Below are 49,421 nucleotides of genomic sequence, written 5' to 3' on the forward strand. Positions count from 1 at the left end.
GTTGTTCAGTTTTCAAAGATCAAACACTTGCTTTTCATCATCACCGCATCTCAGCGGCGACTTTTATAATATATCATTTATCCTTCTCTTTGGCAAGAACTTTTTTTGAAAAAGTTTTTTTGATTAATAACAGCCATTTCGAAGAACGAAAATTAATTTATCATAGAATGTCGGCGGAAGTCAACGGAAAATTGCATTTACTCTGATATCCTGCCCCTGATAGCATATTTCGACAACTCTTTTGGGGCTGCGAGGCGAGCATACATCCGAAACACAGTTTTGTAGCGTAAAGCAATCGCATTGCGAATATCCTGATCCAGTCTTTTATCACTCATATCCAGCAGCATCTCGTCCAATTCCCGACGAAGGACATAGTTAAGTTCTTTGCACTCTTTTTCGTTAAACAGCATACCCATCATGTACGTATCATGCTCCCTTGTCGTTATATTCTTAAGTATCCTGGTGAAATCGGTTATATGCCGTAACGCCCTCCGCCTTCAATCTATTGCATGGTTTATGTCTGTATAGTTGTTCCATCGTTTACTGTTTTTTAAACAGATTTTAATAAAGTTCAAACTAATCTCTTTTAATTTAGCCGGGCCGAACCCGTATCATTACACTCGACCCAGCGTATATGCCGCCTTTTCAACCTCTCATTAAGCTGTAAGATACCGTGCTTTCTATAATGGCTGCGATGAACAGGAGAATAACGACCCAAAGCACAACATTCCACGTCTGTCTCATAAAGGCTGGCCAGGGCATTTCGGATTTCACTCTGGTGCTTCCCCTGCTAACTCCGCTGCAGATCGATGACATGACCATTCCGCCAAACTTTAAGCCATACGCGCAAGCAATCAATAAAACCGGAAGCTCGATAATACCGTGCGGCAGCAGCCCTTTGATAATCAGTTCATACAGATTTGCGGCAGAGTTTGCAGCCACCCAGTGCACCAGAAAACCGATGACCATGCCGTTCATAACAATAAAAACAACTGGAATGATGCCAAATGCGGCCCCAAGAAACATCACAAGGACACACTTAATGGCATTATTGAAAAAGATAAAGACGAAAAAACTAAGCTGCGCATTACCCGACTCCTGCAGTCTTCCTGCTACCTGCCCAAGCCCCTCAATCTGCTGTCTGAGAATCTGCTCAATGATCCCCGTACTAATCCAGCCAAGGGCTATACTCGCGCAAAACAGTATAACAGTGAACAGTAAAACTCCCTTCACCGAATTCAAGATTCTCAAAAATGTACCGAAACCCAAAGCGAATCCCTCCTAGTTAGATTGTTCCGCTGAAAACTTATGAACTCTATAATCATAAAAAAGATGGCCATGCATAGTGTAGAGTAAACAAGCTACTCTCCGGGAAAGGGGACCAAGGTGCATGAATTCTTTCTTTTATGTATTAAACGGCAAAAAGATCAAACGGTTTCTTATCGGCTTCGCAGCTGCTGTTTTTGCCATCGGCATCGTATACGTGGAACGCAGCAATATCAGTGTCTTTTCGGAGGAGGCTCCGGCCGCTGTATACAGTGTGCCGACTGAGAAAAAGGTCATCGCCCTGACCTTCGATATTAGCTGGGGTGACAAACGGACAGCCCCCATTCTGGAGGTCTTGAAGGAGAAGAAGCTGCAGAAAGCAACCTTTTTCTTATCCTCGCCCTGGAGCAAAACCCATCCAGAGCTTGTAAAGCAAATTGTGGATAGCGGGTATGAAATCGGGAGCCACGGACACAAGCATGAAAACTATACAAGTCTCAGCGATGAAGAAATTCGCCGCCAAATTACGACAGCTCATACGATGTTAACCGACCTGACCGGAAAGGAGCCCAAACTCATTCGCCTGCCCAATGGGGATTTTGATAAAAGAGTGCTGCAGATTGCGACCGGGTTAGGCTATACAACGATTCAGTGGGACACCGATTCCCTGGACTGGAAGAACCCAGGCACCCAGAAAATCATTGACCGCGTTGTATCCAGAGCCCATCCGGGGGACATCGTACTGCTTCATGCCAGTGATTCTTCCCAGCAGACTCATGAGGCCCTCCCTGTCATCATCGACAAATTGCGCGAGCAAGGCTACGAGTTCGTAACGGTATCGGAGCTGCTGCAGCAAGGCACACAACAGGGGAAAGAAGTCAGGGACCAAGCGATGCTGCAGCAGGCCATTGAAGACGCAGCAGGCATGTAAACTCCATAATACACCATCCAACAGCCGACCGAGTCGGCTGCTTTTCGCTTACACAGATTATTTTACTCCATCTCATCAATATTCCAAAAAGGCGGCAACATATTTCAACCCCAGCGACCACATACTATGCACAGTCACTTCACAAGGAGGGTATAGATTCATGAAATGGCCGCATTATCGACTGATATACGCAATTCTTTGCATCGGAGCTGTACTGTCGGGCTGCGGATCTGATCAAAATTATTCATCTCCTCCACAGCCCAGTTATAAGGAAATGAAAACCATGGTTGTAGATATTCTTAAAAGTGATGAAGGAAAAAAAGCGGTCGAGGAAGCCATGAGTGGTGGAGGCGGGAGCTCTTCAGACGGAGGATCGGGTGGTACTATGGGCATGAAAATGCTTATGTCTTCATCAGCCTCCGGCGATATCAGGACAGCGGTCAAGGACACACTGACTTCGCCCGAATACCAGAAGGAATTCGAGAAAATTATGACCGATCCGAGATTCGCCGGAGAATTCGCCAAAACCATAAACAAGCAGAACAAAGAGCTGCACATGCAGTTAATCAAGGACCCGACTTATCAGAAATCGGTGCGGGAAATGCTTAAATCGCCCGACGTCAGCACAATGATGCTTGATATGACTAAAACCCCCGAATACCGCAAGCAAACCATGACCATCATGCAGGAGGCTATGCAAAATCCCCTTTTCCGTCTAGAGGTGATGAATCTTTTGAAAACGGTAGTCCAAGAGGAGCTTCAGCCAAAAGAAAAGAAAAAAAGCGGAGGCGGCGGTCAAAAAGCCGAGCAAGGTGGCGACAGCTCAGGCCAGGGCGGGGAAAGCGGATAATACTGAAAAGGACAGCCCGACAGCCGAGCCGGTTCTGTCCTTTATTTTTTGCAGCAGCATGATTCAGCTGTTCTCAAGCCCGATTACATGCTTTGCGATCTGATCATACAGTTGTCCAATCTCGGTATCCGCCTTATAGACTGATGGTGAAAAATCAGGCTCGGACGGATGATTATCGGGAGCCCCCAACGGGATTTGGGCAAGCAGAGGAACATGCAGCGTCTCTGCCAGCAGGGCACCGCCTCCTCTTCCGAACACATAGTCCTTTTCCCCTGTTCCGGACTGGTAATAAGCCATATTCTCCACCACTCCCAGCACCTCATGATTCGTCTGCACGGCCATGGCGCCAGCACGGGCAGCGACATAAGCAGCGGTAGCGTGCGGGGTAGTGACGATAATTTCCTTGCTGTGCGGAATCATCTGGTGAACGTCCAGGGCAATATCACCTGTTCCAGGCGGCAAATCGAGCAGCATGTATTCCGGCCGCCCCCAATCCACATCGCTGAAAAACTGGCGCAGCATTCGCCCCAGCATCGGACCGCGCCAAATGACCGGGTTATTCTCTCTGACAAAGAAACCCATCGACATCACTTTCACGCCAAAACGTTCAACCGGCTCAATGATGCCATCCTCTACAACCGGAAACTCTTCGATGCCCATCATGTCAGGAACACTGAATCCGTAGATATCTGCATCGATAACGGCCACACGTTTTCCGTTGCGGGCCAGTGCCGCAGCAAGGTTGACGGTTACCGTAGATTTGCCTACACCGCCCTTACCGCTAGCGATCGCAATGAAGCGAACGCCTGACTGCGGATCAAGCAGTTCATGCTCCTCCATCCCGGCTGCATGTCCTTTCGTTAGAACAGGATCGTTCTGATCCGGTTTCTCTCCCGCCAGCGCCCGTTCATGCTCCGAGGCCTCACGGAACCGTATATGAATATTTGAAGCTCCGGCTTGGCCCAGAGCTCCCCTGATCTCTTGGTCCAGCTTGCTTCTGATCTCTTCGTTGTCCGTTACCAATACGACGGTTAAGGAGACTTGATTGTCACGGACGACAATATCGCGTATAAACTCCAATTCCGTCAAGCTTGCGCCGCTGCTCGGCTCCTGTATACGCTGAAGCGCCTCCAAGACCTGTTCTCTAGCCAGCATTAACGAGATCACCCCTGCTTCGAATAATTAAAATGCACTTCTGCCTGCGCTGACCTCATTATAGCATTATCCCCCGCTACTTGCCTGCTGGCAGAGTGACACGCTCACCGGAGCTGTAACGCAGAATACCTTTATAGACCGCCGCGGATATTTGACGCTGGTACGCCTCATTCGCCAGCAGCCGTGCTTCCCCCGGATGTGACAGGAAGCCGATCTCCACGAGGGCTGAAGGCATCTTAAGCGCCTGCAGGAGATAGACGGTGTCTACTGTCTTGGCGACCCGGTCCGTATTCTCCATATTGCGGCGGATTTCATCCTGTATCAGGGCCGCCAATGAAGCATTGTCCGCATGGCTTGGGTAATAAAAGGTTTGGGCGCCGCTCCATCTGCTCGACGGAACACTGTTCATATGGATGCTGAGAAAGAGGTCTGCATTATATTCCTCAATCAGGCGCACACGCCGCTTGAGGTCCTCGGTTTTACGCCTGGAATATCCCTGAGTGGACTCATTCGCAAGGTCCCGATCATCCTCCCGGGTCAGCTTGACCACCGCTCCGGCCTGCTGCAAATAATCGCGAAGGTAGAGTGTGATCGCAAGATTGATATCCTTCTCGATGACCCCCTCCTTGCTCACAGCTCCTCCATCCGGACCGCCGTGGCCGGCATCCAGTACAATAACCTTCCCAGCCAGAGGCAGACTCCAATAGTTCCAAGTTGTCGTTGCAGGGATATCCGAAACGGTCAGGGTCGTGAAAAGAAGCAGCAAGCATAAACTGAGCAGCCATCTTTTTAGCGTACGGTAGCGAATCCATAAGGTAATGTTGCGGTTTCGATATTTGAGCACAAAAAAACGCCTCCGTTCCCATACAGATACTATTGATCTATATGGGACAAGGCGGACAAATAGTACATCAAGAGCTAATTTGCTGAGACATGCCTTCGATGAGAATTTGCGCTACCTCCGGTCTCGTAAATTCCGGCGGCGGGCAGACGCCGTCGCGCAGCAATCCACGCACCTTCGTGCCTGACAAGGTCAGGTGATCTTCTGACGGGTGTGGACATGTTTTGCTGGACGCCATGTTACCGCATTTTTTACAGAAGAAGCTGTGCTCAAAGAACAACGGAGTAATACCCAGTTCCTCAGCCGTAAAGTTGCTGAAAATCTCCTGAGCCTCATAGGTACCGTAATAATCTCCCACACCTGCATGATCCCGTCCGACAATAAAGTGGGTGCAGCCGTAGTTTTTACGAACCATCGCATGGAAAATCGCCTCGCGCGGACCTGCATAACGCATCGCTGCCGGAAATACACCCAGAAAGGTGCGATTGGCGGGATAATAATGCTCCAGCAGGGCCAAATAACTATTCATACGCACATCGGCTGGTACGTCATCCGACTTCGTCTCACCGACGAGCGGATTCAGAAATAGCGCATCTACGATTTCCATGGCGCTCTTCTGAATATACTCATGCGCACGGTGAACGGGATTGCGTGTCTGAAAGCCCACAACAGTCTTCCAGCCCTGCTCGGCGAAGCGGCGGCGGGTATCGGCAGGGTCGAAATAAAATTCGCCGAATTTGGCCGGCTGTGGTCTGTTCAATACACGGATGGGTCCACCCACGTAGGTGGAAGGGCGTTCAAACAGCTTCTTTACTCCAGGGTGCTCGGGATCATCGGTTTTAAAGACCCGTCGTGCTTCTTCGTCCTGATCGGCCTGATACAAGCTGGTTATGTCCAAAATTCCGTAGATGATCCCGTCTTCTTCTCCGACCAGCGCCGCCTGTTCACCAACGGTGAAAGACGCCGCTGTCGCCTCATCTACTGCAAGTGTAATGGGTATGCTCCATACCGTGCCGTCTGCCAGACGCATCCGTTCCACAACGGAACGGTAATCTTGCTCATTCATAAACCCGGTTAGAGGGGAAAAGGCCCCTACCCCAATGAGGTCCAGATCAGAGATTGTCCAGGCGTTAACACGGATTGCGGGGAGCTGCTTCGCCTTTTGCAGAAGAACCTCCCGTTCTTCACCCTCTGCCAGCCGATTAATCAGGGTTCCTCCATGCGGAAGTATCGCGGTCATATCATGATCTCTCCTTCTACGAATTATTTATGCAGCCCGCATTCGGTTTTATCGTTGCCTGACCAGCGGCCTGCGCGAGGATCTTCCCCTGGAGCAACAGGACGCGTGCAATGCTCGCATCCGATGCTCGGATAGTTCTGGTCATGCAAGGGATTATAAGAGACATTGTTGGTTCGGATATAATTCCATACATCCTCTGAAGTCCAGTCAGCCAGCGGATTGAATTTGACGAGGCCGAATTTTACGTCATATTCGATTTTTTTCGCATTGGCACGGGTTGGGGCCTGATCGCGGCGAATGCCTGTAATCCATGCTTCATATTGGGACAGAATGCGTGTCAACGGTTCAACCTTGCGGATATTGCAGCAAGTATTAGGATCAGACTTCCACAACTCCTCCCCGTGCTTTGTCGCCTGCTCTTCAGGAGTCAGTTGCGGAGATACCCGCACAAATTCCATTTGATATTTATCCATCATCTGATCTCGTGTCTCGTAGGTTTCCTTGAAATGAAAATCGGTATCTAAATAAAACACATCCGTGGAGGGACTTATCTTGTGCAGCATATCAACCAGCACGACATCCTCTGCGCCGAAGCTGCAGGCAAAGGTAATATTCGGAAAAGTCTCAACGGCGTAACGAATTATTTCTTCCGGGCCGGCATGCTCGAGCTCTTCCGCTTTTACTTGAATTAATTGTTCCTTCTCCAATAAGTTCACGGTGGAAAACGCCTCCTTTTCAATTCCCACTAAACAAATAAGAATTATAAATTCAGTATAAAACTTTCTATCTAAATGTCAATGTGGAAAAAAGTAAAATATGCTGCCAAATCAGAGATTTAACTTTGGTAATATAGGGTTTTTATCATGAAGATAAAAAAGGTTGATTACCATGATTTTCTGACCAAAAAACATGAATATATCAAGGTTTTCAGAAAATTTCGCCATAGTTAACGCATCATTTGGAATTTTATTCATTTGACCTTTATAAGGCGATTTCTTAGAATAAGAACGCATTTCAGGCTACCAGGTATTTAATACATGTTATGGAGTAAAGGAAAGAAGGTTTTGTAGTGGAAGCATTTTATGTTAATGAAGACGGTTCTCTTGCAACCCCGCTAAAAGGCAAGGATGTGCTGGCCAATCCCCTGCTGAATAAAGGAGTTGCTTTTTCGCATGAAGAACGGCGCGAATTGGGGCTCGAGGGGGTTTTGCCTCCTACGGTGCTGACGCTTGATGAACAGGCGGATCGCGCTTACAGGCAATTTCTTGCTCAACCAACCATGCTGCGCCGCAACGCCTCGCTGAATGATTTGTATAACCGAAATGTCGTTTTATATTACAGGCTGCTGACCGATCATCTGAGCGAAATGCTGCCTGTTGTGTATACACCAACGGTAGGACAGGCCATCCAGGAATACAGCCATGAATATCACCGGCCTGGTGGCGTCTATTTATCAATAGATAACCCCCAAGGCATTAAAGAAGCCTTCTGCAATACTGGCTTGAGCTCTGATGATGTGGATCTGATCGTCGTTACCGATTCTGAGAGCATTCTCGGCATAGGGGACTGGGGAGTCGGGGGCATCAATATCGCCATCGGCAAGTTGGCCGTATATACCGCAGCTGCGGGAATTCATCCCGGACGGGTTCTTCCGGTAGTGCTTGATGTGGGGACGAATAATGAGAAGCTGTTGGCTGACCCTCTTTATATCGGAAACCGTCATCATCGGGTGCGTGGGCAGCAATATCATCAGTTCATAGATTCTTTCGTTCAAATAGCGCTTGAGCTTTATCCAGATGCTCTGCTTCACTGGGAGGATCTTGGCAATGTAAATGCCCGCAATATTATTGAAAAATACGGGACTCAAATGCTTACATTTAATGATGATATTCAGGGGACTGGAGCCGTGACACTTGCCGCGGTCATGTCTGCCCTTAAGGTAACCCAGGTCCCTCTGGCCGAGCAGCGGATCGTTGTCTTCGGTCCCGGGGCAGCCGGCATAGGCAATGCCGATCAAATTCATGACGCCATGATGCGGAGCGGCCTGTCGGAGCAAGAAGCGCGAGGCTGCTTCTGGGCCTATGACTATCGTGGTTTATTAACGGATGAAACGGAGCATGTGCTCGGTTTCCAGAAGCCATATGTCCGTAAAGCATCTGAAGTCCATGAATGGAACCGCAGCCCAGATGGTACAATAACACTGCTTGAAGTCATTCGTCAGGTTAAACCGACGATACTGATCGGAACGTCCGGTTCTGCCGGTGCTTTTTCCGAGGAAGTGATCAGGGAAATGGTCAAACATGTCGAGCGTCCAATTATTATGCCGATGTCCAATCCTACGCTGCTTGCCGAGGCGATTCCTGAAGATCTGATCCGTTGGACGGACGGCAAAGCGCTGATTGCTACAGGCAGCCCTTTTGAGCCTGTCGCTTATAATGGAACAACTTATGAAATCGGCCAATCGAACAATGCGTTTGTTTTCCCGGGTCTGGGCCTGGGTGCGATCGCCGTTAAAGCCCGTGTAATTACAGGCGGAATGTTTACGGCCGCTGCAGAAGCCGTTGCGCGCATGGTGGATCTGTCCCAGCCTGGAGCTGCCCTGCTGCCTAATATCAGCCAGCTGCGCGAAGTGTCGCTTGCTGTTGCGGAGGCTGTAGCTCAGGCGGCGATTAATGATAACGTCGCCCGTGTGCGTCCGGATGATGTCCGTCAGGCTATTGATCGTTTAATTTGGGAGCCAGCCTACCGGAGGGTAAAAGCTGTTATACCTTTACCTGTTTAATATTTTGTACATATGAAATGTAAAACCTTGAAACTCAGCTTTCTGCGTAGTTCCCTGCTCCTTTGCATGAACTCGCAGGGAGCTTTTTTTATTTTGGAGGTTTCGCCAAAAAGCCCCTGGCCAAAAGGCCAAGGGCTTGGTGATCCTTGAAATACAAGGAATATTAACGTTTCGAGAACTGAGGCGCGCGACGAGCGGCTTTGAGACCGTATTTTTTACGTTCTTTCATCCGTGGGTCACGAGTCAGGAAGCCTGCTTTTTTCAGAGCCGGACGGAACTCAGGGTCTGCTTTGAGCAGAGCGCGGGAGATTCCGTGACGGATTGCGCCAGCTTGACCAGAAATACCGCCACCATGAGCGATAACGATAACGTCATAGTTTCCAGTTGTTTCAGTCAGGTTCAACGGTTGTCTTACGATCATTTTCAGTGTTTCCACACCGAAATATTCATTGATATCACGTTTGTTAATGACAATGCGTCCTTCACCCGGTACGAGACGAACACGAGCTACCGAATGTTTACGACGACCTGTCCCATAGTATTGTACTTGTGCCATGAAACTGCCCTCCTTTTAATTAACCGCGAAGTTCGTAAACTTCAGGTTTTTGTGCTACATGTGGATGCTCAGTGCCTTTGTAAGCTTTCAGTCTCAGCTTCATTTTCTCGCCCATGCGAGTTTTCGGAAGCATACCGTGAACAGCCAGCTCCAGCATACGTTCAGGCTTGTTTTTCACCATATCTTGAGCGGTCGTTACTTTCAGACCACCTGGATGCAGGGAGTGACGGTAGTATTTTTTGTTCTCCATTTTTTTGCCTGTCAGAACGATTTTCTCCGCATTGATCACAATAACGAAATCGCCGCCGTCCACATGTGGAGTGAATTCAGGCTTATGTTTGCCGCGAATCAACGCAGCCGCTTCGCTGGCCAGACGGCCAAGTGTTTTGCCTTCAGCATCAATAATATGCCATTTGCGCTCAACTTCACTTGGCTTAGCCATATACGTAGTACGCATGGAAAGTTTCCTCCTTCAGATCGCTCACAATTATGAAATTCATCTCTTTTTTTCAAAAATCTCATTTATCTTCGTTCATTAAGTCATTGCATTTGTGATGGATAGCTGCTGCTATAAGGTGTAAATCTTAACTGGGGCTGTGGGAAAGCCATTAAGAAAACACAACTTATATGTTACATGATTTTTATACATTCCGCAAGCAAAAACTTAAGTTTTTTGGACGTTTTCATCATATTCCACATTCCACAGCATCAGCCCATGAGCAACCGCCGTCGGTCCCGCTTTAGCGCGGTCTTTCGCTGCCAAAATGGCCGAGATATCCTCCGATGCCTTCTTCCCCTCTCCCACATCAAGCAGTGTCCCAACCATGATCCGAACCATATGCTGCAAAAAGCCGCTACCGGTGACATACACATGAATAATTCCCTGATCATCCGATCCGGGCCGGGAAAAGGAATCATCGACTGTGATATAAGCCTCATATACGGTCCTGACATGATTAAGCTTCTGCGACTGTGTAGACGCGAACGAGGTATAGTCGTGGGTGCCTACCATCAGTTGCAGCGCTCTACGCATAGCCTCTATATCCAGACGTGTAGGGTGATGAAACTGCGTACGGCGATGAAAAATGTCCGGAAAACGGTTGGCGTTAATGCTGTAACGATATGTTTTCCGTTTGGCCATGTGGCGCGCATGAAACGACAGCGGAACCTCCTTTGCATCCGTGAGAACAATATTCTCCGGCAGCCACGCATTCAGCGCCAGACACCAGCGGTGGATCGGAATCTGCGATTCGGTCTCGAAATTGAAAACCTGGCCGTAGGCATGCACTCCCGCATCCGTACGTCCTGAGGCCGTAATTTTGACTCTCTCCCCCGTCAGCGAGCATATCGCATTCTCGATATGGTCCTGAATCGTATTGCCGCCCGGCTGCGTCTGAAAACCGTGGTAATGAGTTCCGTCATAGTTCACTCTCATGCATATGTTCCGCATGTTCCTAACACACCTTTTAGACAAGTGTATTTGTGCTTCCATTCGCTGTTGCTGTTGAATCGAACAACACAATAAAAGGAGAAGCCCTACACAGAGCTTCCCCATACAGAGAAAAAAAGGGCTGCTCAGAATCAACCGACTCTGCCCACCCTTTCCTCATCCATACCTGCTTACGCGCGGTCAACCAGTTCCAGGTAAACCATTGGAGCGGCGTCGCCACGACGAGGTCCCAGCTTCAGGATACGAGTGTATCCGCCTGGACGCTCGGCATAACGAGTAGCCAGTTCGCTAAACAGCTTTTGAATTGCGTCCTGCTCACCATCCAAAGTTTCACGGCGAACGTACGCAGCTACCTGACGGCGTGCATGCAGATCTCCCTGTTTTGCTTTGGTGATCAGTTTTTCAGCAATAGAACGAACTTCTTTAGCTTTCGCTTCCGTAGTCTGGATACGCTCGTACAAGAACAAGTCAGTTACCATGTCACGGAACAAAGCTTTACGGGCACTGGAGTTACGGCCCAGTTTTTGATATGCCATGTTTTTCCCCTCCTTCTTACAAACGTTGCTGTCCTACTCTTCCGTACGGAGTCCTAAACCAAGTTCCTCGAGCTTCTCTTGAACCTCTTCCAAAGACTTGCGGCCCAGGTTGCGGACCTTCATCATATCTTCTTCCGATTTCGTAGTAAGCTCCTGTACTGTATTGATACCAGCGCGCTTGAGGCAGTTATAGGAACGGACGGAGAGATCCAGCTCTTCAATCGTCATTTCCAGAACTTTTTCTTTCTTGTCTTCCTCTTTTTCAACCATGATCTCAGCATCTTTGGCTTCGTCGGTCAAACCAACAAACAGCATCAAATGCTCAGTCAGGATTTTAGCCCCAAGACTGACAGCCTCTTCAGGCCGAATGCTTCCGTCGGTCCATACTTCCAGTGTCAGCTTGTCATAGTTGGTCACTTGGCCTACACGCGTATTTTCCACACCGTAGTTTACGCGGGAAATCGGCGTGTAGATGGAGTCGACAGGGATTACGCCAATTGGCTGATCCTCACGCTTGTTACGATCTTGCTTAACATAGCCGCGTCCGCGATTGGCGAAAATACGCATGTGAAGTCTCGAACCTGGTCCAAGCGTAGCGATATGAAGATCCGGATTCAGAATTTCAACATCGCTGTCCGCACGAATATCCCCTGCCGTTACGGCTCCTTCGCCTTCCGCGTCGATTTCGAGCACTTTCTCTTCATCGGAGTGGATCTTGAGCGACAAAGCTTTCAGGTTAAGAATGATCTCCGTTACGTCTTCCATTACGCCAGGAACCGTTGCAAATTCGTGTAAAACCCCATCAATCTGTACTGATGTGACTGCCGCACCCGGCAGGGAGGAGAGCAAAATACGGCGAAGCGAGTTGCCCAGCGTCGTACCATATCCGCGTTCCAAAGGTTCTACCACGAATTTCCCGTAGGTGCCATTATCATTGACGTCAACCGTCTCAATTTTCGGCTTTTCGATTTCAATCACTGCAATATCCCTCCTTCAAAACGTCGCTCCCATAATGAAACATTCACCTTATCCAAACTTTACCATGCAGTATGCCTAAACAACCATTCTTGGCAGAATGCGCCGGTTTTATACTACACGCTGAGGGAAAATCTCATTAGACACGACGGCGTTTTGGAGGACGGCATCCGTTATGAGGAACCGGAGTCACGTCTTTAATCAGGTTAACTTCGAGACCTGCAGCTTGCAGCGAACGGATAGCTGCTTCACGGCCTGCGCCTGGTCCTTTAACCATAACTTCAACAGTTTTCATGCCGTGCTCCATTGCAGCCTTGGCAGCTGTTTCAGCAGCCATTTGCGCTGCGAACGGAGTGGATTTACGGGAACCGCGGAATCCCAGACCGCCGGAGCTGGCCCAAGAGATTGCGTTACCGTGCGGATCCGTGATGGTAACGATCGTGTTGTTGAACGTGGAACGGATGTGTGCCACGCCGGATTCGATATTTTTACGGTCACGACGTTTTGTACGTACGACTTTTTTCGGTTTAGCCATTGAATGTTATCCTCCCTTCTTATTTCTTTTTATTTGCTACAGTACGACGAGGTCCTTTACGTGTACGGGCATTCGTTTTTGTACGTTGACCACGAACAGGCAAACCACGACGGTGACGAATACCGCGGTAGCAGCCGATCTCAGTCAGACGTTTAATATTCAAGGAAATTTCACGACGCAGGTCGCCTTCCACTTTAACCGCTTTATCGATCGTTTCACGTAATTTGCTCACTTCATCTTCCGTCAAGTCACGAACACGAGTGTCCGGATTGATGCCTGTTTCTTTCAGAACTTTTTGGGAAGTCGTTTTACCGATTCCGAAAATGTAAGTCAAGGCGATCTCAACGCGTTTGTCACGTGGCAAATCCACACCAGCTATACGAGCCATTTTACGCTACACCCCCTTCTATTAACCTTGTTTTTGTTTGTGTTTCGGATTTTCGCAAATAACCATTACATTCCCTTTGCGGCGAATGACTTTGCATTTTTCGCAAATGGGTTTTACAGAAGGTCTTACCTTCATGTTCATTCCCTCCTCCAAGCTCCGCCACCGGCACAGCTCGTATCGTAAGTCTTCTTAAAGAGTTTTGCGGAACATAACCTGTTGATTCAGAATTTATTTACGGTAAGTTATACGACCTTTGGTTAAATCGTAAGGTGATAACTGTACGACCACTTTGTCGCCTGTCAGAATGCGGATAAAATGCATGCGCAGCTTTCCGGATACGTGAGCAAGAATCTGGTGACCGTTCTCAAGCTCCACTTTGAACGTCGCGTTCGGAAGCGGCTCAATCACCGTACCTTCCACTTCAATGACATCTTCCTTGGCCAAAATTAGTCTCCTTTCTCTTCAGCGTGAAATTCGGCAGATTCCAGAAAACGGTTCACCGCAAAACGCAGCTTGCCGTTGGTAACCCGGCCGCTTTCATTCAAACTGTTTACTACCTCGCTGCTAATCATCGGCTGGGGCTCCAGGTGAAGAATATTCTTCTTCTTGGCCTGGTCAAACTTCCGTTTGTCCCCGTCCGCAATATATACAAACCTGCTGTCCGCAATGGAAACGACGACCGCTGCCTGACCGGCATCTCTGCCTTTCAGGATTTTCACAAGCTGACCTATTTGCAGGCTGCCTTGATCTTTCATCAATATCACCTACGAATTCAAGTAGTAGTGAAAATTTCCATGCCGTCCGGGGTTACTGCCACTGTATGCTCGAAATGGGCACACAATGACCCGTCCACCGTCACGACCGTCCAGTTGTCTTCCAGCGTCCTTACATGACGGGCTCCGGCGTTAACCATCGGTTCAATCGCCAGCACCATGCCGGGTTTCAGTCTAGGTCCCCGATCAGCAATCCCGTAGTTTGGAATCTGCGGTTCCTCATGCAGCTTGGCTCCTATACCGTGTCCGACATATTCCCTCACTACTGAAAAACCAGCATCCTCAATATATTTCTGTATCGCATGCGATATAGTAAACAAGCGAACGTCCGGTTTGACAAGTGCCAGTCCCGCCATCAGGGCCCCCTTCGTCACATCCAATAGCCGCCTTGCATCTGATGAGATGCTGCCGACCGGATACGTCCAAGCGGAATCCCCATGGTACCCCCGGTACTGTGCGCCAATGTCAAACGTAACGATATCACCTTCGTTTAATATGCGGCTGCCGGGAAATCCGTGAACCAGTTGTTCGTTGACTGAAGCGCAAATACTGGCAGGAAAACCATTATAACCTTTAAAAGACGGCACAGCTCCTTGACTGCGAATGTACTGATCAGCCATATGATCGAGTTCCCCTGTAGTGATGCCAGGCTCAATATGTTCGGCCAGGAGGCGATGACAATCCGCAACGATCCGCCCAGCTTCCCTCATAAAGCTCAATTCCGTTTCGGACTTGCAAATGATCATTACAGTTAACCCCGCAGCAAGGATACGATATCATTGGAGACTGCATCGATATCCTGCTCCCCGTCTATTTGACGCAGAAGACCTTTATTCTCATAAAATGTGAGGAGTGGTGCTGTTTTGTTACTGTACTCGTCAAGCCGTTTTCCTACGCTCTCTTCGTTGTCGTCAGAACGCTGGTACAGCTCGCCGCCGTCTTTATCGCAAATGCCTTCAACCTTGGGCGGATTAAATATCATGTGATAGGTCGCTCCGCAGGTTTTGCAAATACGCCGTCCGGTAATCCGTGCCATTAAACGGTCACGGTCTACTTTCAAATCAACGACATGATCGAGTTTGGTGCTCAGCCGACCAAGAATTTCATCCAACGCTTCAGCCTGGGCCAGAGTTCTTGGAAATCCGTCCAGCAAGAATCCCTTCTCGCAGTCTGGCTGTTGGAGCCTTTCTTCGACAATGCCAATCGTAACATCATCCGGAACGAGTTCACCGCGTTCGATGTACTCCTTCGCTTTCACTCCGATCGGAGTTCCAAGCTTCATGGCCAGACGAAAAGCGTCTCCGGTTGAAATGTGAGGGATGCCGAACTCATTTACGATGACATCCGCTTGTGTTCCTTTTCCAGCCCCGGGAGGGCCCATGATAAGAATGTTCACAACCTGTCACTCCCTCAAGACGACCCCTACACAAGAAACAGCACAATAGGTGCCGTTGACAAGTAAATGACCTGTCCCGGAACCTATCGCCTATTTATTGATGAAGCCTTTGTAATGGCGTTTAATCAATTGGCTTTCGATCTGCTTCATGGTATCCAATGCCACACCGATGATGATGAGCAGTGAAGTACCGCCGATTTGCACCGAACGAGGCAGACCCGAAAGTGCCCCCAAGAATACCGGCAACACGGAGATGACAGCCAGGAACAATGCTCCTGTCATCGTCAAACGCGACATGACGCGAGTCAGGTACGTCTCCGTTGCTTTCCCCGGACGGATGCCCGGAATATAACCGCCGTTCTTCTTCATGTTGTCTGCCATTTGCTGCGGATTCATCTGTACAAATGTATAGAAGAAAGTAAAGCCGATAATCATCACAATGTACAAAACCATACCGAGCGGCTTGTCATAGTACAGGTGGTTGGTTACCCACTTAGCCCATTGCATATCTGCCCAGAAGCTTGCAATAATGATCGGAAACTGCAACAATGACACTGCAAAGATCACCGGAATAACGCCCGCTGCATTGATTTTCATCGGAATATGCGTGTTTTGGCCGCCGTACATTTTGTTGCCGACTACCCTTTTCGCATATTGCACCGGAATTTTCCGGATCCCCTGTTGGATAAAGATAACTCCGACGACGACCAAAAGAATGACCAAAGCAATGATAATTGCTTTCAGAATATTCAGGAAGAGCTGATCCGCCTGAATGAACTGGGATTCAACGATCGTCCGGATATGTCTCGGAATGCCGGCAGCGATGCCCGCAAAGATGATAATGGAAATACCGTTTCCGATTCCCTTCTCGGTGATCTGCTCACCAAGCCACATCAGGAACGTAGTACCGGCCGTCAGTACAATCGCAATCACAATAAAATCCGCAGCGGTTGCCCCTGGAATCATTTCTGCGTTATACAGACGATTAAAGCCGATTGAAGTACCAAATGCCTGAATCAGAGCCAGTATAACCGTACCATAACGGGTTATCTGTGCCAACTTCTTTTTGCCATGCTCCCCTTGTTTAGCCCATTCCGCCAGTTTCGGAATGACGTCCATTGAAAGAAGCTGCACGATAATAGATGCCGTGATATACGGCACAATACCGAGGGCAAAGATCGAGAACTGATACAATGCACCCCCGGAGAAGGTGTTCAGAAGACCGAACAATTCGCTTCCTGCCTGATCGGTTGCCGTAAAGACATCCTTATTTACTCCCGGAACCGGAACGAAGGAGCCAATACGAAACACAATCAGGATCAACAGTGTGAAGAGGATGCGAGTGCGAAGATCTTCAACCCGCCATATATTCTTCAGGGTATTGAACATTAGATCACCTCGGTTTTACCGCCGGCAGCTTCGATTTTCTCTACCGCAGATTGAGAGAACTTGTTCGCTTTGACAGACAGCTTTACAGTGACTTCGCCGTTACCCAGAATCTTGATGCCGGATTTAGCGTTTTTCACAATACCGTTTTCCATCAGGAATTCCGGAGTCACTTCAGTACCTTCTGCAAAACTGTTCAGATCTTCGATATTCACAACTGCATACTCTTTACGAGTCGGATTTACGAAACCGCGCTTAGGCAAGCGACGATACAGTGGGTTTTGACCACCTTCGAAGCCAGGACGAACACCACCGCCGGAACGAGCGTTTTGACCTTTGTGACCGCGACCTGATGTTTTACCTGTACCGCTACTGGTACCGCGGCCAACGCGCTTGCGTTCTTTGCGGGAGCCTGGAGCGGACGAAAGTTCATGTAACTTCATCGTTCGTTGCACCTCCTTGTTTTTGTTGGAAATCTATAACTTAAGCCTCGATTTCTTTAACAGAAACCAGGTGGCTGACTTGATTAATCATCCCGCGGATCGCAGGATTGTCGTTGTGAACCACTGTTTGGTTGATCTTACGTAGACCAAGCGTGTTTACAGTCGTTCTCTGTGTACCTGGACGGCCGATCAATGAACGAACGAGAGTAATTTGCAGTTTGCTCATGCTATTTCCTCCTTAGCCGCGCAGCTCTTCGACAGTTTTACCGCGCAATTTCGCAACGTCTTCAGCGCGCTTCAAGCGGGACAAACCTTCCAAAGTCGCATTGACCATGTTCATGGAATTCGAAGAACCCAGAGATTTTGTCAAAATGTCGCCTACGCCAGCCAGTTCCAATACGGCACGAACCGGACCGCCTGCGATAACACCAGTACCTTCGGATGCAGGTTTCAACAGCACACGGCCTGCTCCAAACTTACCTGTGATCTGGTGAGGGACGGTTGTTCCTACGAGCGGAACATGAATCAGATTTTTCTTGGCATCTTCGATACCTTTGCGGATCGCATCAGGTACTTCGCCAGCTTTACCAATTCCGGCACCAACCCAGCCATTGCCGTCGCCGACAACAACCAATGCGCTGAAACTGAAACGGCGTCCGCCTTTTACAACTTTAGCAACACGATTAATATTTACAACTTTTTCAGTCAGTTCCAAAGTGTTAGGATCTACACGCAAGTCGTTAACCTCCTTTTGAAAAATGTCTTAAAACTCAAGACCTGCTTCACGCGCAGCTTCAGCCAGCGCTTGAATACGGCCATGATACAAGTAACCTCCGCGGTCGAATACGATCTCGGAAACACCTTTTTCTTTTGCACGCTTAGCAACCAGTTCGCCGACTTTACGTGCGGATTCAACACTGCCGCCGTTTTGGATCTCTCCGCTCAGTTCTTTGTCCAATGTCGAAGCTGCAGCCAGGGTTACACCTGCCACGTCATCGATCAGTTGAGCATAGATATGTTTGGAGGAACGGAACACGTTCAGACGAGGACGTGCTGCTGTTCCGGTGATTTTTTTACGAACACGCAGATGTCTTCTTACACGCGCTTTGTTTTTATCCTGTTTCGTAATCATTTTCTCGTTTCACTCCCTTCAGTTTGCCTTTGCAGCTTTATCTCAAGACGCACTGGGTAAAAAGAAGCACACTGTCTCTCCGGAGGAAAGACCGCGCAAAGGCGGCAAGAACATTACTTCTTCTTACCGGCTTTACCTTCTTTACGAATAATGCGTTCACCTTCATACTTGATCCCTTTGCCTTTGTATGGCTCAGGCTCGCGAACGGAACGAATTTTAGCAGCATATGCGCCTACACGCTCTTTATCGATACCGCGAACGATGATTTTTGTATTCGAAGGAACTTCGAACTCAATGCCAGGTTCCGGAGCGATTTCTACCGGATGGGAGTATCCGACGTTCAAAACGACTTTATCTCCGGATTTGCTTGCACGATATCCGACCCCAACCAGCTCCAGAGATTTTGCAAAACCTTCCGTTACACCACTCACCATGTTGTTGACAACGGAGCGGGTCGTTCCGTGAAGGGAACGGTGAAGTTTGTTGTCCGAAGGACGAACAACATTAATTTCATTGTTCTCCACAGTGACCTTCATGTCTTTATGAAGTTCGCGTGTCAAAGTACCTTTTGGGCCTTTAACCGTGATTACTGTGCTATTCAGTGTGATATCCACACCACTTGGTACTGCGATTGGCTTGCGACCAATACGGGACATATGTTGCACCTCCTATCTTGTTAACGTGGTATTACCAAACGTAGCAAACAACTTCGCCGCCGGCTTTGGACTGACGTGCTTCTTTATCAGTCATTACACCTTTGGAAGTCGAGATAATCGCGATGCCCAGACCGCCGAGTACGCGAGGAACTTCGTTGCTCTTCGTGTACACGCGAAGACCTGGCTTGCTGATTCTTTTCAGACCAGTGATGACACGCTCATTGTTGGCACCGTATTTCAGGAAAACACGGATAATCCCTTGTTTGTTATCTTCAACAAACTCCGCATCCCGGATAAAACCTTCACGTTTCAGGATATCGGCGATTTGCTTTTTCATTGTCGAAGCAGGCATTTCTACTGTTTCGTGACGAACTGTGTTCGCGTTACGAATACGAGTAAGCATATCTGCAATTGGATCAGACATAGTCATTGTGTGTAAACCTCCTTCCCGTACAGGACTTTTTACCAGCTTGCTTTTTTCACGCCAGGAATCTGGCCTTTATAAGCTAATTCACGGAAGCAAATTCTGCAGATCTTGAATTTTTGCAGCACCGAATGTGGACGACCGCAACGCTCGCAACGAGTGTATGCACGAACTTTGAACTTCGGCGTGCGTTGTTGTTTCACTTTCATCGAAGTTTTTGCCACTTAGCCTGACACCTCCTAAATATTTTCGGAGAATCGGGTTATCATAAACCCACTACGTTAAGCCGACATTATTTTACAAAAGGCATTCCCAATTGAGTCAACAGCTCACGGGACTCTTCGTCGGTTTTGGCAGTCGTTACGATAACGATGTCCATACCGCGCACTTTATCAACTTTATCATACTCGATCTCAGGGAAGATCAACTGCTCTTTCAGACCCAGTGTATAGTTGCCGCGGCCGTCGAAGGCTTTGGTGGATACACCACGGAAGTCACGTACACGCGGAAGCGTGATGTTGAACAGTTTATCCAGGAAGTAGTACATACGCTCACCGCGCAGTGTTACTTTAACCCCGATCGGCATGTTCTCACGCAGTTTGAAACCGGCGATCGATTTCTTCGCACGTGTGATAACCGGTTTTTGACCAGCGATCAGCTGCATGTCGTTGACAGCCGAATCAAGCACTTTGGAGTTTTGGACAGCGTCGCCAACCCCCATGTTGATTACGACTTTCTCGATTTTCGGAACCTGCATAACCGTTGTATAGTTGAACTTCTGCATCAAAGCAGGAGTAATTTCATTCTGGTAACGTTCTTTCATTCTTGCTGCCATGAATTATGGGCCTCCTTTCTTGCACAGTCTTATTTATCGATTTGTTCACCGGAACGTTTGGCAATACGCACTTTCTTACCGTTCTCCAGCACTTTGTAACCGATACGGGTTACTTTTCCGCTCTTGGGATCGATGTGCATAACGTTGGACACGTGGATCGGAGCTTCCTGCTCGATAATACCGCCCTGTGGATTTTGCTGGTTAGGCTTTTGGTGTTTTTTGATCATGTTCACACCTTCCACGAGCACACGGTTTTGACGAGGATAAGCAGCGATAACACGGCCTTTCTTACCTTTGTCCTTGCCGGTAATCACCATAACCGTATCGTCTTTTTTGACGTGAAGCTTGTTGTTGTGGGATTCCAGAACCTTTTTCACTTTTGGCATTTCGTACACCTCCTATTGCTTTCTTCATAACAAAGGGCTAAGAACTCGCTTTATTCGAAATTCCGCAGAATCTGTTATTTAGATAACTTCCGGTGCCAAGGAAACGATTTTCATGAAGTCTTTGTCGCGAAGTTCACGAGCAACCGGTCCGAAAATACGTGTTCCGCGCGGGCTTTTATCTTCTTTAACAACAACAGCTGCGTTTTCGTCAAATCCGATGTAAGACCCGTCCTTACGGCGAGTGGAACGCTTCGTACGAACCACAACCGCTTTAACAACGTCACCCTTTTTGACAACGCCGCCTGGTGTTGCTTGTTTTACGGAACAAACGATCAGATCACCGATTTGAGCCGTACGACGTCCCGTACCACCAAGTACGCGGATACACATCAATTCCTTCGCACCGGAGTTGTCAGCCACAGCCAAACGTGTAAATGGTTGAATCATTTAGATTTCCTCCTTTCGGCAAAACTGCAGGTTCATTAGATGATTACTGCTTTTTCAACGATCTCGACCAGTCTCCAGTTTTTATCTTTGGACAGAGGGCGAGTTTCCATGATTTTAACAGTATCACCGATTTGCGCAGTGTTGTTCTCATCATGAGCTTTGAACTTTTTAGTATACTTGATGCGTTTATGGTACAGATCATGTTTCTTGTAGGTCTCTACAGCAACCACAATCGTTTTGTCCATTTTGTCGCTAACTACTTTACCAACTTGCACTCTACGGGCATTACGTTCGCTCATTGTGGGCCTCCTTCCTGAATACATACGGAATATGGATCAAGCTGTGATCTTAACCAATTCCAAGTTCTCTTTCACGAATCACGGTTTTTGCACGAGCAATGTCCTTGCGCACATCACGGATGCGGACAGGATTGTCGAGCTGACCGGTAGCGAGTTGAAAGCGGAGGTTAAAGAGTTCTTCTTTAAACCCGGAAATTTTTTGCTCAAGTTCAGCAGTGGTTAGGTTACGAAATTCATTAGCCTTCATTTACTTCACCACCCAATTCTTCACGTTTCACAAACTTCGTTTTGATTGGCAGTTTGTGAGCGGCAAGACGCATAGCTTCACGAGCAACCTCTTCTGGAACACCTGCAAGCTCAAACATGATCTTACCAGGCTTCACAACTGCAACCCATTTTTCCACGTTACCTTTACCGCTACCCATCCGCACTTCAAGAGGCTTTTGTGTAATCGGTTTGTCAGGGAAAATTTTAATCCAAACTTTACCACCACGTTTGATGTAACGAGTCATCGCGATACGGGCGGATTCGATTTGACGGTTTGTGATCCAGGATGGTTCCAGAGCTTGCAAACCGTATTCACCAAAGTTCAATGTTGTTCCGCCTTTAGCACGGCCTTTCATGTGGCCGCGTTGCTGCTTGCGGTGTTTGACACGTTTTGGTACCAACATGATTAGTTGCCTCCTTCCTGAGCAGCTTGTTTCTTAGCCGTAGGAAGAACCTCTCCACGATAGATCCATACTTTTACGCCGATACGGCCATAAGTAGTATGAGCTTCAGCTGTACCGTAGTCAATGTCGGCACGAAGCGTGTGCAGTGGAACAGTTCCTTCACTGTAGCCTTCCGAACGAGCGATCTCAGCACCGCCAAGACGGCCGCCCACTTGAGTTTTAATCCCTTTTGCTCCGGCACGCATCGTTCTTTGGATCGCTTGTTTCAAAGCACGACGGAAGGAAACACGGCGCTCCAGCTGTTGTGCGATGCTCTCGGCAACCAGAATTGCGTCCAGCTCAGGGTTTTTAATTTCAGAAATATTGATGTGAACTTTTTTACCGCCTGCGATTTTGGTAATTTCACCACGCAGATTTTCAACTTCAGAACCACCCTTACCGATAACCATACCTGGCTTCGCAGTGTGGATTGTTACGTTGATGCGGTTCGCTGCTCTTTCGATCTCGATACGGGATACAGCGGAGTCCTTCAATTTATTTTTCAGGTGTTCACGAATTTTTACGTCTTCCAGCAAAAGATCACCGAAATCTTTGCCTGCGTACCATTTGGATTCCCAATCACGGATAATACCGATTCGGAGTCCGACGGGATTTACCTTTTGTCCCACACGTTTTCCCTCCTTATTTTTCAGATACCACCAAAGTGATGTGGCTGGTGCGTTTGTTAATCCGGCTTGCACGTCCCATTGCACGCGGACGGAAACGTTTCATCGTTGGACCTTGGTTGACGAATACTTCGGAAACAACCAGGTTGTTTACGTCCATGGAATAGTTGTGCTCCGCATTGGCAATTGCAGAGTTCAGCAGCTTTTCAACTACCGGAGAAGCAGCTTTAGGTGTGTGGCGAAGGATAGCTACTGCTTCACCCACTTGCTTACCGCGAATCAAGTCAATCACGAGTTTGACTTTACGGGCGGAGATCCGTATAGATCTAGCGTGTGCTTTTGCTTCCATTGAGTTTACCTCCTCTCAAACATGGCGCTGGTTCATTATCTTCTTGTTTTCTTGTCGTCGTCCGTGTGGCCTTTGTACGTACGGGTTGGAGCGAACTCGCCCAGCTTGTGGCCAACCATATCTTCAGTTACGTATACAGGCACATGTTTACGGCCGTCGTATACACCGAAAGTGTGTCCGATGAACTGAGGGAAAATAGTAGAACGGCGGGACCAGGTTTTGACTACGACTTTCTTGTCCTGCTCGTTCAGCACCTCAACTTTTTTCAACAGGTATCCATCAACGAATGGACCTTTTTTAAGACTGCGGCTCATGTGTAAATCCTCCCTTCGTCAAACATTCGTCGTCCTTGTGGCTCGTTCACGCATTATGCACAGCGTGCATTACTTCGTGCGGCGGCGAACGATGTATTTATCAGAAGCTTTACCTTTTTTACGCGTTTTGTAACCAAGAGTCGGTTTGCCCCATGGAGACATAGGCGATTTGCGTCCGATTGGAGCACGACCTTCACCACCACCGTGTGGGTGATCGTTAGGGTTCATTACTACCCCGCGGACTTCAGGACGTTGTCCCAACCAGCGGCTGCGTCCGGCTTTACCGATTTTCACGAGCTCATGGTCTTCGTTGCCTACGGAACCGATCGTAGCGCGGCAAACTTTCAGAATGCGGCGTACTTCACCGGAAGAAAGGCGGACAGTTACATACTTTTCTTCTTTACCGAGCAATTGAGCTTCCGTACCTGCTGCACGAACCAATTGTCCGCCTTTACCAGGTTTTAACTCAATGTTGTGGATAACCGTACCTACCGGAATGTTTTCCAGTGGAAGAGAATTACCGATTTTGATGTCGGAACCCGCTCCGGATACCACTTCGTCTCCTACTTTCAGACCTTTAGGAGCGATGATGTAACGTTTCTCGCCGTCCACATAGTGAATCAGTGCGATGTTGGAAGTCCGGTTCGGATCATATTCGATCGTAGCAACGCGGCCCGGTATTCCGTCTTTGTTACGTTTGAAGTCAATGATGCGGTATTTACGCTTATGTCCGCCGCCATGGTGACGAACCGTAATTTTACCTTGGTTGTTGCGGCCGGCTTTTTTGCTCAGAGGCGCCAGCAAGGATTTCTCCGGCTGATTTGTCGTGATCTCTTCAAAAGTAGAGACGGACATTGCGCGTCTAGCCGGGGATGTCGGTTTGTACTTTTTGATTGGCACTGAATTTCCCTCCTTACTTTACAGTTTCAATTATACCGTTTCAAAAAACTCAAGCGGTTTGCTGTCTTTAGTCAGCGTTACGAAAGCTTTTTTCCACTCACTGGTGTAGCCGGAATAACGGCCGTAGCGTTTAGGCTTCGCAGGAACACGCAGAGTGTTCACATTTGCAACCTTCACGTTGAAAATCGCTTCGATCGCTTTCTTGATTTCCGTTTTGTTCGAGCGGATATCCACTTCAAACACGTATTTCAAGTCATTCATCATTTCAGCCGTACGCTCAGTGATGATCGGACGTTTGATAATATCACGAGGATCCTTCATTACGCGAACACCTCCTCAACTTTCTGGACTGCTTCTTTCGTAATGATCAGTTTGTCGTGTTTGAGCACGTCAAGAACATTAATGCCATCTGCCGCGACAAATTTCACGCCAGGAATATTCCGTGCGGAAAGAGCCACATTATCATCATAGCTAGGAGCTACGACCAAAGCTTTGCGATCTGCTTTGAGGTTATTCAAAATGGCAACAAATTCCTTCGTCTTAGGAGCGCTCATAGTCAGAGCGTCCAGTACGATAATTTGGTTCTCGATCACTTTGGAAGACAGTGCCGATTTGATAGCCAAACGGCGAACTTTCTTAGGCAGTTTATATGCATAGCTACGAGGTGTCGGTCCGAAAACAATACCGCCGCCTTTCCATTGCGGAGCGCGGATGGATCCTTGACGAGCGCGACCAGTGCCTTTTTGTTTCCAAGGCTTGCGACCGCCGCCGCGTACTTCGGAACGACCTTTCACTTTATGAGTCCCATGACGCAGGGATGCCAGTTGCATAACAACTGCTTCATGAAGAACGTGCTGGTTCGGTTCGATACCGAACACCGTATCTTTCAATTCAACTTCACCAACCTGGCTACCGCTGATATTGTAGACTGCTACTTTTGGCATTTCGTGTTCCTCCTTTCTTCAGGCGATTATTTTTTCACCGTTGCTTGAATTTTTACGAAGCTGTTTTTCGGTCCTGGAATGGAGCCTTTCACGAGCAGCACATTGCGCTCTGCATCGACTTTCACAACTTCAAGACGTTGAATAGTTATCGTATCATGACCCATATGTCCTGGAAGACGTTTGCCTTTAGGAACGCGGTTCGCTTGGATGGAACCCATGGAACCTGGTCCTCTGTGGTAACGGGAACCGTGAGACATAGGTCCTGTACTTTGTCCCCAACGTTTGATTACGCCGGCAAAGCCTTTACCTTTGGATGTACCTGTTACGTCAACGAATTCGCCTTCTGCAAAAATATCGGCTTTGATCTCTTGACCAACCTCATATCCTGCCAGATCAACACTGCGGAATTCACGAACGTAGCGCTTAGGTGCAGTGTTTGCTTTTTTCGCATGTCCTGCTTCAGGTTTATTGGCATTCTTTTCTTTCTTATCGGAGAAGCCGAGCTGTACCGCTTCGTAGCCATCATTCTCAACGTCTTTCTTTTGCAGAACTACGTTAGGACCAGCTTCGATAACTGTAACGGCGACTACGTTGCCCTCAGCGGTAAATACTTGGGTCATTCCAAGTTTTTTTCCTAAGATACCTTTCATGTTGACACCTCTTTTCCTTTCTTTAATCACGCATGTTTATTACAGTTTGATTTCGATATCTACACCGGACGGCAGGTCCAAGCGCATCAAGGCATCCACAGTTTGTGGAGTCGGGTTCACGATGTCGATCAGACGCTTGTGAGTGCGCATTTCGAACTGCTCCCGGGAATCCTTGTACTTGTGCACCGCACGGAGAATAGTAATCACTTGTTTTTCAGTAGGCAGTGGAATCGGTCCGGAAACACCTGCACCCGAACGTTTCGCTGTCTCAACAATTTTCTCAGCGGATTGATCAAGAATTCTATGATCGTATGCTTTCAAACGAATACGAATTTTTTGCTTTGCCATTTTAGTCCCTCCTTCTATCGCCCAATTTGGTATCGGACATACTCCGTGAAAATTTTCTAACCACCGCTCCATGGCAAAGGGGCCGGGTGTGTCAGTAACCTCTCACATCATCGCACAGTCGCAAACAACATTCTTATTATATAGAATATAAAAGCCTAATGCAAGCAAAATCCTAAAAGATTTTCTTACCCCAACTCTGCAATGCAAAAAGCCCCCGTCTGAAAGACGGAGGCTTCTGAATCCTTTACAGTACACTGTTGCTCGTTCCAGTACATTGTTACTTATATTCAAGGGTTAACCCTTATTATTTCAAGATTGTTGCTACAGCGCCTGCACCTACTGTACGGCCGCCTTCGCGGATCGCGAAGCGAGTACCTTCTTCGATCGCGATTGGAGCGATCAATTGTACAGTAACTGCGATGTTGTCGCCAGGCATAACCATTTCAGTACCTTCTGGCAGGTTAATGATACCTGTTACGTCAGTTGTACGGAAATAGAATTGTGGACGGTAGCCAGTGAAGAAAGGCTTATGACGTCCGCCTTCTTCTTTAGTCAGTACGTATACTTGAGCCGTGAACTCCGTGTGAGGCTTAACGGAACCAGGTTTAGCAAGTACTTGACCACGCTCAATTTGGGCACGGTCAACACCACGCAGCAGAGCGCCGATGTTGTCACCAGCTTGAGCGGAATCCAGCAATTTACGGAACATTTCTACGCCCGTAACTACGGATTTCTTAGTTTCTTCGTGGATACCAACGATTTCAATTTCCTCGCCGACTTTAACAGTGCCGCGCTCTACACGACCAGTAGCTACTGTGCCACGGCCAGTGATGGAGAATACGTCCTCGACTGGCATCAGGAAAGGCTTATCAGTGTCGCGTTCTGGAGTTGGGATGTAAGTGTCGATTTCTTTGAACATCTCAACGATTTTTTGTGCCCACTCGCCTTCAGGATTTTGCAGAGCTTCACGAGCAGAACCGCGAGTGATTGGAGTGTCGTCACCTGGGAATTCATATTCGTTCAGCAGGTCGCGAACTTCCATTTCAACCAGTTCCAGAAGCTCTTCGTCTTCAACCATGTCGCATTTGTTCAGGAATACGACGATGTAAGGAACGCCTACCTGGCGGGAGAGCAGGATGTGCTCGCGAGTTTGCGGCATTGGGCCGTCAGCTGCGGATACAACCAGAATCGCTCCGTCCATTTGAGCAGCACCAGTGATCATGTTTTTAACATAGTCAGCGTGACCTGGGCAGTCAACGTGCGCATAGTGGCGGTTGTCAGTTTCGTATTCAACGTGAGCTGTGGAGATCGTGATACCACGCTCTCTTTCTTCTGGTGCTTTGTCGATTTGATCGAATGCTACTGCAGCACCACCGTAAGTTTTGGACAATACAGTTGTGATTGCAGCAGTCAGAGTTGTTTTACCATGGTCAACGTGACCGATAGTACCAATGTTTACGTGTGGTTTATTACGCTCAAACTTAGCCTTTGCCATTTGAACAAATCCTCCTCAATATCTTGGTTTATGTTTAGACCGTCAGGCGAACAAATATATATTCATGCACCTGACGCCCCTGTAAAACTTATTACTCGCCTTTGGCTTTGGAGACGATCTCTTCAGCGATGTTCTTAGGAACCTCTTCGTAGTGAGACAGTTCCATGGAGAATACGCCGCGACCTTGTGTACCGGAACGAAGTGTTGTGGAATATCCAAACATTTCGGACAGAGGTACCTTAGCACGAATAATTTGAGCGCCACCGCGGGAGTCCATACCTTCGATACGGCCACGGCGGGAGTTCAGCATACCCATTACGTCACCCATGTACTCCTCAGGAACCGTTACTTCAACTTTCATAATCGGCTCGAGCAGTACAGGCTTACACTTGTCTTTCGCTGCTTTCAGCGCCATTGAGCCAGCGATTTTAAACGCCATCTCGTTGGAGTCGACATCGTGGTAAGAACCGTCAACGATTGTAGCTTTAACGTCTACAAGCGGGAAGCCGGCAAGTACACCGTTCTTCATTTGTTCTTCGATACCTGCAAGAGCTGGAGCGATGTACTCACGAGGAACGGAGCCACCGACAACTTTGCTCTCGAACTGGCTGCCTGTACCTGCCTCCAGAGGTTCGAATTCAACCCATACGTGACCATACTGACCACGGCCACCGGACTGACGAACAAATTTACCTTCAACGCGTGCAGCTTGACGGAATGTTTCACGGTAAGCAACCTGTGGTTTACCCACGTTGGTTTCCACCTTGAACTCACGGCGCATACGATCAATGATGATGTCCAGGTGAAGCTCGCCCATACCGGCCAGAATCGTTTGACCTGTCTCTTCATCGGTGTGTGCACGCAGAGTTGGATCCTCTTCCGTCAACTTGCCGAGAGCAGTACTCATCTTATCTTGGTCAGCTTTTGTCTTCGGCTCAACCGCGATTTCGATAACCGGATCCGGGAAGTTCATGGATTCCAGAATTACCGGATGCTTCTCATCACACAGTGTATCACCTGTGCCCGTATCTTTCAAACCTACGGCAGCAGCGATATCGCCGGAGTATACTTCAGTAATCTCCTGGCGGCTGTTCGCATGCATCTGAAGGATACGTCCGATCCGCTCACGCTTGCCCTTGGTCGCATTCAATACGTAAGATCCGGATTGAAGCACGCCGGAATATACGCGGAAGAATGTCAGCTTACCAACGTAAGGGTCTGTCATGATTTTAAAGGCCAATGCAGAGAAAGGCTCTTCATCAGAAGACTTACGGATAGCTTCCGTACCGTCTTCAAGGAGACCCTTGATGTCAGGCACATCGATTGGAGCAGGCAGATAATCGATAACAGCGTCCAGCATCAGCTGAACCCCTTTATTACGATAAGAAGATCCGCAAATTACCGGGAAGATCTTAACTTCTACGACACCTTGACGGAGAGCGCCTTTGATTTCTTCAACCGTCAGCTCTTCCCCTTCAAGATATTTCATAGTCAGTTCTTCGTCCAGCTCGGCAACCTTCTCTACCAGTTCCATACGAAGCTCTTCAACTTTGTCTGCATATTCTGCAGGAACTTCGGTTTCTTCGATATTTTGGCCAAGGTCATCTTTGTACATATAAGCCTTGCGCTCAATGATATCGATGATACCGACAAAGTCATTTTCAGCACCGATTGGCAGTTGAATCGCCACAGCGTTAGCTTGAAGACGATCGCGCATGTCGTTAACAACGTTCAGGAAGTCGGCACCGATGATATCCATTTTGTTTACATATGCGATCCGTGGAACGCCGTAACGGTCTGCCTGTCTCCATACGGTTTCAGACTGAGGCTCAACGCCTTCCTTCGCACTGAAAACACCTACTGCTCCGTCCAATACACGAAGGGAACGTTCAACTTCAACCGTGAAGTCAACGTGCCCTGGGGTATCAATAATATTAACGCGGTGACCCTTCCAAGCAGCAGTGGTAGCAGCGGATGTGATCGTGATCCCGCGCTCCTGCTCCTGTTCCATCCAGTCCATCGTCGCAGCGCCTTCGTGAACTTCACCGATTTTGTGCGTACGGCCTGTGTAGAACAGAATCCGCTCAGTAGTAGTCGTTTTACCAGCGTCAATATGAGCCATGATCCCGATATTACGTGTATTTTTCAAGGAGAACTCTCTTGCCATGAAATGGGTCTCCCTTCAAAATTGAAGTTTATTAGTGAGCTGAATCCTACCAGCGGTAGTGAGCAAACGCTTTGTTCGCTTCAGCCATTTTGTGTGTGTCTTCACGTTTCTTAACGGAAGCACCGGTGTTGTTGGATGCGTCGATGATTTCTGCAGCCAAACGCTCTTCCATTGTTTTCTCACCGCGGCTGCGCGAGTAGTTCACGAGCCAACGGAGTCCCAGGGAAGTACGTCTCTCAGGTTTAACCTCGATTGGTACTTGGTAGTTGGCACCGCCTACACGGCGAGCTTTAACTTCCAGGACTGGCATGATATTCTTAATTGCTGCTTCAAATACTTCCATTGGATCATTGCCCGTACGCTCCTGAATAATTTTGAACGCATTGTACAGGATGCTTTGAGCAACTCCGCGTTTTCCGTCGAGCATAATGCGGTTGATCAAACGTGTAACAAGCTTGCTGTTATACACCGGATCAGGCAGTACGTCTCTCTTGGTAACTGGACCTTTGCGTGGCATGGATATCCCCCTTTCTCAATTGTTCAACCGGCTGCTGCCGGGACATTTTCATTAAGCCTTTTTAGCTTTAGGACGTTTTGCGCCGTATTTGGAACGAGCCTGCATACGGTTGTTCACGCCTGCTGTATCCAAAGCACCGCGAACGATGTGGTAACGTACACCTGGAAGGTCTTTTACACGACCGCCGCGAATCAGCACGACACTGTGTTCTTGCAGGTTATGTCCGATACCTGGAATGTAAGCCGTCACCTCTACACGGTTCGACAAGCGAACACGAGCATATTTACGAAGCGCGGAGTTCGGTTTTTTCGGAGTCATTGTACCTACACGAGTGCAGACACCGCGTTTTTGCGGAGAGCTGATGTCGGTAGCTTCACGTTTCAAAGCGTTGAAACCTTTTTGCAAAGCTGGTGATTTCGACTTTTCGACTTTTGCTTTGCGGCCTTTACGCACCAATTGGTTAATAGTTGGCATTGTACTGCCACCTCCTTCCTCAATTCTTCATGATCTTTTGATAAACACACTTTTAAGTCCACAGACCCAGGCGGTTCATAAAAGAACAAATGAAAAGTTTTTGCCTTTTGGATTCTCTTAAACCCTGCTGACAAAAACGTTCCTTACCTTATTGTTTTACGATAGCAGCCATTGCAGCTCCCACTTCGATTCCGCAAGCCTTGCCGAGATTACTCATCGTATCGACCAGCGTTACTTTAACTCCGTGCTTGTCGCACAGTTCAATAAGTCTGGAAGTGAGACGCGGATCTGCGTCTTCAGCCAAATATACTTCTGAGGCGAAGCCCAATTCAACCATCTTAATGGTCTGTTTGGTACCGATCTTGACATGAGCATCCTGCAGACTTTGTTCTTTGGACATTTCGCATTCCTCCGAAAACACCTTAATCACAATCCTGCAACTCACGCACCTTTGCTATATTAGCACTGACGAATAGGCAATGTCAAGATATTAATTTGTATTAAATAACAAGACTTTGGCACACGGTATGGAAGGGGATAAGCAGGCGCTCTCCCCTTCCTTTACCCATGTCCCTTACCTATTAAATCTTATTGATAGTGATGTTGACGTGCAGCCGGTTGATCTTAGTCAGCCGATACCGTTTCGAGCTCTTCCGGAGAAGCATCTCCATTGTCAGGCTCCACAATCTGTACGCTGCGGTAGCGGTTCATGCCTGTACCCGCAGGAATCAGCTTGCCGATGATTACATTTTCTTTCAGGCCGAGCAGTTGGTCCACTTTACCTTTGATCGCAGCATCTGTCAGCACCCGCGTCGTTTCCTGGAAGGAAGCTGCGGACAAGAAGGAATCCGTTTCAAGGGATGCCTTAGTGATCCCGAGCAGAACGGGTTTGGCTACTGCAGGCTCCTTGCCGTTCAGGATAGCCACTTTATTGGCTGCTTCATACTCATGGACGTCGACGAAGGATCCTGGCAGAAGCGTTGTGTCGCCCGCATCAATGATACGGATTTTACGCAGCATCTGACGAATCATAACTTCGACGTGCTTGTCGTTGATTTCTACGCCCTGGTTCCGGTATACGCGCTGAACTTCCTGAAGGATATAGTTCTGCACGCCGCGGATACCTTTGATGCGCAGCATTTCTTTAGGGTCAATGGAACCGTCCGTCAGCTCGTCACCGGCTTCAATGGCCATGCCTTCGCTTACGCGCAGACGGGAGCCATAGGTAACAGAGTACGTTTTGGTTTCCGCTTCCCCTTCGATATCGATTTCGCGGCGGTCCTTGCCTTCGCGGATTTCTTTAACCGTACCGTCAATCTCACTGATTGTGGCTTGGCCTTTAGGGTTACGGGCTTCAAAGAGCTCCTGAATACGAGGCAGACCCTGAGTGATATCGTCACCCGCAACACCACCGGTGTGGAACGTACGCATGGTGAGCTGTGTTCCCGGTTCGCCGATAGATTGGGCAGCGATAATCCCAACCGCTTCACCGATCTCAACAAATTTTCCGGTGGCAAGGTTGCGGCCGTAACACTTTTTGCAGACACCGTGTTTGGCGCGGCAGCTAAGTACGGACCGGATTTGCACTTTGTCGATTCCTGCTTTAACGATTGCCTCTGCTTTGTCAGAATCGATCAGTTCGTTGCGGCGGGCAATAATTTCTCCCGTCTCCGGATGACGAACCGTTTCGAAACAGTAACGTCCTTCCAGACGATCATAGAGGTCCTCGATAACCTCTTTGCCGTCCTGAATCCGGCCGACGGTAAAGCCTTTATCCGTGCCGCAGTCATCCTCGCGGACGATCACATCCTGTGCGACGTCAACGAGACGGCGAGTCAGGTAACCGGAGTCCGCCGTACGAAGCGCCGTATCCGCAAGACCTTTACGGGCACCGTGTGTCGAGATGAAGTACTCGAGTACGGTCAGGCCTTCGCGGAAATTCGACTTGATCGGGAGTTCGATGATCCGTCCGGACGGGTTCGCCATCAGACCGCGCATGCCGCCAAGCTGTGTAATCTGCGACTTGTTACCACGTGCCTTGGAGTCCACCATCATCATGATGGAGTTGTAGCGGTCCATGGATTTCAGCAGTACGTCCGTCAGTTCATCCTTCGCCTTGGACCAGATGTCGATAATCCGGTCATAACGCTCTTCGTTCGTAATCAGACCACGACGGTACTGATTCGTGACGATTTGCGCCTTGGCATCGGATTCCTCCAGAATTTTCTTCTTCTCTTCAGGCACGACAACGTCGGAAACCGCTACCGTTACACCTGCGCGGGTAGAATATGTGAAACCAAGCTGTTTGATTTTATCCAAAATCACAGCGGTCTCAGTTGTATGGTATATCTCGAAGCAGCGGGCGATAATGTTGCCAAGGTAGTCCTTGCCTACCCCGTTTGCCTGCGGCGCATTTTGAATCGCTTCAACAATGTTGACCCCTTTATCATAGATAAAGAAATCCTCTGCCGTTCCTTCGAGAAGGTTGGCGCGTGTCGCATTGTTGATATACGGAAAGCTCGCAGGAAAAATTTCGTTAAAGATAATTTTACCGATGGTCGTGATCAGCATCGCATTTTGCTGCTTTTCGGTGAAGCTTGTTTTACCAAGTGTCTTGACCGGAATAGCTACGCGTGCATGCAGACCTGCGGTTCCGCGCTGATAGGCGGACACTGCTTCGTTGACGCTGCCCAGGATCATACCTGCGCCCTCTTCTTCTTTGTTGTCCATTGTCAGGTAATAAGAACCCAGAACCATATCCTGAGACGGAGTAACAACCGGCTTGCCGTCTTTCGGGTTCAGAATGTTCCCGGAAGCGAGCATCAGAAGGCGAGCTTCAGCTTGCGCTTCAGCGGACAGAGGAACGTGCACGGCCATTTGGTCACCGTCGAAGTCAGCATTGTATGCTGTACATACGAGCGGATGCAGACGAATGGCGCGTCCTTCCACCAAAATCGGTTCGAACGCCTGAATACCGAGACGGTGAAGCGTTGGTGCACGATTCAACAGTACCGGGTGTTCCTTGATCACTTCTTCGAGCACATCCCACACTTCGGCGCTTACGCGCTCAACCTTGCGTTTTGCGCTCTTGATGTTATGGGCAAGCCCTTTATTTACAAGCTCTTTCATTACGAAAGGCTTAAACAGCTCCAGCGCCATTTCTTTCGGCAGACCACACTGGTACATTTTCAGGTAAGGACCTACAACGATAACCGAACGGCCGGAGTAGTCTACCCGTTTACCCAGGAGGTTCTGACGGAAACGGCCTTGTTTACCCTTCAGCATGTGACTGAGGGATTTTAAAGGGCGATTGCCCGGGCCGGTAACCGGACGTCCGCGGCGGCCGTTATCGATCAGCGCATCAACAGCTTCCTGAAGCATACGCTTTTCGTTCTGTACGATGATGTCAGGCGCACCGAGGTCGAGCAGTCTTTTCAGACGGTTGTTGCGGTTAATTACACGGCGGTACAGATCATTCAGGTCGGAAGTCGCAAAACGTCCGCCATCAAGCTGAACCATCGGACGAAGCTCGGGAGGAATGACCGGCAGCACGTCCATGATCATCCATTCCGGCTGATTGCCAGAGTTGCGGAAGGCTTCGATGACTTCAAGGCGCTTGATCGCACGGTTGCGGCGCTGGCCTTGAGCTGTGCGCAGCTCTTCCTTCAGGAATTCAAGCTCTTTATCGACATCGAGATCCTGCAGAAGCTTTTTGACAGCTTCTGCACCCATGCCTGCCTGAAAGCCATAACCGTATTTCTCACGGTAGCTGCGGTACTCTTTTTCGGAAAGCAGCTGCTTTTTCTCCAGAGGCGTATCGCCCGGATCTGTTACAACATAAGATGCGAAGTAAATAATCTCCTCAAGGGAACGGGGAGACATATCGAGCGCCAGGCCCATGCGGCTTGGAATCCCTTTGAAGTACCAAATATGCGATACAGGAGCAGCCAGCTCAATATGACCCATCCGTTCGCGGCGAACTTTGGCGCGGGTTACTTCTACACCACAGCGGTCACAGACAACGCCTTTATAACGAACGCGTTTGTATTTACCGCAGTGACATTCCCAGTCCTTCGTCGGCCCGAAAATTTTCTCGCAGAACAGTCCTTCTTTTTCCGGTTTAAGCGTACGATAGTTGATCGTTTCCGGCTTTTTCACTTCTCCGCGGGACCAAGAGCGAATTTTTTCCGGGGATGCAAGCCCGATTTTCATGTATTCGAAATTGTTGACGTCCAACAAGGAGCAACCCTCCTTAACCCTATCCTAATTACTAGGTTCCATAACGGCCCGCCTTCATGGACCGTTACGGGAGCCTGCACATTGCCATTGTCTTAGAGGTTGTTCAAAAAGTCATCTTTTGATCACGAAGTCAATCAGGAAGCGGACTCGACATCGAATCTTGAATTCAGCCGGGCCTAAGCGCATGCTTCCGAAGCATGTTTCCGGAGGAAACATTTCAGGTGCTCACGTACCCCATGTACGCTCCGCTCCTCAGTCCCTGGCTTCATTCAACTCCAGCGTTTTGAAAAAACGCACTTCGGAAGCCTACGCTTCGGTGCTGAAAACCTGACTTTTTGAACACGTACTCTTAGACGAGTTCACTTGCCAGAAAGAACTTACTCGATTCCGACTTCCGTGCCCTCCAAATTCAGGCTCAGCTTATCACCGGTGGTATCGTCTTCGTCATCGATTTCTTTCATTTCAATTTCCTGCTCGTCTTCGGACAGGATCTTGACATCCATGCCCAAGCTCTGCAGTTCCTTGATCAATACCTTAAAGGATTCAGGAACACCCGGTTCCGGAACATTCTCGCCTTTGACGATCGATTCGTACGTTTTCACACGTCCGACCACGTCATCGGATTTCACGGTCAAAATTTCCTGCAGCGTATAAGCAGCGCCATAAGCCTCCAGCGCCCATACTTCCATCTCACCAAAGCGCTGACCGCCGAATTGGGCTTTACCACCCAGCGGCTGCTGTGTAACGAGCGAGTAAGGACCTGTGGAACGGGCATGAATCTTATCGTCAACCATGTGCGCCAGCTTGATCATATGCATGACGCCGACCGTAACTTCACGCTCAAAGCGTTCTCCGGTACGTCCGTCATAAAGCACAGTTTTACCATTGCGCTGCATGCCGGCTTCTTCCATCGTGTCGAATACGTCGTACTCGTTCGCTCCGTCGAAGACCGGTGTGGCAACGTGAATGCCAAGACGCATGGCAGCCATCCCAAGGTGAACCTCCAGCACCTGACCGATGTTCATCCGTGAAGGCACGCCCAGCGGATTCAGCACAACCTGTACAGGTGTACCGTCAGGCAGGAACGGCATATCTTCTTCCGGCAGAATACGGGCAACGACACCTTTGTTACCGTGGCGGCCGGCCATTTTGTCACCTTCGGAAATTTTACGCTTCTGTGCAATGTACACACGGACAAGCTGGTTAACTCCCGGTGGCAGCTCATCACCGTTCTCGCGGGTAAACACCTTGACGTCAACCACGATACCGTCTGTACCATGCGGCACACGCAGGGAGGTATCACGCACTTCGCGTGCCTTCTCACCAAAGATGGCGTGCAGGAGACGTTCCTCCGCAGTCAGCTCCGTTACCCCTTTTGGTGTTACCTTGCCGACCAGAATATCTCCGGCGCCGATCTCGGCACCGATGCGGATAATTCCGCGCTCATCCAGATTGCGCAGCGCTTCTTCGCCGACGTTAGGAATGTCCCGTGTAATTTCTTCAGGTCCAAGCTTCGTATCCCGTGCTTCGGACTCATACTCCTCAATATGAATAGAGGTATAGACATCTTCTTTCACGAGCTTTTCGGAGAGGAGGATCGCATCCTCGTAGTTGTAACCTTCCCATGTCATAAAGGCTACGACCACGTTGCGTCCCAACGCCAATTCGCCCATTTCGGTCGAAGGCCCGTCAGCCAGAATGTCGCCTTTCTTCACCACAGCTCCGCGTTTGATAATCGGACGCTGATTGATGCATGTTCCTTGGTTCGAACGCATAAATTTGTGTAATTTATATTTTACGATATCGCCTTTGACTTCATTGCCATCCACCGTTTCAATACGGCGCAGCCAGATTTCATTGGCGGAAGAACGTTCAATAATCCCGTCATACTTGGATACAATACATACACCGGAATCTTTGGCAGCTTTATGCTCCATTCCCGTACCCACCAAAGGAGCCTTCGGAATAAGAAGCGGAACAGCCTGCCGCTGCATGTTGGATCCCATCAGCGCACGGTTGGAGTCGTCATTCTCCAGGAACGGAATGAGCGCTGTCGCCACAGACACAACCTGCTTAGGCGAAACGTCCATGTAGTCTACCCGGCTGCTCGGCATCGGGAGGATGTTATCGGACTGCTTATTGTAGCGTACAATAACGACTTCATCCCTGAATGTATTGTCCTCATTCAATTCCGCGTTCGCCTGGGCAACAATGTAGTTATCCTCTTCATCGGCTGTCAGGTAGTCTATCTGTACTGTTACCTTGCCGGTCTTCGGATCAACCCAGCGGTAAGGGGCTTCGATGAAGCCGTACTCATTGATACGCGCAAAAGTCGACAGCGAGTTGATCAGACCGATATTCGGGCCTTCCGGCGTCTCGATCGGACACATCCGGCCGTAGTGGCTCGGGTGAACGTCCCGCACTTCCATACCCGCGCGTTCGCGTGTCAGACCGCCCGGTCCGAGTGCAGACAGACGGCGTTTGTGTGTCAATTCTGCCAGCGGGTTCGTCTGGTCCATGAACTGGGACAACTGCGAACTTCCGAAAAACTCCTTGATCGAAGCGATCACCGGACGAATGTTGATCAGGGCTTGCGGTGTAATAACATTCGCATCCTGGATGGACATTCTCTCACGAACGACACGCTCCATACGGGACAGACCGATGCGGAACTGGTTTTGCAGCAGCTCGCCTACGGAACGCAGACGGCGGTTGCCCAGATGGTCAATGTCGTCCGTGCTGCCGATGCCGTGAAGAAGGTTAATGAAATAGCTGATGGAGGAAATGATGTCCGCCGGCGTAATGTTCTTAACCATCTTATCGATATTTCCATTGGCGATCAGTTTGATGACTTTACCGTCTTCAATCGGCGAGAACACGTCAATCGTTTGAAGAGGGATGTCGTTGCTGTCCAGCACGCCGCTCGCAACATGATACGTGCGGTGGCCGACCGAATCCTCCAGATGCGGCATGATTTCGTCCAGAAGACGGCGGTCTACCATTTGCCCAGCTTCGGCAATGATCTCGCCTGTAGTGGTATCAATCAGGGATTCAGCAAGCCGCTGGTTAAACAAACGGTTCTTGATATGAAGCTTTTTATTGATTTTATAGCGGCCTACATTGGCCAGGTCATAACGTTTTGGATCGAAGAAGCGTGCAACGAGCAGGCTTTTCGCATTTTCCAGTGTTGGAGGTTCACCCGGACGAAGGCGCTCATAAATCTCGATCAGCGCTTTCTCCGTGGAATCCGTGTTATCCTTGTCAAGCGTATTGCGGATGTATTCGTCATTGCCGAGCAAATCCAGGATTTCAGCATCAGTACCAAAACCAAGAGCGCGCAGCAGAACAGTAACTGGTATTTTACGGGTACGGTCGATGCGGACATAGATAATATCCTTTGCATCCATCTCCAGTTCGAGCCATGCACCCCGGTTGGGAATAACCGTCGCAGTGTATGCCGTTTTCCCGTTTTTATCTACTTTTGTGCTGAAATAGACGCTGGGAGAGCGAACCAACTGGCTGACAATAACCCGTTCCGCACCATTAATAATAAATGTACCGGTTTCGGTCATCAGCGGGAAGTCTCCCATGAATACTTCCTGCTCTTTCACCTCTCCGGTTTCTTTATTAATAAGCCGGACCTTCACCCGAAGCGGCGCCGCATATGTCACGTCGCGTTCTTTCGCGTCATCTACTGTATATTTAGGCTCTCCGAGGCTGTAGTCGATAAACTCCAAAACCAGGTTACCCGTGAAGTCCTGAATCGGCGAAATATCTTGAAACATTTCACGCAATCCTTCTTCCAAAAACCATTCATAAGATTTTTGTTGGATCTCAATAAGGTTCGGAACTTCTAGTACCTCGTTAATACGTGCATAACTGCGCCGAGTGCGTCGACCATATTGAACAAGATGTCCTGCCAACTTTAACTCACCCCTCATGTCTACTCACTTAAAAATTTCATTGCGAACCTTTGTTTGGTACCTTATAATGGAACTCATACAACAGATTCATTCTCCACAAATGAAGAAAAGCCCTTGCTCGAACATATTCGAAAAAAGAGCGCCTTAATCTGTGGAATCTTTCTGCCGGAAGCACCTTATCCTTGTAGATTTGCCCAAAATGTATATATTATACGTAGACAAGACAAAATATATGCCTCATCTGTTATAACCTATTGACATTTCAGCGAACTAAAGACATAAAGGGCATCCTATATGCTGACATTTTATAATAATATCACAGACCATGGCGCGTGTCAACGGTCTTTTTGCTATTTTAGCCTCATTTTGTGGCTTTAAAAATCCGGTAGCCCTTATCCTTCGTTACTTCCTCTACACGCGAGAACAGGCTTTCCAGCTTCGTCTTCGCAGAAGGAGCTCCCTGCTTCTTCTGGATGACAACCCACAAGGCACCGCCCTCATTCAGATGATCAAAAGCCAGATCGAATATGGAATGCACGATCTCTTTGCCGGCCCGGATCGGCGGATTCGTCAGAATGACATCAAACCGTTTCCCCAACACTGCCTGGAATAAATCACTTTGCAGTACAGTGACATTGTTAATCCGGTTGCGCTCTGCATTCTCCTTGGCCAGCTCAACCGCTCTTTCATTGATATCAATCATGGTCACCTGTCCAGCCGGTGCCAGTCTTGCCGCTGTCAGGCCGATTGGGCCGTATCCACAGCCGACGTCCAGGATTGCAGCATTTTCGGAAAACTCCATCGCCTCAATCAGCACCCGGCTCCCGTAATCAACGCCCTGCTTGGAAAAAACACCGGCATCACTTACAAAAGAGAGTTTCCCCCCGCGGAGTTCCGCTTCAAGTATACGCCTGTCATGCTCGGCGCCAGGGTTGCTTGAATAGTAATGGTCAGGCATTGCCGTCCACATCCTTCGGGTATGGTTAATACAGCAACAAACCCCTTGAAGATCGCCTCAAGGGGTTTGTATTTTGCCACTTATCTGTAAAGGCAATTATTTCACTTCTACAGTTGCGCCTGCTTCTTCCAGTTTAGCTTTAACGGAATCAGCTTCTTCTTTACCCACTTTTTCTTTCAGTGGTTTCGGAGCGTTGTCTACCAGTTCTTTAGCTTCTTTCAAGCCCAGACCTGTGATTTCGCGAACAGCTTTGATAACGTTGATTTTGGAAGCACCAGCGTTAGTCAGGATTACGTCGAATTCAGTTTGCTCAGCTTCAGCTGCGCCGCCTACAGCGCCGCCAACTACCGCTACAGGAGCTGCTGCTGTTACACCGAATTCTTCTTCGATTGCTTTAACAAGATCGTTCAGTTCCAGTACGGACATACCTTTAATTGCTTCCAGGATTTGTTCTTTACTCATGGTTGAACCTCCGTTTATATAATAGTTTTATTTGTAAAAATCTATACTGCCAGTCTTACATCGCGTCCGGAATTCCGGTTACGCGCTTTGCTCTTCTTTCTCTGCAACAGCTTTAACTGCAAGCGCGAAGTTGCGCACAGGAGCTTGAAGCACACTGAGGAGCATGGAAAGCAGACCTTCGCGGGATGGGAGTTCAGCCAGGGCTTTAACTTCCTCAGAAGATACCACGCGACCTTCCAATACGCCGCCTTTCAGTTTGAGAGCATCGTTCTTCTTAGCGAAGTCGTTCAGAATTTTGGCTGGAGCCACTGCGTCATCAGCACTGAAAGCAATCGCTGTAGGACCGGTCAAAGCCGAGTCCAGGTCAGTCAATTCTGCTGCTGCAGTCGCACGGCGAAGCAGCGTGTTCTTCAGCACTTGGAATTCAATACCGGCTTCACGAAGCTGCTTACGCAGCTCAGTTACTTGGGCAACGGTCAAACCGCGATAGTCAGCAACAACGGTAGTTGCACTCTCGCGCAATTTCGCAGTTACGGCTTCAACGGTTTCTTGTTTTGCTTGGATCACTTTTGCATTTGCCAAACTGTACACCTCCTGATAATTTTTTGCCGTTTCTATAATCTATAAAAACGGAGCTACATAGGCATTAGAAAAGCCTCCGTAGCATATACGAAGGCTTGATAAATCAACATGAGCGGCAGAGCCGCCACACGCAACGTTCTATCATAACACCTCGGTAGGAAATTAAGCCTTCCGGCACCTACTGTCTACGGTAAGCATATTCAAATGTTAGGGTCGGTCATCTGACGCAACTCATACATGATAACAGCTTGGATTGAATATGTCAATCCTTGATCTTATCTGTAGGTTGCTGCGTTCACGCGTGCGCTAGGGCCCATTGTGGAAGATACCGCAATGTTCTTCAGGTATACACCTTTAGCAGCCGCAGGCTTGGCACGGTTCAGAGCGTCGATCAACGCTTTGAGGTTCTCGTCCAACTGCTCGGCAGTGAAAGAAACCTTACCGATTGGCGCGTGAATTTGACCTGCTCTGTCGAGACGGTATTCGATTTTACCGGCTTTGATTTCTTGAACAGCCTTGGCAACATCGAATGTAACTGTACCCGCTTTAGGGTTAGGCATCAGGCCTTTACCACCGAGCAGACGGCCCAGTTTACCAACCTCACTCATCATATCAGGTGTAGCTACGCAGACGTCGAATTCAAACCAGCCTTGCTGGATTTTGTTGATCATGTCCTGATCGCCTACAAAATCAGCTCCAGCCGCTTCGGCTTCCTTCGCTTTATCACCTTTTGCAAACACCAACACGCGTTGGGTTTTACCAGTACCATGCGGCATGACAACCACACCACGAACAGCCTGGTCTTGTTTACGTGGGTCTACGCCCAGACGAACTGCTGCTTCAACAGTTTCGTCGAATTTAGCAGTAGCAGCCTTCTTCACCAGTTCAACGGCTTCCAAAGGCTCGTAAGTTGCTTCGCTGTCGATCAGCTTGACAGCTTCCAGGTATTTCTTACCGTGTTTAGCCATTATATTTTCCTCCTTTGTGGTATTAGCGGATACTCCTCCCACATCACCGGCATCATGCCGGAAAACAAAGCTTACGCTTAGTCAACGATGGTGATACCCATGCTGCGAGCAGTACCTTCAACCATACGCATAGCCGCTTCAACGGAACCAGCGTTCAGGTCAGGCATTTTTTGTTCAGCGATTTGACGAACGGCATCGCGGTTAACGGTAGCCACTTTCGTTTTGTTCGGTACGCCGGAACCTTTTTCGATCTTGGCAGCGACTTTCAGCAGAACTGCAGCCGGTGGAGTTTTGGTGATGAATGTGAAAGAACGATCTTCAAACACCGTGATTTCAACCGGAATAATCAGACCTGCCTGATCAGCAGTACGGGCATTGAATTCTTTACAGAATGCCATGATGTTGACACCTGCTTGACCCAAAGCCGGACCTACTGGAGGCGCTGGATTCGCTTTACCTGCAGGAATCTGCAGTTTTACCATTTTGATTACCTTTTTTGCCATGGTGACACCTCCTTGACTCAATAGTGGTCAATGGATCGCTAGATCCTCCCACAAGAAACCGCCGAAAATCTTATATTTTCTCCACTTGAGTATAATCCAACTCCAGCGGGGTTTCCCGTCCAAACATGTTGACGTGTACTTTAAGCTTGCTCTTGTCAGCCAAAATTTCTTCCACGGAGCCCACAAAATTCGCAAATGGACCAACCTTGATCCGCACGGACTCTTTCACGTCGAATTCTATCTTCGGTTTCGGCTCAACCATGCCCATATGCTTCAGAATCTGCTCAACTTCCTCCGGAAGCAAAGGCGTAGGCTTGGAACCCGAACCCGTTGACCCTACAAACCCTGTTACACCCGGTGTATTGCGGACAACATACCAGGAATCATCGGTTTGAATCATTTCGACCAAGACATATCCGGGGTAAACTTTACGCATAACGGTCTTCTTCTTGCCGTCTTTGTTCACCAGTTCTTCTTCCATAGGAACAAGAACACGGAAAATCTTGTCTTCCATGCCCATGGATTCAACGCGTCTTTCCAAATTGGCTTTGACTTTGTTCTCATACCCGGAATAGGTATGGACGACATACCATCTTTTTTCCATATCAAGCCACCTGGGACCCTTCCTAGATAATCGCTTCGATCACAGCAGAAATGCCGATATCCAGAACCCAAAAATAAATCGTGACAAACGCAATCGTCCCAACGACAATTAACGTATAGTTAGTCAGCTCTTTACGATTGGGCCAGCGAACCTTTTTGAGTTCAGCCCAGCTTTCAGAGAAAAAGGAAATCAGAGACTTGAAACTGCGTTTCACGCCGACTACACCTCCATAAAACTATCTAGTTTCACGATGAGGAGTCTGCTCGTTACAGAACTTGCAGAATTTCTTCATCTCCATGCGGTCGGGGTGATTACGCTTGTTTTTGGTCGTTGTGTAATTTCTTTGTTTGCAATTCGTACAAGCCAAAGTGATAATTACCCGCATGATGTGCACCTCCCGAAGACATCCGACGAACAGGAAGTCTCTAAATTGGTCCTAAAAAAACGCAAATTTAGGCCTACCTAAAACACTTTATCATAAGGGGTGTACCATGTCAACGAGTGTTTAAGCGCATCTTCCCTTTACGAACTAGCAAGTTTTGCAAAGGCGTACAGGGAGTGATTTCCTTTTTTTAAACTCTCAAACTGTCCGGCATTATACTAATCAAGTATAAATCAATTCGAAGCGTTATAAACCTTTGAATAAACTGATACATTAAAAAAAGACTCATATAACCGAGCCTTTTTCCTGCAATGTACATTCTTTAATTATCGCGAACTTCCAGATATTTTTCAAGCTTGCGCTTAACCCGCTGCAATGCGTTATCAATTGATTTCACATGGCGGTTGAGATCAACGGCGATTTCCTGATAAGACCTTCCGTCCAGATACAGCATCAGCACTTTTCGTTCAAGATCGCTTAAAATCTCCGACATCTTGTCTTCCAGCCCGACAAACTCTTCCTGATTAATAATGAGTTCCTCCGGATCACTTACCCGCGAGCCGCAAATCACATCCATCAGGGTACGGTCCGATTCTTCATCATAAATAGGCTTGTCCAGAGATACATAGGAGTTCAGCGGGATGTGCTTCTGGCGTGTCGCCGTCTTGATGGCTGTAATAATCTGTCTCGTAATGCAAAGCTCGGCAAATGCTTTGAAAGAGGCAAGCTTATCCCCCTTGAAGTCACGGATCGATTTGTACAAACCGATCATGCCTTCCTGGATGATGTCCTCCCGGTCAGCACCAATCAGGAAATAGGATCTCGCCTTGGCTCTGACAAAGTTCCGATATTTATTGATCAGAAACTCCAGCGCCTCACTGTCACCTTCATGGACCGCTACGACAATGTCTTCATCATTCTTGTAATCATACACTGACAACATGATATCTTTGAGGTCGACACTCACTAACAATCCCTCCGGCTGCAACGCAAGGTACCCGTTACTACTCAAAATATACGACAAGTATACGCCAAGGCCCTGAGAACCGTCAACCACACCCGCTACAAAAAGATTAATTTAAGTCTGATATGGAGCCAAATGATATCTCTTGAAATCAATGGGATTTCGCTACTGCCGCCGCCATTTTTCAAACATCTTTCTCATTTCCGGACTAAGCGAAGCATCAAGTGTGTTGCGTTGAAGCCGCTCCGTATTCTCTTCTAACCGCTTTTGAACCTCCCGTTCGGATTCCTCCACCTCGGTCAGAAGCTCGCGGGCGGATACCCTGAGAGCCCCCTGTCCAAATGCGACATGCTGCTCAACCAGGTCACTGGTGGCCACATATATGGACCTTCTTCGGCTGCTGAGCTCCCTGACCAGCCGTTCGATACATTCATCGGCCGTTTCTTTTTCTTTGGTGAAATAGATCTGCACCTTGCTCTGTGAGAAGGTTTTGCCAAGCCCCGGCACCCGGTAAGCGTCAAATACAACGATGACTCTTCTGCCGGAGTACGCCTGATGGTCAGCAAGCCGCTCAAGCAGCCTGTCCCGTGCTTCCTGCAGGCCGGACTTGGCAAGTGCGGACAGCTCGGGCCAGGCTCCGATCATGTTATAGCCATCCACCAGCAGAACATCGCGCATATCCGCCATTTGTTAGGCCCGGGCCATTCGTCCGCGCAGCACTTCGTACATCACGATGCCTGCCGCCACCGATGCGTTCAGCGAATTGATGCGCCCTTCCATCGGAAGCTTGACGAGCACATCGCACTTTTCCCGTACAAGCCGTCCCATGCCCTTGCTCTCGTTGCCGATCACAATCGCCACCGGGCCGGTGAACACTCCGTTGCCAAAAACCGGCTCAGCAGCATTGACATCTGTCCCCACGACCCAGATTCCTTCTTCCTTCAAACGATCGATCGTCTGGGCCAGATTGCTTACCCGCGCAACCGGCACGTATTCGACAGCCCCCGCGGAGGTTTTCGACACCGTCGCCGTGACAGCTGCCGAACGCCGCTTGGGCACGATCACGCCGTGTGCGCCTGTGCAATCCGCCGTGCGGAGAATCGAGCCCAGATTATGCGGGTCTTCAATTTCATCAAGCAAAATCAGAAAAGGAGCTTGTCCCTTCTCGGCCGCCGCCGCGAGCAAATCCTCCACTTCCGCATACGCATGCGGTGCAGCCTGAGCCACTACCCCTTGATGCTGAATGCCCGGAACCATCTGATCCAGCTTGCGCTTGTCAGCCTGCTGAATGATGACACCGGCTTTTTTGGCCTCCGCGATAATCGGCTGTGTCAGATGCTTTTGCGCATTTTCCGCCAGCCATATTTTGTTGATTGTACGGCCTGAACGAAGGGCCTCAATCACGGAATGCTTGCCCGCAATCCATTCTTCTTCCATACTGAACTTCCTCTCTGAAGCGCGGTCTGCCTTATGGTCACTCTATTCATGGCAGTCCGCTCGTTTATCTTATTTATTGCTTTCGTCCATTAAATCGATACCCCTGCCGATCAACTCACGCAGCCGATCCAGACGGCCGTCGCAGTACAGAAAGCCGAAAAGCCCTTCCAGCGCCGTGGCATGACGGTATTCGAGGACATCCGCATTTTTCGGCACACTGCCGGATTTTGCGTTCCGACATTGTTTGACAATATCCTGCTCCTCTTCCGTCAAATCCGGCTCAAGCATCTGCAAAATTCTGCTCTGCGCCTTGGCTGAGACGAAACCTGTCGCTCTGCGGTGCAGATGGTTCGGGCGCAGGTTCGCCTGGGCAAGCAGGTACTGGCGGACGGCCACCTCGTACACCGCGTCTCCGATATAGGCAAGCGCAATCGGCGGGATCAGCCGGGCCGGCCTGGAGGGCGGGTACGGAAACCAGCCTCCGTCCACGCCCTCTCCCGGCAGGTTCATATGCTCCCCGCTCATTTGCGCCGCCAGCGCATGCCCTGCGCCGTGTCCTCAAGCAGAATACCCTTTGCAGCGAGCAGATCGCGGATTTCATCGGACCGTCCCCAGTTTTTGGCCTTGCGCGCCTCCGCGCGTTCAGAGATCAACTGCTCGATCTCTTCATCCAGCAGCTGCTCGCCAGCCTCTGAAAACAGCCGAAGCACACGGTTCAGATCCTGGAAAGTGTCCAGCAGCGTCTGCAGCCCGGCTTTATTGACTACGTCCTGCTGGAGCACCCGGTTTGTTTCGCTTACCCATTCGAACAGTGCTGTGATAGCATCCGGTGTATTAAAATCATCGTCCATTTTTTCGCGGAAATGTGCACGGATTTGCTCCAGCTTCTCCTGAAGCTCCGCCGACACTTTGCCATCTCCTTCAGTTGAGGTTTCAAGACGATGGTTGAGGTTCGCCACCGCATTCGCGATGCGCTCAACGCTTTTTTCAGATTGCTCCATCGTTTCATCATTAAAATTCAGCGGATTGCGGTAATGAGTCGACAGCATAAAGTAGCGGATGGCTTCTTTCTTGTAACGAGCGCGCAAGTCCTTGACAAGGATGCCGTTGCCGAGCGATTTGGACATTTTCTCGTTGTTGATGCGGATATATCCATTATGCATCCAGTATCTGGACAGAGGTTTGCCGGTCAGCGCCTCGGATTGGGCGCACTCGCATTCATGATGCGGGAACTGCAGATCCTGGCCGCCGCCGTGAATGTCCAGCGTTTCCCCTAAATAATGGAGGGACATGGCTGAGCATTCAATATGCCAGCCAGGACGTCCGTTACCCCATGGGCTTTCCCAGAAAATTTCGCCAGGCTTGGCGGCTTTCCACAGCACGAAATCTTCCGGGCGTTCCTTGCGCTCATCGACCCCGATGCGGATTCCGAACTGAAGCTGTTCAAGGTTCTGACCGGACAGCTTCCCGTAATCCTTAAACTTCTCCGTCCGGAAGAAAACATCCCCGCCGTTCTCATAGGCATATCCCCGGTCCACCAGATCCTGAATGAAGCGGATGATCATGTCCATGCTCTCCGTCACCCGCGGATGGGCATTGGCACGCGGGATGCCCAAGCCTTCCAAATCTTCATAGTATGCCGCAATAAAACGCTCGGCCACCTCGGGCACCGTTGTCCCAAGCTGCTCCGCTTTGCGGATCAATTTGTCGTCAACGTCCGTAAAATTCGACACATAATTCACAGCGTAGCCGGAATACTGCAAGTAATTGCGGACGACGTCGAACACAATGATCGGACGCGCGTTTCCGATATGAATAAAGTCGTATACTGTAGGACCGCACACGTACATTTTCACTTTTCCCGGCTCAAGCGGCTCGAACAGTTCCTTGCTCCTTGACATCGTGTTATAGATTTGCAGCGCCATAAACGTACTCCTCCTATTTCTGTGCTCCTTCCGCCGTAGAGCTTCGGCAGCCGGAAGCAGGCCAGCTTTGCTGGTTAAATTGTAATTGTTAATTGCATCCTGCTTTTTCCCGCTTCAGCTCGGTCACCTCGGCGCGCAGCCGTTCAATCTCCTCCTGCAGCGAGCGGATCGAATCGACTACCGGATCGGGCAGCTGATGACTGAGCCGGTCCTGGCGTTTGCCGTCCTGGCGCACGATTTTGCCGGGAATACCGACAACCGTACTGTTCGGAGGAACCTCTTTTAATACGACAGAATTGGAGCCTATGTTGGATTGATCCCCAACCTTAAAGGAGCCCAAAATCTTCGCCCCTGACCCGATAACTACATTATTGCCGATGGTCGGATGTCTCTTTCCCTTTTCTTTCCCCGTACCACCCAGGGTTACCCCCTGATAAATCACGACATCATTACCGATTTCACAGGTTTCGCCGATCACGATCCCCATGCCATGATCGATGAACAGACGTTCTCCAATGCGGGCGCCCGGATGTATTTCAATGCCTGTCATGAAACGGGAAAATTGCGATATGATACGGGAAAGTGTGCACCAGCGGCGTTTATAAAAGGCATGCGCAATCCGGTGCGCCCAAATGGCATGCAGTCCCGAGTAAGTGAAAACCACCTCCAGCTTGCTTCTTGCCGCCGGGTCGTTATCCAATACAGTCTGAATATCAGATCTCATTTGCCTGAACATGCCCTTCCCTCCTTGCTCCTTCTGTAAGGCAGCCGCCGAGTCTTTTGAATTACTGGCAAACAGGACAAGAAAAAAACGCCCCTGCAGCCTGTGCTGCAGAGACGTTTCACCGTGGTTCCACTCTGCTTGAGGTGTTCCATGTTCCGTGCTTCCATAGACAGGACAGAACACGCCACCTCCTCTTTCACGTCCAGTAACGCGGACGAAACGGTACAATCTGGCCAGCATGCCGGTTCAACTGCACAGCTCCCAGGCGCATTTCCGCTGCAGGTCATTTGAACGGCTCGCAGCCCCGGGAAGCACCCTTGACCGTTCTCTCTGAAAAATGCCCTGTTGCAGCGTACTTCTCCTGTTCCCAGCTTTTCAACTAAATTATTTATAGAGGTTGTTCAAAAAGTCATCTTTTGATCACGAAGTAAATCAAGAAGCGAACTCGACATCGAATCTTGAATTCAGCCGGGCCTTCCGGGGCTCACGTACCCCATGTACGCTCCGCTCCTCAGTCCCTATCTTCATTCAACCTTCTCGGTGCTGAAAACCTGACTTTTTATACGAAAATGGC

At 49.0% G+C, this 49,421-nt stretch carries 65 protein-coding genes and 1 other annotated feature; of the genes, 4 read left to right on the plus strand and 61 right to left on the minus strand.

Annotated elements, in window-relative coordinates; all coding sequences use genetic code 11:
• The coding region (locus ACE5LO_RS23905) for a hypothetical protein (protein WP_375522470.1) at positions 1 to 206 on the plus strand (206 nt) is incomplete at its 5' end.
• Here ACE5LO_RS23905 and ACE5LO_RS23910 read toward each other — a convergent pair.
• Positions 198 to 419 (minus strand): hypothetical protein, encoded by a 222-nt coding sequence (locus ACE5LO_RS23910; RefSeq protein WP_375522471.1) that lies wholly within the window; start codon positions 417 to 419, stop codon positions 198 to 200. The genes ACE5LO_RS23905 and ACE5LO_RS23910 overlap by 9 nt on opposite strands.
• Before the next feature lie 226 nt (positions 420 to 645).
• Positions 646 to 1,269 (minus strand): stage II sporulation protein M, encoded by a 624-nt coding sequence (locus tag ACE5LO_RS23915; protein ID WP_375522472.1) that lies wholly within the window; start codon positions 1,267 to 1,269, stop codon positions 646 to 648.
• A gap of 121 nt (positions 1,270 to 1,390) precedes the next feature.
• On the opposite strand from ACE5LO_RS23915, the gene pdaB reads away from it, so the two are divergent.
• Both pdaB and gerD read left to right on the plus strand, forming a co-directional pair.
• On the plus strand, positions 1,391 to 2,197 hold the full coding sequence (gene pdaB, locus ACE5LO_RS23920) for a polysaccharide deacetylase family sporulation protein PdaB (RefSeq protein ID WP_375522473.1): 807 nt from the start codon (positions 1,391 to 1,393) through the stop codon (positions 2,195 to 2,197).
• Between the two features lie 160 nt (positions 2,198 to 2,357).
• Positions 2,358 to 3,047, plus strand: coding sequence for a spore germination lipoprotein GerD (gene gerD / locus ACE5LO_RS23925; protein WP_375522503.1), 690 nt, complete (start codon positions 2,358 to 2,360; stop codon positions 3,045 to 3,047).
• Positions 3,048 to 3,110: 63 nt separating this feature from the next.
• On the opposite strand, the gene salA is transcribed toward gerD, so the two are convergent.
• The 4 genes from salA to ACE5LO_RS23945 all read right to left on the minus strand — a co-directional run bounded on the left by salA (position 3,111) and on the right by ACE5LO_RS23945 (position 6,999).
• Complete coding sequence (salA, locus tag ACE5LO_RS23930; RefSeq protein ID WP_375522474.1) at positions 3,111 to 4,202, minus strand: iron-sulfur carrier protein/transcriptional regulator SalA; 1,092 nt, start codon at positions 4,200 to 4,202, stop codon at positions 3,111 to 3,113.
• Between the two features lie 76 nt (positions 4,203 to 4,278).
• Positions 4,279 to 5,046 (minus strand): N-acetylmuramoyl-L-alanine amidase CwlD, encoded by a 768-nt coding sequence (gene cwlD / locus ACE5LO_RS23935; RefSeq protein ID WP_375522475.1) that lies wholly within the window; start codon positions 5,044 to 5,046, stop codon positions 4,279 to 4,281.
• Positions 5,047 to 5,113: 67 nt separating this feature from the next.
• Positions 5,114 to 6,283: a sulfate adenylyltransferase gene (sat, locus tag ACE5LO_RS23940; RefSeq protein ID WP_375522476.1), complete on the minus strand. Its 1,170-nt coding sequence runs from the start codon at positions 6,281 to 6,283 to the stop codon at positions 5,114 to 5,116.
• Positions 6,284 to 6,306: 23 nt separating this feature from the next.
• Complete coding sequence (locus ACE5LO_RS23945) at positions 6,307 to 6,999, minus strand: phosphoadenylyl-sulfate reductase (protein ID WP_375522477.1); 693 nt, start codon at positions 6,997 to 6,999, stop codon at positions 6,307 to 6,309.
• Positions 7,000 to 7,352: 353 nt separating this feature from the next.
• Here ACE5LO_RS23945 and ACE5LO_RS23950 point away from each other — a divergent pair, with 353 nt between their 5' ends.
• Positions 7,353 to 9,065 carry an NAD-dependent malic enzyme gene (locus tag ACE5LO_RS23950; protein ID WP_375522478.1) on the plus strand — a complete coding sequence of 571 codons (1,713 nt, stop codon included), beginning with the start codon at positions 7,353 to 7,355 and terminating at the stop codon, positions 9,063 to 9,065.
• A 163-nt stretch (positions 9,066 to 9,228) separates the two neighbouring features.
• On the opposite strand, the gene rpsI is transcribed toward ACE5LO_RS23950, so the two are convergent.
• The 55 genes from rpsI to cysE form a co-directional block, all read right to left on the minus strand.
• Entirely contained in the window at positions 9,229 to 9,621 is a 393-nt protein-coding gene (rpsI, locus tag ACE5LO_RS23955) for a 30S ribosomal protein S9 (RefSeq protein ID WP_375522479.1), read from the minus strand.
• Positions 9,622 to 9,640: 19 nt separating this feature from the next.
• Positions 9,641 to 10,078 (minus strand): 50S ribosomal protein L13, encoded by a 438-nt coding sequence (gene rplM / locus ACE5LO_RS23960; RefSeq protein ID WP_375522480.1) that lies wholly within the window; start codon positions 10,076 to 10,078, stop codon positions 9,641 to 9,643.
• A gap of 207 nt (positions 10,079 to 10,285) precedes the next feature.
• A complete protein-coding gene (truA, locus tag ACE5LO_RS23965) occupies positions 10,286 to 11,071 on the minus strand; it encodes a tRNA pseudouridine(38-40) synthase TruA (protein ID WP_375522481.1) in 786 nt (261 codons plus the stop codon).
• A gap of 170 nt (positions 11,072 to 11,241) precedes the next feature.
• Positions 11,242 to 11,607, minus strand: a complete 366-nt coding sequence (gene rplQ, locus ACE5LO_RS23970; RefSeq protein WP_305753562.1) for a 50S ribosomal protein L17 — start codon at positions 11,605 to 11,607, stop codon at positions 11,242 to 11,244.
• Between the two features lie 33 nt (positions 11,608 to 11,640).
• Positions 11,641 to 12,585, minus strand: coding sequence for a DNA-directed RNA polymerase subunit alpha (locus tag ACE5LO_RS23975; RefSeq protein ID WP_305753563.1), 945 nt, complete (start codon positions 12,583 to 12,585; stop codon positions 11,641 to 11,643).
• Between the two features lie 136 nt (positions 12,586 to 12,721).
• Positions 12,722 to 13,117: a 30S ribosomal protein S11 gene (gene rpsK, locus ACE5LO_RS23980; RefSeq protein ID WP_076315711.1), complete on the minus strand. Its 396-nt coding sequence runs from the start codon at positions 13,115 to 13,117 to the stop codon at positions 12,722 to 12,724.
• 19 nt (positions 13,118 to 13,136) lie between these two features.
• A complete protein-coding gene (gene rpsM / locus ACE5LO_RS23985; protein WP_355325481.1) occupies positions 13,137 to 13,505 on the minus strand; it encodes a 30S ribosomal protein S13 in 369 nt (122 codons plus the stop codon).
• A 21-nt stretch (positions 13,506 to 13,526) separates the two neighbouring features.
• Positions 13,527 to 13,640 (minus strand): 50S ribosomal protein L36, encoded by a 114-nt coding sequence (gene rpmJ / locus ACE5LO_RS23990; protein WP_003333770.1) that lies wholly within the window; start codon positions 13,638 to 13,640, stop codon positions 13,527 to 13,529.
• Between the two features lie 93 nt (positions 13,641 to 13,733).
• Positions 13,734 to 13,949 (minus strand): translation initiation factor IF-1, encoded by a 216-nt coding sequence (gene infA / locus ACE5LO_RS23995; RefSeq protein WP_006212898.1) that lies wholly within the window; start codon positions 13,947 to 13,949, stop codon positions 13,734 to 13,736.
• A gap of 2 nt (positions 13,950 to 13,951) precedes the next feature.
• Positions 13,952 to 14,260, minus strand: coding sequence for a hypothetical protein (locus ACE5LO_RS24000; RefSeq protein WP_375357258.1), 309 nt, complete (start codon positions 14,258 to 14,260; stop codon positions 13,952 to 13,954).
• A 17-nt stretch (positions 14,261 to 14,277) separates the two neighbouring features.
• Complete coding sequence (map, locus tag ACE5LO_RS24005; protein ID WP_375522482.1) at positions 14,278 to 15,024, minus strand: type I methionyl aminopeptidase; 747 nt, start codon at positions 15,022 to 15,024, stop codon at positions 14,278 to 14,280.
• Positions 15,025 to 15,029: 5 nt separating this feature from the next.
• Complete coding sequence (locus ACE5LO_RS24010; RefSeq protein ID WP_375522483.1) at positions 15,030 to 15,674, minus strand: adenylate kinase; 645 nt, start codon at positions 15,672 to 15,674, stop codon at positions 15,030 to 15,032.
• 90 nt (positions 15,675 to 15,764) lie between these two features.
• Entirely contained in the window at positions 15,765 to 17,063 is a 1,299-nt protein-coding gene (secY, locus tag ACE5LO_RS24015) for a preprotein translocase subunit SecY (protein ID WP_375522484.1), read from the minus strand.
• A complete protein-coding gene (gene rplO, locus ACE5LO_RS24020) occupies positions 17,063 to 17,503 on the minus strand; it encodes a 50S ribosomal protein L15 (protein ID WP_375357254.1) in 441 nt (146 codons plus the stop codon). The genes secY and rplO overlap by 1 nt, the downstream gene beginning before the upstream one ends.
• A 40-nt stretch (positions 17,504 to 17,543) precedes the next feature.
• Positions 17,544 to 17,729 carry a 50S ribosomal protein L30 gene (rpmD, locus tag ACE5LO_RS24025; RefSeq protein ID WP_375357253.1) on the minus strand — a complete coding sequence of 62 codons (186 nt, stop codon included), beginning with the start codon at positions 17,727 to 17,729 and terminating at the stop codon, positions 17,544 to 17,546.
• 12 nt (positions 17,730 to 17,741) lie between these two features.
• On the minus strand, positions 17,742 to 18,239 hold the full coding sequence (gene rpsE / locus ACE5LO_RS24030) for a 30S ribosomal protein S5 (RefSeq protein WP_375522485.1): 498 nt from the start codon (positions 18,237 to 18,239) through the stop codon (positions 17,742 to 17,744).
• Positions 18,240 to 18,266: 27 nt separating this feature from the next.
• On the minus strand, positions 18,267 to 18,635 hold the full coding sequence (rplR, locus tag ACE5LO_RS24035) for a 50S ribosomal protein L18 (RefSeq protein WP_375357251.1): 369 nt from the start codon (positions 18,633 to 18,635) through the stop codon (positions 18,267 to 18,269).
• 113 nt (positions 18,636 to 18,748) lie between these two features.
• Positions 18,749 to 19,291 carry a 50S ribosomal protein L6 gene (rplF, locus tag ACE5LO_RS24040; RefSeq protein WP_375522486.1) on the minus strand — a complete coding sequence of 181 codons (543 nt, stop codon included), beginning with the start codon at positions 19,289 to 19,291 and terminating at the stop codon, positions 18,749 to 18,751.
• Between the two features lie 31 nt (positions 19,292 to 19,322).
• Complete coding sequence (gene rpsH, locus ACE5LO_RS24045) at positions 19,323 to 19,721, minus strand: 30S ribosomal protein S8 (RefSeq protein WP_375522487.1); 399 nt, start codon at positions 19,719 to 19,721, stop codon at positions 19,323 to 19,325.
• Positions 19,722 to 19,753: 32 nt separating this feature from the next.
• The gene (locus tag ACE5LO_RS24050; protein WP_013312154.1) at positions 19,754 to 19,939 is read right to left on the minus strand and encodes a type Z 30S ribosomal protein S14; all 186 of its coding nucleotides are present in this window, start codon (positions 19,937 to 19,939) and stop codon (positions 19,754 to 19,756) included.
• A 68-nt stretch (positions 19,940 to 20,007) separates the two neighbouring features.
• The gene (gene rplE / locus ACE5LO_RS24055; RefSeq protein WP_375522488.1) at positions 20,008 to 20,550 is read right to left on the minus strand and encodes a 50S ribosomal protein L5; all 543 of its coding nucleotides are present in this window, start codon (positions 20,548 to 20,550) and stop codon (positions 20,008 to 20,010) included.
• 29 nt (positions 20,551 to 20,579) lie between these two features.
• The gene (rplX, locus tag ACE5LO_RS24060) at positions 20,580 to 20,936 is read right to left on the minus strand and encodes a 50S ribosomal protein L24 (RefSeq protein ID WP_375357247.1); all 357 of its coding nucleotides are present in this window, start codon (positions 20,934 to 20,936) and stop codon (positions 20,580 to 20,582) included.
• A gap of 78 nt (positions 20,937 to 21,014) precedes the next feature.
• On the minus strand, positions 21,015 to 21,383 hold the full coding sequence (gene rplN, locus ACE5LO_RS24065) for a 50S ribosomal protein L14 (RefSeq protein ID WP_305753576.1): 369 nt from the start codon (positions 21,381 to 21,383) through the stop codon (positions 21,015 to 21,017).
• 35 nt (positions 21,384 to 21,418) lie between these two features.
• Positions 21,419 to 21,682, minus strand: a complete 264-nt coding sequence (gene rpsQ, locus ACE5LO_RS24070; protein ID WP_355325525.1) for a 30S ribosomal protein S17 — start codon at positions 21,680 to 21,682, stop codon at positions 21,419 to 21,421.
• A 49-nt stretch (positions 21,683 to 21,731) separates the two neighbouring features.
• Positions 21,732 to 21,929: a 50S ribosomal protein L29 gene (gene rpmC / locus ACE5LO_RS24075; protein ID WP_375522489.1), complete on the minus strand. Its 198-nt coding sequence runs from the start codon at positions 21,927 to 21,929 to the stop codon at positions 21,732 to 21,734.
• Positions 21,919 to 22,353 carry a 50S ribosomal protein L16 gene (gene rplP, locus ACE5LO_RS24080; protein WP_305753579.1) on the minus strand — a complete coding sequence of 145 codons (435 nt, stop codon included), beginning with the start codon at positions 22,351 to 22,353 and terminating at the stop codon, positions 21,919 to 21,921. Before rplP ends, rpmC begins: the two co-directional genes overlap by 11 nt.
• A gap of 2 nt (positions 22,354 to 22,355) precedes the next feature.
• Positions 22,356 to 23,021 (minus strand): 30S ribosomal protein S3, encoded by a 666-nt coding sequence (gene rpsC, locus ACE5LO_RS24085; protein ID WP_355325532.1) that lies wholly within the window; start codon positions 23,019 to 23,021, stop codon positions 22,356 to 22,358.
• Between the two features lie 13 nt (positions 23,022 to 23,034).
• On the minus strand, positions 23,035 to 23,367 hold the full coding sequence (gene rplV, locus ACE5LO_RS24090) for a 50S ribosomal protein L22 (protein ID WP_375357245.1): 333 nt from the start codon (positions 23,365 to 23,367) through the stop codon (positions 23,035 to 23,037).
• 35 nt (positions 23,368 to 23,402) lie between these two features.
• Positions 23,403 to 23,681, minus strand: coding sequence for a 30S ribosomal protein S19 (gene rpsS, locus ACE5LO_RS24095; RefSeq protein ID WP_375357244.1), 279 nt, complete (start codon positions 23,679 to 23,681; stop codon positions 23,403 to 23,405).
• Positions 23,682 to 23,750: 69 nt separating this feature from the next.
• Complete coding sequence (gene rplB / locus ACE5LO_RS24100) at positions 23,751 to 24,581, minus strand: 50S ribosomal protein L2 (RefSeq protein ID WP_305753583.1); 831 nt, start codon at positions 24,579 to 24,581, stop codon at positions 23,751 to 23,753.
• Between the two features lie 30 nt (positions 24,582 to 24,611).
• Positions 24,612 to 24,902: a 50S ribosomal protein L23 gene (rplW, locus tag ACE5LO_RS24105; RefSeq protein ID WP_375357243.1), complete on the minus strand. Its 291-nt coding sequence runs from the start codon at positions 24,900 to 24,902 to the stop codon at positions 24,612 to 24,614.
• Positions 24,902 to 25,525: a 50S ribosomal protein L4 gene (gene rplD, locus ACE5LO_RS24110; RefSeq protein WP_375357242.1), complete on the minus strand. Its 624-nt coding sequence runs from the start codon at positions 25,523 to 25,525 to the stop codon at positions 24,902 to 24,904. The genes rplW and rplD overlap by 1 nt, the downstream gene beginning before the upstream one ends.
• Positions 25,526 to 25,551: 26 nt before the next feature.
• Complete coding sequence (gene rplC / locus ACE5LO_RS24115) at positions 25,552 to 26,175, minus strand: 50S ribosomal protein L3 (RefSeq protein ID WP_375357241.1); 624 nt, start codon at positions 26,173 to 26,175, stop codon at positions 25,552 to 25,554.
• A 39-nt stretch (positions 26,176 to 26,214) separates the two neighbouring features.
• A complete protein-coding gene (gene rpsJ, locus ACE5LO_RS24120; RefSeq protein WP_006676490.1) occupies positions 26,215 to 26,523 on the minus strand; it encodes a 30S ribosomal protein S10 in 309 nt (102 codons plus the stop codon).
• Between the two features lie 304 nt (positions 26,524 to 26,827).
• Complete coding sequence (gene tuf / locus ACE5LO_RS24125; RefSeq protein ID WP_375522490.1) at positions 26,828 to 28,018, minus strand: elongation factor Tu; 1,191 nt, start codon at positions 28,016 to 28,018, stop codon at positions 26,828 to 26,830.
• 91 nt (positions 28,019 to 28,109) lie between these two features.
• Positions 28,110 to 30,185 (minus strand): elongation factor G, encoded by a 2,076-nt coding sequence (fusA, locus tag ACE5LO_RS24130; RefSeq protein WP_375522491.1) that lies wholly within the window; start codon positions 30,183 to 30,185, stop codon positions 28,110 to 28,112.
• 46 nt (positions 30,186 to 30,231) lie between these two features.
• Positions 30,232 to 30,702 (minus strand): 30S ribosomal protein S7, encoded by a 471-nt coding sequence (gene rpsG / locus ACE5LO_RS24135; RefSeq protein ID WP_355325555.1) that lies wholly within the window; start codon positions 30,700 to 30,702, stop codon positions 30,232 to 30,234.
• A 51-nt stretch (positions 30,703 to 30,753) separates the two neighbouring features.
• Entirely contained in the window at positions 30,754 to 31,176 is a 423-nt protein-coding gene (rpsL, locus tag ACE5LO_RS24140; RefSeq protein ID WP_375522492.1) for a 30S ribosomal protein S12, read from the minus strand.
• A 148-nt stretch (positions 31,177 to 31,324) separates the two neighbouring features.
• Positions 31,325 to 31,576 carry a ribosomal L7Ae/L30e/S12e/Gadd45 family protein gene (locus ACE5LO_RS24145; protein WP_355325558.1) on the minus strand — a complete coding sequence of 84 codons (252 nt, stop codon included), beginning with the start codon at positions 31,574 to 31,576 and terminating at the stop codon, positions 31,325 to 31,327.
• Between the two features lie 224 nt (positions 31,577 to 31,800).
• A complete protein-coding gene (rpoC, locus tag ACE5LO_RS24150) occupies positions 31,801 to 35,415 on the minus strand; it encodes a DNA-directed RNA polymerase subunit beta' (protein ID WP_375522493.1) in 3,615 nt (1,204 codons plus the stop codon).
• A 377-nt stretch (positions 35,416 to 35,792) separates the two neighbouring features.
• Positions 35,793 to 39,338 (minus strand): DNA-directed RNA polymerase subunit beta, encoded by a 3,546-nt coding sequence (rpoB, locus tag ACE5LO_RS24155; protein ID WP_375522494.1) that lies wholly within the window; start codon positions 39,336 to 39,338, stop codon positions 35,793 to 35,795.
• Between the two features lie 361 nt (positions 39,339 to 39,699).
• Complete coding sequence (locus ACE5LO_RS24160) at positions 39,700 to 40,296, minus strand: class I SAM-dependent methyltransferase (protein WP_375522495.1); 597 nt, start codon at positions 40,294 to 40,296, stop codon at positions 39,700 to 39,702.
• A gap of 96 nt (positions 40,297 to 40,392) precedes the next feature.
• Positions 40,393 to 40,758 (minus strand): 50S ribosomal protein L7/L12, encoded by a 366-nt coding sequence (gene rplL / locus ACE5LO_RS24165; RefSeq protein ID WP_375357232.1) that lies wholly within the window; start codon positions 40,756 to 40,758, stop codon positions 40,393 to 40,395.
• Between the two features lie 78 nt (positions 40,759 to 40,836).
• A complete protein-coding gene (gene rplJ, locus ACE5LO_RS24170) occupies positions 40,837 to 41,340 on the minus strand; it encodes a 50S ribosomal protein L10 (RefSeq protein WP_375522496.1) in 504 nt (167 codons plus the stop codon).
• Positions 41,341 to 41,397: 57 nt separating this feature from the next.
• Positions 41,398 to 41,549 (minus strand) — a sequence feature (ribosomal protein L10 leader region).
• Between the two features lie 66 nt (positions 41,550 to 41,615).
• Positions 41,616 to 42,308, minus strand: a complete 693-nt coding sequence (gene rplA, locus ACE5LO_RS24175; protein WP_375522497.1) for a 50S ribosomal protein L1 — start codon at positions 42,306 to 42,308, stop codon at positions 41,616 to 41,618.
• A gap of 77 nt (positions 42,309 to 42,385) precedes the next feature.
• Positions 42,386 to 42,811, minus strand: a complete 426-nt coding sequence (gene rplK / locus ACE5LO_RS24180) for a 50S ribosomal protein L11 (protein WP_375522498.1) — start codon at positions 42,809 to 42,811, stop codon at positions 42,386 to 42,388.
• A 70-nt stretch (positions 42,812 to 42,881) separates the two neighbouring features.
• Entirely contained in the window at positions 42,882 to 43,415 is a 534-nt protein-coding gene (gene nusG / locus ACE5LO_RS24185; protein WP_355325582.1) for a transcription termination/antitermination protein NusG, read from the minus strand.
• Positions 43,416 to 43,437: 22 nt separating this feature from the next.
• Positions 43,438 to 43,629 (minus strand): preprotein translocase subunit SecE, encoded by a 192-nt coding sequence (gene secE / locus ACE5LO_RS24190; RefSeq protein WP_375357228.1) that lies wholly within the window; start codon positions 43,627 to 43,629, stop codon positions 43,438 to 43,440.
• Positions 43,630 to 43,650: 21 nt separating this feature from the next.
• On the minus strand, positions 43,651 to 43,800 hold the full coding sequence (gene rpmG / locus ACE5LO_RS24195) for a 50S ribosomal protein L33 (RefSeq protein WP_076176720.1): 150 nt from the start codon (positions 43,798 to 43,800) through the stop codon (positions 43,651 to 43,653).
• 319 nt (positions 43,801 to 44,119) lie between these two features.
• Positions 44,120 to 44,764 carry an RNA polymerase sporulation sigma factor SigH gene (gene sigH / locus ACE5LO_RS24200; protein ID WP_355325587.1) on the minus strand — a complete coding sequence of 215 codons (645 nt, stop codon included), beginning with the start codon at positions 44,762 to 44,764 and terminating at the stop codon, positions 44,120 to 44,122.
• Positions 44,765 to 44,926: 162 nt separating this feature from the next.
• Positions 44,927 to 45,448 (minus strand): NYN domain-containing protein, encoded by a 522-nt coding sequence (locus tag ACE5LO_RS24205; protein ID WP_375522499.1) that lies wholly within the window; start codon positions 45,446 to 45,448, stop codon positions 44,927 to 44,929.
• A 3-nt stretch (positions 45,449 to 45,451) separates the two neighbouring features.
• On the minus strand, positions 45,452 to 46,198 hold the full coding sequence (rlmB, locus tag ACE5LO_RS24210; RefSeq protein WP_375522500.1) for a 23S rRNA (guanosine(2251)-2'-O)-methyltransferase RlmB: 747 nt from the start codon (positions 46,196 to 46,198) through the stop codon (positions 45,452 to 45,454).
• Between the two features lie 69 nt (positions 46,199 to 46,267).
• Positions 46,268 to 46,723, minus strand: coding sequence for a Mini-ribonuclease 3 (locus tag ACE5LO_RS24215; protein ID WP_375522501.1), 456 nt, complete (start codon positions 46,721 to 46,723; stop codon positions 46,268 to 46,270).
• Positions 46,720 to 48,123: a cysteine--tRNA ligase gene (gene cysS / locus ACE5LO_RS24220; protein WP_375522502.1), complete on the minus strand. Its 1,404-nt coding sequence runs from the start codon at positions 48,121 to 48,123 to the stop codon at positions 46,720 to 46,722. Before cysS ends, ACE5LO_RS24215 begins: the two co-directional genes overlap by 4 nt.
• Positions 48,124 to 48,211: 88 nt before the next feature.
• Entirely contained in the window at positions 48,212 to 48,859 is a 648-nt protein-coding gene (cysE, locus tag ACE5LO_RS24225; protein ID WP_375522504.1) for a serine O-acetyltransferase, read from the minus strand.
• Positions 48,860 to 49,421: the final 562 nt, after the last annotated feature.

The organism is Paenibacillus medicaginis, assembly GCF_042138635.1.
Lineage (GTDB): Bacteria > Bacillota > Bacilli > Paenibacillales > Paenibacillaceae > Paenibacillus > Paenibacillus medicaginis.

Coding starts and splice junctions, on each gene's coding strand:
- ACE5LO_RS23910 (WP_375522471.1), bottom strand. CDS start 419: ATGATGGGTATGCTGTTTAACGAAAAAGAGTGCAAAGAACTTAACTAT.
- pdaB (WP_375522473.1), top strand. CDS start 1,391: ATGAATTCTTTCTTTTATGTATTAAACGGCAAAAAGATCAAACGGTTT.
- gerD (WP_375522503.1), top strand. CDS start 2,358: ATGAAATGGCCGCATTATCGACTGATATACGCAATTCTTTGCATCGGA.
- salA (WP_375522474.1), bottom strand. CDS start 4,202: ATGCTGGCTAGAGAACAGGTCTTGGAGGCGCTTCAGCGTATACAGGAG.
- sat (WP_375522476.1), bottom strand. CDS start 6,283: ATGACCGCGATACTTCCGCATGGAGGAACCCTGATTAATCGGCTGGCA.
- rpsI (WP_375522479.1), bottom strand. CDS start 9,621: ATGGCACAAGTACAATACTATGGGACAGGTCGTCGTAAACATTCGGTA.
- rplM (WP_375522480.1), bottom strand. CDS start 10,078: ATGCGTACTACGTATATGGCTAAGCCAAGTGAAGTTGAGCGCAAATGG.
- truA (WP_375522481.1), bottom strand. CDS start 11,071: ATGCGGAACATATGCATGAGAGTGAACTATGACGGAACTCATTACCAC.
- rplQ (WP_305753562.1), bottom strand. CDS start 11,607: ATGGCATATCAAAAACTGGGCCGTAACTCCAGTGCCCGTAAAGCTTTG.
- rpsK (WP_076315711.1), bottom strand. CDS start 13,117: ATGGCTAAACCGAAAAAAGTCGTACGTACAAAACGTCGTGACCGTAAA.
- rpsM (WP_355325481.1), bottom strand. CDS start 13,505: ATGGCTCGTATAGCTGGTGTGGATTTGCCACGTGACAAACGCGTTGAG.
- rpmJ (WP_003333770.1), bottom strand. CDS start 13,640: ATGAAGGTAAGACCTTCTGTAAAACCCATTTGCGAAAAATGCAAAGTC.
- ACE5LO_RS24000 (WP_375357258.1), bottom strand. CDS start 14,260: ATGAAAGATCAAGGCAGCCTGCAAATAGGTCAGCTTGTGAAAATCCTG.
- map (WP_375522482.1), bottom strand. CDS start 15,024: ATGATCATTTGCAAGTCCGAAACGGAATTGAGCTTTATGAGGGAAGCT.
- secY (WP_375522484.1), bottom strand. CDS start 17,063: ATGTTCAATACCCTGAAGAATATATGGCGGGTTGAAGATCTTCGCACT.
- rplO (WP_375357254.1), bottom strand. CDS start 17,503: ATGAAGTTACATGAACTTTCGTCCGCTCCAGGCTCCCGCAAAGAACGC.
- rpmD (WP_375357253.1), bottom strand. CDS start 17,729: ATGAGCAAACTGCAAATTACTCTCGTTCGTTCATTGATCGGCCGTCCA.
- rplR (WP_375357251.1), bottom strand. CDS start 18,635: ATGATTACGAAACAGGATAAAAACAAAGCGCGTGTAAGAAGACATCTG.
- rplF (WP_375522486.1), bottom strand. CDS start 19,291: ATGTCCCGTATTGGTCGCAAGCCAATCGCAGTACCAAGTGGTGTGGAT.
- rpsH (WP_375522487.1), bottom strand. CDS start 19,721: ATGACTATGTCTGATCCAATTGCAGATATGCTTACTCGTATTCGTAAC.
- rplE (WP_375522488.1), bottom strand. CDS start 20,550: ATGGCAGCAAGAATGAAAGAACGTTACCAGAATGAAATTACTCCTGCT.
- rplX (WP_375357247.1), bottom strand. CDS start 20,936: ATGCCAAAAGTGAAAAAGGTTCTGGAATCCCACAACAACAAGCTTCAC.
- rplN (WP_305753576.1), bottom strand. CDS start 21,383: ATGATTCAACCATTTACACGTTTGGCTGTGGCTGACAACTCCGGTGCG.
- rpsQ (WP_355325525.1), bottom strand. CDS start 21,682: ATGAGCGAACGTAATGCCCGTAGAGTGCAAGTTGGTAAAGTAGTTAGC.
- rpmC (WP_375522489.1), bottom strand. CDS start 21,929: ATGAAGGCTAATGAATTTCGTAACCTAACCACTGCTGAACTTGAGCAA.
- rplP (WP_305753579.1), bottom strand. CDS start 22,353: ATGTTGGTACCAAAACGTGTCAAACACCGCAAGCAGCAACGCGGCCAC.
- rplV (WP_375357245.1), bottom strand. CDS start 23,367: ATGGAAGCAAAAGCACACGCTAGATCTATACGGATCTCCGCCCGTAAA.
- rpsS (WP_375357244.1), bottom strand. CDS start 23,681: ATGAGCCGCAGTCTTAAAAAAGGTCCATTCGTTGATGGATACCTGTTG.
- rplW (WP_375357243.1), bottom strand. CDS start 24,902: ATGAAGGATCCTCGTGATATTATCAAACGTCCGATCATCACTGAGCGT.
- rplD (WP_375357242.1), bottom strand. CDS start 25,525: ATGCCAAAAGTAGCAGTCTACAATATCAGCGGTAGCCAGGTTGGTGAA.
- rplC (WP_375357241.1), bottom strand. CDS start 26,175: ATGAAAGGTATCTTAGGAAAAAAACTTGGAATGACCCAAGTATTTACC.
- rpsJ (WP_006676490.1), bottom strand. CDS start 26,523: ATGGCAAAGCAAAAAATTCGTATTCGTTTGAAAGCATACGATCATAGA.
- tuf (WP_375522490.1), bottom strand. CDS start 28,018: ATGGCAAAGGCTAAGTTTGAGCGTAATAAACCACACGTAAACATTGGT.
- fusA (WP_375522491.1), bottom strand. CDS start 30,185: ATGGCAAGAGAGTTCTCCTTGAAAAATACACGTAATATCGGGATCATG.
- rpsG (WP_355325555.1), bottom strand. CDS start 30,702: ATGCCACGCAAAGGTCCAGTTACCAAGAGAGACGTACTGCCTGATCCG.
- rpsL (WP_375522492.1), bottom strand. CDS start 31,176: ATGCCAACTATTAACCAATTGGTGCGTAAAGGCCGCAAAGCAAAAGTC.
- ACE5LO_RS24145 (WP_355325558.1), bottom strand. CDS start 31,576: ATGTCCAAAGAACAAAGTCTGCAGGATGCTCATGTCAAGATCGGTACC.
- ACE5LO_RS24160 (WP_375522495.1), bottom strand. CDS start 40,296: ATGCCTGACCATTACTATTCAAGCAACCCTGGCGCCGAGCATGACAGG.
- rplL (WP_375357232.1), bottom strand. CDS start 40,758: ATGAGTAAAGAACAAATCCTGGAAGCAATTAAAGGTATGTCCGTACTG.
- rplA (WP_375522497.1), bottom strand. CDS start 42,308: ATGGCTAAACACGGTAAGAAATACCTGGAAGCTGTCAAGCTGATCGAC.
- rplK (WP_375522498.1), bottom strand. CDS start 42,811: ATGGCAAAAAAGGTAATCAAAATGGTAAAACTGCAGATTCCTGCAGGT.
- nusG (WP_355325582.1), bottom strand. CDS start 43,415: ATGGAAAAAAGATGGTATGTCGTCCATACCTATTCCGGGTATGAGAAC.
- rpmG (WP_076176720.1), bottom strand. CDS start 43,800: ATGCGGGTAATTATCACTTTGGCTTGTACGAATTGCAAACAAAGAAAT.
- ACE5LO_RS24205 (WP_375522499.1), bottom strand. CDS start 45,448: ATGGCGGATATGCGCGATGTTCTGCTGGTGGATGGCTATAACATGATC.
- rlmB (WP_375522500.1), bottom strand. CDS start 46,198: ATGGAAGAAGAATGGATTGCGGGCAAGCATTCCGTGATTGAGGCCCTT.
- ACE5LO_RS24215 (WP_375522501.1), bottom strand. CDS start 46,723: ATGAGCGGGGAGCATATGAACCTGCCGGGAGAGGGCGTGGACGGAGGC.
- cysS (WP_375522502.1), bottom strand. CDS start 48,123: ATGGCGCTGCAAATCTATAACACGATGTCAAGGAGCAAGGAACTGTTC.
- cysE (WP_375522504.1), bottom strand. CDS start 48,859: ATGTTCAGGCAAATGAGATCTGATATTCAGACTGTATTGGATAACGAC.